The 55,293-nt window shown below is 65.2% G+C and carries 61 protein-coding genes and 2 tRNA genes; 36 read left to right on the plus strand and 27 right to left on the minus strand.

All coding sequences use genetic code 11. The features are described 5' to 3' along the window. Positions 1–411 precede the first annotated feature (411 nt). From ELX51_RS17230 to ELX51_RS17240, 3 genes are all read left to right on the plus strand, one after another. Positions 412–921, plus strand: coding sequence for an oxidoreductase (locus tag ELX51_RS17230; protein ID WP_127754646.1), 510 nt, complete (start codon positions 412–414; stop codon positions 919–921). Positions 922–929: 8 nt separating this feature from the next. After that, on the plus strand, positions 930–3,341 hold the full coding sequence (locus ELX51_RS17235) for an EAL domain-containing protein (protein WP_127754647.1): 2,412 nt from the start codon (positions 930–932) through the stop codon (positions 3,339–3,341). Positions 3,342–3,432: 91 nt separating this feature from the next. Then, a complete protein-coding gene (locus tag ELX51_RS17240; protein WP_127754648.1) occupies positions 3,433–3,972 on the plus strand; it encodes a hypothetical protein in 540 nt (179 codons plus the stop codon). 7 nt (positions 3,973–3,979) lie between these two features. Here ELX51_RS17240 and ELX51_RS17245 read toward each other — a convergent pair whose 3' ends face one another. After that, positions 3,980–5,128 (minus strand): YihY/virulence factor BrkB family protein, encoded by a 1,149-nt coding sequence (locus tag ELX51_RS17245; RefSeq protein ID WP_127754649.1) that lies wholly within the window; start codon positions 5,126–5,128, stop codon positions 3,980–3,982. Positions 5,129–5,268: 140 nt separating this feature from the next. Further along, positions 5,269–7,326, minus strand: a complete 2,058-nt coding sequence (locus ELX51_RS17250) for a hypothetical protein (protein WP_127754650.1) — start codon at positions 7,324–7,326, stop codon at positions 5,269–5,271. A gap of 307 nt (positions 7,327–7,633) precedes the next feature. Between ELX51_RS17250 and ELX51_RS17255 the strand changes: the two genes are divergently transcribed. Together ELX51_RS17255 and ELX51_RS17260 are read left to right on the plus strand one after the other, a co-directional pair. Continuing rightward, positions 7,634–8,125 carry a CAP domain-containing protein gene (locus ELX51_RS17255; protein ID WP_127754651.1) on the plus strand — a complete coding sequence of 164 codons (492 nt, stop codon included), beginning with the start codon at positions 7,634–7,636 and terminating at the stop codon, positions 8,123–8,125. Then, a complete protein-coding gene (locus ELX51_RS17260) occupies positions 8,115–8,342 on the plus strand; it encodes a sulfurtransferase TusA family protein (RefSeq protein WP_248305171.1) in 228 nt (75 codons plus the stop codon). Before ELX51_RS17255 ends, ELX51_RS17260 begins: the two co-directional genes overlap by 11 nt. Here the strand turns inward: ELX51_RS17260 and ELX51_RS17265 are convergent. Beyond that, positions 8,339–9,505: a D-alanyl-D-alanine carboxypeptidase family protein gene (locus ELX51_RS17265; protein ID WP_127754653.1), complete on the minus strand. Its 1,167-nt coding sequence runs from the start codon at positions 9,503–9,505 to the stop codon at positions 8,339–8,341. The genes ELX51_RS17260 and ELX51_RS17265 overlap by 4 nt on opposite strands. Before the next feature lie 164 nt (positions 9,506–9,669). Between ELX51_RS17265 and ELX51_RS17270 the strand changes: the two genes are divergently transcribed. The 7 genes from ELX51_RS17270 to ELX51_RS17300 all read left to right on the plus strand — a co-directional run bounded on the left by ELX51_RS17270 (position 9,670) and on the right by ELX51_RS17300 (position 14,185). Next, on the plus strand, positions 9,670–10,251 hold the full coding sequence (locus tag ELX51_RS17270) for a DJ-1/PfpI family protein (RefSeq protein WP_127754654.1): 582 nt from the start codon (positions 9,670–9,672) through the stop codon (positions 10,249–10,251). A gap of 54 nt (positions 10,252–10,305) precedes the next feature. After that, on the plus strand, positions 10,306–10,722 hold the full coding sequence (locus ELX51_RS17275; protein ID WP_127754655.1) for a helix-turn-helix domain-containing protein: 417 nt from the start codon (positions 10,306–10,308) through the stop codon (positions 10,720–10,722). 4 nt (positions 10,723–10,726) lie between these two features. After that, positions 10,727–11,518 (plus strand): aminoglycoside 3-N-acetyltransferase, encoded by a 792-nt coding sequence (gene aac(3) / locus ELX51_RS17280; protein WP_127754656.1) that lies wholly within the window; start codon positions 10,727–10,729, stop codon positions 11,516–11,518. Between the two features lie 72 nt (positions 11,519–11,590). Beyond that, positions 11,591–11,674 (plus strand) — tRNA-Leu (locus tag ELX51_RS17285). A 377-nt stretch (positions 11,675–12,051) separates the two neighbouring features. Beyond that, on the plus strand, positions 12,052–12,738 hold the full coding sequence (locus tag ELX51_RS17290; RefSeq protein ID WP_127754657.1) for an outer membrane protein: 687 nt from the start codon (positions 12,052–12,054) through the stop codon (positions 12,736–12,738). 21 nt (positions 12,739–12,759) lie between these two features. Then, positions 12,760–13,581 (plus strand): DUF72 domain-containing protein, encoded by an 822-nt coding sequence (locus ELX51_RS17295; RefSeq protein WP_127754658.1) that lies wholly within the window; start codon positions 12,760–12,762, stop codon positions 13,579–13,581. An 85-nt stretch (positions 13,582–13,666) separates the two neighbouring features. After that, the gene (locus tag ELX51_RS17300; protein WP_127754659.1) at positions 13,667–14,185 is read left to right on the plus strand and encodes a disulfide bond formation protein B; all 519 of its coding nucleotides are present in this window, start codon (positions 13,667–13,669) and stop codon (positions 14,183–14,185) included. Here ELX51_RS17300 and ELX51_RS17305 read toward each other — a convergent pair. The 3 genes from ELX51_RS17305 to ELX51_RS17315 all read right to left on the minus strand — a co-directional run bounded on the left by ELX51_RS17305 (position 14,182) and on the right by ELX51_RS17315 (position 16,146). Continuing rightward, on the minus strand, positions 14,182–14,739 hold the full coding sequence (locus ELX51_RS17305; RefSeq protein ID WP_127754660.1) for an HNH endonuclease: 558 nt from the start codon (positions 14,737–14,739) through the stop codon (positions 14,182–14,184). The genes ELX51_RS17300 and ELX51_RS17305 overlap by 4 nt on opposite strands. A 61-nt stretch (positions 14,740–14,800) precedes the next feature. After that, positions 14,801–15,490, minus strand: coding sequence for a prolyl oligopeptidase family serine peptidase (locus ELX51_RS17310; RefSeq protein ID WP_164854904.1), 690 nt, complete (start codon positions 15,488–15,490; stop codon positions 14,801–14,803). Then, positions 15,487–16,146: a DNA-3-methyladenine glycosylase gene (locus ELX51_RS17315; protein ID WP_127754662.1), complete on the minus strand. Its 660-nt coding sequence runs from the start codon at positions 16,144–16,146 to the stop codon at positions 15,487–15,489. Before ELX51_RS17315 ends, ELX51_RS17310 begins: the two co-directional genes overlap by 4 nt. A gap of 13 nt (positions 16,147–16,159) precedes the next feature. Here ELX51_RS17315 and gluQRS point away from each other — a divergent pair, with 13 nt between their 5' ends. From gluQRS to ELX51_RS17340, 5 genes are all read left to right on the plus strand, one after another. Next, complete coding sequence (gluQRS, locus tag ELX51_RS17320; protein WP_248305172.1) at positions 16,160–17,035, plus strand: tRNA glutamyl-Q(34) synthetase GluQRS; 876 nt, start codon at positions 16,160–16,162, stop codon at positions 17,033–17,035. 153 nt (positions 17,036–17,188) lie between these two features. Further along, entirely contained in the window at positions 17,189–17,389 is a 201-nt protein-coding gene (locus ELX51_RS17325; RefSeq protein ID WP_127754664.1) for a twin transmembrane helix small protein, read from the plus strand. Positions 17,390–17,392: 3 nt separating this feature from the next. Next, on the plus strand, positions 17,393–17,989 hold the full coding sequence (locus ELX51_RS17330; RefSeq protein ID WP_127754665.1) for a cob(I)yrinic acid a,c-diamide adenosyltransferase: 597 nt from the start codon (positions 17,393–17,395) through the stop codon (positions 17,987–17,989). 16 nt (positions 17,990–18,005) lie between these two features. After that, entirely contained in the window at positions 18,006–18,689 is a 684-nt protein-coding gene (locus ELX51_RS17335; RefSeq protein ID WP_127754666.1) for a rhomboid family intramembrane serine protease, read from the plus strand. A 53-nt stretch (positions 18,690–18,742) separates the two neighbouring features. Next, positions 18,743–18,925 (plus strand): hypothetical protein, encoded by a 183-nt coding sequence (locus ELX51_RS17340; RefSeq protein ID WP_127754667.1) that lies wholly within the window; start codon positions 18,743–18,745, stop codon positions 18,923–18,925. Between the two features lie 4 nt (positions 18,926–18,929). Here ELX51_RS17340 and ELX51_RS17345 read toward each other — a convergent pair whose 3' ends face one another. After that, positions 18,930–19,592: a TlpA disulfide reductase family protein gene (locus ELX51_RS17345; protein WP_127754668.1), complete on the minus strand. Its 663-nt coding sequence runs from the start codon at positions 19,590–19,592 to the stop codon at positions 18,930–18,932. 20 nt (positions 19,593–19,612) lie between these two features. On the opposite strand from ELX51_RS17345, the gene argH reads away from it, so the two are divergent. Continuing rightward, positions 19,613–21,064 (plus strand): argininosuccinate lyase, encoded by a 1,452-nt coding sequence (gene argH, locus ELX51_RS17350; RefSeq protein WP_127754669.1) that lies wholly within the window; start codon positions 19,613–19,615, stop codon positions 21,062–21,064. Between the two features lie 101 nt (positions 21,065–21,165). After that, positions 21,166–21,885, plus strand: a complete 720-nt coding sequence (locus ELX51_RS17355) for a gamma-glutamylcyclotransferase (protein ID WP_127754670.1) — start codon at positions 21,166–21,168, stop codon at positions 21,883–21,885. 6 nt (positions 21,886–21,891) lie between these two features. Here ELX51_RS17355 and lysA read toward each other — a convergent pair whose 3' ends face one another. The 3 genes from lysA to ELX51_RS17370 all read right to left on the minus strand — a co-directional run bounded on the left by lysA (position 21,892) and on the right by ELX51_RS17370 (position 24,497). Continuing rightward, entirely contained in the window at positions 21,892–23,142 is a 1,251-nt protein-coding gene (gene lysA / locus ELX51_RS17360) for a diaminopimelate decarboxylase (protein ID WP_127754671.1), read from the minus strand. 78 nt (positions 23,143–23,220) lie between these two features. Next, on the minus strand, positions 23,221–23,631 hold the full coding sequence (locus tag ELX51_RS17365) for a response regulator (RefSeq protein WP_127754672.1): 411 nt from the start codon (positions 23,629–23,631) through the stop codon (positions 23,221–23,223). Further along, positions 23,631–24,497 (minus strand): zinc-ribbon domain-containing protein, encoded by an 867-nt coding sequence (locus ELX51_RS17370; RefSeq protein ID WP_127754673.1) that lies wholly within the window; start codon positions 24,495–24,497, stop codon positions 23,631–23,633. Before ELX51_RS17370 ends, ELX51_RS17365 begins: the two co-directional genes overlap by 1 nt. 228 nt (positions 24,498–24,725) lie before the next feature. On the opposite strand from ELX51_RS17370, the gene ftsE reads away from it, so the two are divergent. From ftsE to ELX51_RS17390, 4 genes are all read left to right on the plus strand, one after another. Further along, complete coding sequence (gene ftsE / locus ELX51_RS17375; RefSeq protein ID WP_127754674.1) at positions 24,726–25,388, plus strand: cell division ATP-binding protein FtsE; 663 nt, start codon at positions 24,726–24,728, stop codon at positions 25,386–25,388. Continuing rightward, positions 25,381–26,316 (plus strand): ABC transporter permease, encoded by a 936-nt coding sequence (locus ELX51_RS17380; protein ID WP_127754675.1) that lies wholly within the window; start codon positions 25,381–25,383, stop codon positions 26,314–26,316. Before ftsE ends, ELX51_RS17380 begins: the two co-directional genes overlap by 8 nt. Before the next feature lie 64 nt (positions 26,317–26,380). Then, positions 26,381–27,187: a lysophospholipid acyltransferase family protein gene (locus tag ELX51_RS17385; RefSeq protein WP_127754676.1), complete on the plus strand. Its 807-nt coding sequence runs from the start codon at positions 26,381–26,383 to the stop codon at positions 27,185–27,187. Between the two features lie 126 nt (positions 27,188–27,313). After that, the gene (locus tag ELX51_RS17390; RefSeq protein ID WP_127754677.1) at positions 27,314–27,658 is read left to right on the plus strand and encodes a hypothetical protein; all 345 of its coding nucleotides are present in this window, start codon (positions 27,314–27,316) and stop codon (positions 27,656–27,658) included. Here ELX51_RS17390 and ELX51_RS17395 read toward each other — a convergent pair. Next, the gene (locus ELX51_RS17395; RefSeq protein ID WP_248305173.1) at positions 27,655–28,206 is read right to left on the minus strand and encodes a gamma-glutamylcyclotransferase; all 552 of its coding nucleotides are present in this window, start codon (positions 28,204–28,206) and stop codon (positions 27,655–27,657) included. The two genes, ELX51_RS17390 and ELX51_RS17395, sit on opposite strands and share 4 nt — an antisense overlap. Positions 28,207–28,307: 101 nt before the next feature. On the opposite strand from ELX51_RS17395, the gene ELX51_RS17400 reads away from it, so the two are divergent. Further along, positions 28,308–29,279 carry a DUF2125 domain-containing protein gene (locus tag ELX51_RS17400; protein WP_127754679.1) on the plus strand — a complete coding sequence of 324 codons (972 nt, stop codon included), beginning with the start codon at positions 28,308–28,310 and terminating at the stop codon, positions 29,277–29,279. Here the strand turns inward: ELX51_RS17400 and ELX51_RS17405 are convergent, their stop codons facing one another. The 3 genes from ELX51_RS17405 to ELX51_RS17415 form a co-directional block, all read right to left on the minus strand. After that, a complete protein-coding gene (locus ELX51_RS17405; RefSeq protein WP_127754680.1) occupies positions 29,280–30,227 on the minus strand; it encodes a prephenate/arogenate dehydrogenase family protein in 948 nt (315 codons plus the stop codon). It lies immediately after the preceding gene. Beyond that, positions 30,224–31,315, minus strand: a complete 1,092-nt coding sequence (gene hisC, locus ELX51_RS17410; RefSeq protein ID WP_127754681.1) for a histidinol-phosphate transaminase — start codon at positions 31,313–31,315, stop codon at positions 30,224–30,226. Before hisC ends, ELX51_RS17405 begins: the two co-directional genes overlap by 4 nt. Before the next feature lie 88 nt (positions 31,316–31,403). Then, positions 31,404–32,135, minus strand: coding sequence for a methyltransferase domain-containing protein (locus tag ELX51_RS17415; protein ID WP_127754682.1), 732 nt, complete (start codon positions 32,133–32,135; stop codon positions 31,404–31,406). A 99-nt stretch (positions 32,136–32,234) separates the two neighbouring features. Between ELX51_RS17415 and gloB the strand changes: the two genes are divergently transcribed. Further along, a complete protein-coding gene (gene gloB, locus ELX51_RS17420; RefSeq protein ID WP_127754683.1) occupies positions 32,235–33,002 on the plus strand; it encodes a hydroxyacylglutathione hydrolase in 768 nt (255 codons plus the stop codon). 144 nt (positions 33,003–33,146) lie between these two features. Next, positions 33,147–33,416: a hypothetical protein gene (locus ELX51_RS17425; RefSeq protein WP_127754684.1), complete on the plus strand. Its 270-nt coding sequence runs from the start codon at positions 33,147–33,149 to the stop codon at positions 33,414–33,416. Between the two features lie 84 nt (positions 33,417–33,500). Here ELX51_RS17425 and fumC read toward each other — a convergent pair whose 3' ends face one another. The 5 genes from fumC to ELX51_RS17450 all read right to left on the minus strand — a co-directional run bounded on the left by fumC (position 33,501) and on the right by ELX51_RS17450 (position 38,264). Next, positions 33,501–34,901: a class II fumarate hydratase gene (gene fumC / locus ELX51_RS17430; protein ID WP_127754685.1), complete on the minus strand. Its 1,401-nt coding sequence runs from the start codon at positions 34,899–34,901 to the stop codon at positions 33,501–33,503. A 122-nt stretch (positions 34,902–35,023) separates the two neighbouring features. Further along, positions 35,024–35,203, minus strand: a complete 180-nt coding sequence (gene rpmF / locus ELX51_RS17435) for a 50S ribosomal protein L32 (protein ID WP_127754686.1) — start codon at positions 35,201–35,203, stop codon at positions 35,024–35,026. Between the two features lie 143 nt (positions 35,204–35,346). After that, positions 35,347–36,027, minus strand: coding sequence for a transglycosylase domain-containing protein (locus ELX51_RS17440; RefSeq protein ID WP_248305174.1), 681 nt, complete (start codon positions 36,025–36,027; stop codon positions 35,347–35,349). A gap of 93 nt (positions 36,028–36,120) precedes the next feature. After that, positions 36,121–37,065, minus strand: coding sequence for a cupin-like domain-containing protein (locus ELX51_RS17445; protein ID WP_127754688.1), 945 nt, complete (start codon positions 37,063–37,065; stop codon positions 36,121–36,123). Further along, positions 37,062–38,264 carry a GNAT family N-acetyltransferase gene (locus ELX51_RS17450; RefSeq protein WP_127754689.1) on the minus strand — a complete coding sequence of 401 codons (1,203 nt, stop codon included), beginning with the start codon at positions 38,262–38,264 and terminating at the stop codon, positions 37,062–37,064. Before ELX51_RS17450 ends, ELX51_RS17445 begins: the two co-directional genes overlap by 4 nt. A gap of 311 nt (positions 38,265–38,575) precedes the next feature. Between ELX51_RS17450 and dapF the strand changes: the two genes are divergently transcribed. The 4 genes from dapF to ELX51_RS17470 all read left to right on the plus strand — a co-directional run bounded on the left by dapF (position 38,576) and on the right by ELX51_RS17470 (position 42,771). Next, positions 38,576–39,424 (plus strand): diaminopimelate epimerase, encoded by an 849-nt coding sequence (gene dapF, locus ELX51_RS17455; protein WP_127755363.1) that lies wholly within the window; start codon positions 38,576–38,578, stop codon positions 39,422–39,424. Further along, positions 39,424–40,689, plus strand: coding sequence for a tRNA (N(6)-L-threonylcarbamoyladenosine(37)-C(2))-methylthiotransferase MtaB (gene mtaB / locus ELX51_RS17460; protein WP_127754690.1), 1,266 nt, complete (start codon positions 39,424–39,426; stop codon positions 40,687–40,689). Before dapF ends, mtaB begins: the two co-directional genes overlap by 1 nt. Positions 40,690–40,773: 84 nt before the next feature. Further along, a complete protein-coding gene (gene ftsY, locus ELX51_RS17465; RefSeq protein ID WP_127754691.1) occupies positions 40,774–42,048 on the plus strand; it encodes a signal recognition particle-docking protein FtsY in 1,275 nt (424 codons plus the stop codon). A 105-nt stretch (positions 42,049–42,153) separates the two neighbouring features. Further along, complete coding sequence (locus tag ELX51_RS17470) at positions 42,154–42,771, plus strand: septation protein A (RefSeq protein WP_127754692.1); 618 nt, start codon at positions 42,154–42,156, stop codon at positions 42,769–42,771. A 355-nt stretch (positions 42,772–43,126) separates the two neighbouring features. Here ELX51_RS17470 and ELX51_RS17475 read toward each other — a convergent pair whose 3' ends face one another. The 4 genes from ELX51_RS17475 to tsaD are packed head-to-tail and all read right to left on the minus strand — an operon-like array spanning position 43,127 to position 45,894. Next, complete coding sequence (locus ELX51_RS17475; RefSeq protein WP_127754693.1) at positions 43,127–43,561, minus strand: EVE domain-containing protein; 435 nt, start codon at positions 43,559–43,561, stop codon at positions 43,127–43,129. A gap of 4 nt (positions 43,562–43,565) precedes the next feature. Continuing rightward, positions 43,566–43,859 (minus strand): YciI family protein, encoded by a 294-nt coding sequence (locus tag ELX51_RS17480; protein ID WP_127754694.1) that lies wholly within the window; start codon positions 43,857–43,859, stop codon positions 43,566–43,568. Between the two features lie 3 nt (positions 43,860–43,862). Then, on the minus strand, positions 43,863–44,849 hold the full coding sequence (locus ELX51_RS17485) for an NAD(P)H-dependent glycerol-3-phosphate dehydrogenase (protein WP_127754695.1): 987 nt from the start codon (positions 44,847–44,849) through the stop codon (positions 43,863–43,865). Beyond that, positions 44,839–45,894, minus strand: coding sequence for a tRNA (adenosine(37)-N6)-threonylcarbamoyltransferase complex transferase subunit TsaD (tsaD, locus tag ELX51_RS17490; RefSeq protein WP_127755364.1), 1,056 nt, complete (start codon positions 45,892–45,894; stop codon positions 44,839–44,841). Before tsaD ends, ELX51_RS17485 begins: the two co-directional genes overlap by 11 nt. 78 nt (positions 45,895–45,972) lie before the next feature. Here tsaD and hemC point away from each other — a divergent pair, with 78 nt between their 5' ends. The 6 genes from hemC to ELX51_RS17520 all read left to right on the plus strand — a co-directional run bounded on the left by hemC (position 45,973) and on the right by ELX51_RS17520 (position 52,149). Next, positions 45,973–46,914, plus strand: a complete 942-nt coding sequence (gene hemC, locus ELX51_RS17495) for a hydroxymethylbilane synthase (RefSeq protein ID WP_127754696.1) — start codon at positions 45,973–45,975, stop codon at positions 46,912–46,914. Beyond that, complete coding sequence (locus ELX51_RS17500) at positions 46,911–47,645, plus strand: uroporphyrinogen-III synthase (protein WP_164854905.1); 735 nt, start codon at positions 46,911–46,913, stop codon at positions 47,643–47,645. Before hemC ends, ELX51_RS17500 begins: the two co-directional genes overlap by 4 nt. A 25-nt stretch (positions 47,646–47,670) precedes the next feature. Next, positions 47,671–49,188 carry a hypothetical protein gene (locus ELX51_RS17505; protein ID WP_127754698.1) on the plus strand — a complete coding sequence of 506 codons (1,518 nt, stop codon included), beginning with the start codon at positions 47,671–47,673 and terminating at the stop codon, positions 49,186–49,188. After that, positions 49,185–50,555 (plus strand): heme biosynthesis HemY N-terminal domain-containing protein, encoded by a 1,371-nt coding sequence (locus tag ELX51_RS17510; RefSeq protein ID WP_127754699.1) that lies wholly within the window; start codon positions 49,185–49,187, stop codon positions 50,553–50,555. Before ELX51_RS17505 ends, ELX51_RS17510 begins: the two co-directional genes overlap by 4 nt. 113 nt (positions 50,556–50,668) lie before the next feature. Next, positions 50,669–51,598 (plus strand): tartrate-resistant acid phosphatase type 5 family protein, encoded by a 930-nt coding sequence (locus tag ELX51_RS17515; RefSeq protein ID WP_127754700.1) that lies wholly within the window; start codon positions 50,669–50,671, stop codon positions 51,596–51,598. 475 nt (positions 51,599–52,073) lie between these two features. Further along, positions 52,074–52,149 (plus strand) — tRNA-Thr (locus tag ELX51_RS17520). A 93-nt stretch (positions 52,150–52,242) separates the two neighbouring features. On the opposite strand, the gene ELX51_RS17525 is transcribed toward ELX51_RS17520, so the two are convergent. From ELX51_RS17525 to ELX51_RS17540, 4 genes are all read right to left on the minus strand, one after another. Continuing rightward, positions 52,243–53,226: a zinc-binding alcohol dehydrogenase family protein gene (locus ELX51_RS17525; RefSeq protein ID WP_248305175.1), complete on the minus strand. Its 984-nt coding sequence runs from the start codon at positions 53,224–53,226 to the stop codon at positions 52,243–52,245. 113 nt (positions 53,227–53,339) lie between these two features. Next, entirely contained in the window at positions 53,340–54,071 is a 732-nt protein-coding gene (locus ELX51_RS17530; RefSeq protein ID WP_127754701.1) for a sulfite exporter TauE/SafE family protein, read from the minus strand. A gap of 28 nt (positions 54,072–54,099) precedes the next feature. Then, entirely contained in the window at positions 54,100–54,870 is a 771-nt protein-coding gene (gene xth, locus ELX51_RS17535) for an exodeoxyribonuclease III (RefSeq protein WP_127754702.1), read from the minus strand. After that, on the minus strand, positions 54,867–55,067 hold the full coding sequence (locus tag ELX51_RS17540; RefSeq protein ID WP_127754703.1) for a hypothetical protein: 201 nt from the start codon (positions 55,065–55,067) through the stop codon (positions 54,867–54,869). The genes xth and ELX51_RS17540 overlap by 4 nt, the downstream gene beginning before the upstream one ends. Positions 55,068–55,293: the final 226 nt, after the last annotated feature.

Genomic DNA, 55,293 nt, shown 5'->3' on the forward strand with positions numbered 1-55,293 from the left:
TGCGGCCACACGCCCCGGACCCAGAGGAGGATGCGCCCGCAAAGTGCCGGCACCCACGCCCGTCCTTGTCCCCCCGCCGATATGGTCGTTGTGCTTGCGGCCTTGGCGCTGGCAGGCAAACGCGCCATGTCAGCTTTAATGCCGCTAAGTCGCTGATCCGCGCACTATCGTATGTTAGTCAAAGCCAGAATGCGGAGCCAACCCGATCTCGCCAAGTCACCGAAGCTGCCGGCAAGATGATCCGCCCAGCGAGCACTGACAGCTTGCTCTTGCCGACCGGAACGGCGCTGGAAGTGCAGCATCAGGCTTGGCGGTGCAAACATGTAGGCCATCTGGAGCTTTTACCGACTTGGTTTCACCTGACCTTCATCTTTCTAGCTGACCTTTGCCACATAAAGGACCAAGCCAGCGATGAACATGAAGTTGTACCTGTCCCTGCTCACCAGCGCCGTGATGATTGTCTGCTCCACCTTGGGTGCAGTGGCGCTTGATGTACCAACAGCTCAGCCCATCCTGACCGTATCCGGCAACATCACCCAGACCAATCAGGACGGGGTGGCTGTGTTTGACCGCACGATGCTCGAGGCGCTTGGCAACGCCGCCATTGTGACCCGGACGCCCTGGTTTGACGGGGTGAGTACCTATGAAGGCGTGCCTCTCGAGGCGCTGATGGATGCCGTGGGCGCCGAGGGGCACACCGTCACTGCCATTGCGCTCAACGACTATGTCACCACGATCCCACTCTCGGATTTTGCCGATTTCGGACCCATTCTGGCGCTGCGCCACAACGGGCAATACATGACGGTGCGGGAAAAGGGCCCGCTCTTTATCATCTATCCCTTCGACGAAAACCCGGACCTGCGCACCTCGACCTATTATGGGCGGGCCGCCTGGCAGGTCAAACAGTTGATCGTGGAGTAACCAGAGCTGTGCAGGCCGCGTCGGTCAAGTTCATGCAGCGCGCCTTGGCAGTCATCGTGTGCTGCCTTGTGGTCGCGACCTGCTACACCTCGCTGGTGATTGCCCAGCGCCAGACTGCATTGCAAAACCTGTCGCGCTACAATGTTGCCTGGACTGTCAGCCAGTCCCTTTCCGAGTTCACCCGGCTCGAGCAGAGCCTGGCCCTTTACGCGCTCGACGCCACGCCAGAGCGGCTGGCCGAAGCCATGCTGCGGCTCGACATCATGTTCAGCCGGGTCGAGATGTATGAGGCTGGCCCGGCTTCCAGTGAAAACTCGCGCACGCTGCGCATCTTTATCGAGGCCGATCCGGCCAATCAGGAAACCGTTCATGCTGTGCGGGGCGCGCTTGAAACGGTCGATGGCCTGCTCGCCTCCGAACCCCATACGCGGGCCAAACTGCTCGAGGGGCTTGCGGCCCTTGCCCCGTTGGACGCCCGCCTGACCGCTCTTGCCTCCGCGGCCGGGGCCTATGGCGCCGCACGCACGGCCGCCGATCGGGCCGAACTGCAGCGCCTGCACTGGATCTTCACTGGCCTCGCCTGGGGCCTGATCCTGTGCGGTGTCGCCTTGACGCTGCTGCTGTTCCGCAACAATCGGCTGTTGCAACGCGCCTACCAGGATGTCAGCACGCTCGCCGCTCAGTTGGGGGCAACCTCCAAGACCCTGCGGGCGCAGAATGACCGGTTCGATGCTGCCCTTAACAACATGTCCCATGCGATCTGCACCTTCGACGCCGATGGCAAGCTCGTCGTGTTCAACCAGCGATTTGCCGAACTTTGCGGCCTGCCGCAGAACCTGGAGCCTGGTCTCACCGCCACCCAGATGGAGGAAAGGGCGGCCGAGCAAGGCGCGGACACCGCCTATTACAGCATCCTGGCCCGCCAGCTCCCGATGATCTGGAACCGCACCGGCAAGGTGTTCACCTCCGAGCTACCCGATGGCCGCGCCTATGCGGTTTCCCATACCCCGCTACCGGATGGCGGATGGCTCGCCACCTATGAGGACATCAGCGAGCGCCGCCGCGCCGAGCTGCGCATCGCGCATATGGCCCACCATGATGCCCTGACCAATCTGCCCAACCGCGTGCAGTTCAGGCTGCAGCTGGACCAGATGTTGCTGCGCTCGCGCAAGCATGACCTCAGCTTTTGTGTGTTCCTGCTCGATCTCGATGGCTTCAAGGACGTCAATGACACCTTCGGCCATCACCTGGGCGATCAACTCCTCAAAGTCGTGGCCCAGCGCCTGCAGCAGGGCAGCACGACTTACCACGCCGTGGCGCGGCTGGGCGGCGACGAGTTCGCCACCGCCTGCTGGATTGAAGGCGATGCCGAACAGCAGCGCCGGATCGGCGAGCGGCTGATTGCCGATCTGTCCCGGCCCTATTTTCTGGAGGGGCGCGAACTGTCCGTCGGCGCCAGCATCGGGGTGGCGCAGTTCTGCCCCAAGACGCCAGTGGAAACCGAGGAATTGCTGCGCCATGCCGATCTGGCGCTTTATGTCGCCAAGGCCGATGGCAAGGGCCGGGTGCGGTTTTTCGAGCCGGAGCTCGACCAGCAGCTGCAAACCCGCAAGACGCTGGAAGCCGATCTGCGCAAGGCGCTGGATCGGGGCGAGATGGAAGTGCATTACCAGCCCGTCCTCGTGGCCGAAACGCGCCAGGTATGTCGCTACGAGGCGCTGTTGCGTTGGCGTCCGGGTGGGGATCGGCTCGTGCCACCCTCGACCTTCATCCCACTCGCCGAGGCGACGGGCCTGATCAACGAGATCGGCGCCTGGGTGCTGCAGCAGGCCTGCGCCGAAGCGGCCTGCTGGCCCGGAGATCTGGGCCTGGCGGTCAATTTGTCTGCCGTTCAGTTCAAGAGTGGCGAGCTGGTCAGGACCATCGGCGACGCCCTCGCCGCATCGGGGCTGGACGCGCACCGGCTGGAGCTGGAAATCACCGAATCCGTGCTGCTCCAGGGCGACGAGCAAACCCTGTCCGCGCTGATGCGCCTCAAGGACATTGGCGTGCGCATCGCCATGGACGACTTCGGCACCGGCTATTCCTCGCTCAGCAATCTGCGTCGCTTCCCCTTTGACACCATCAAGATCGACAAGTCGTTCGTGGCCGATCTAACCAATCGCGATGACGCGGTTTCCGTGGTGCGGCTGATCATTCAGCTCGGTGAAGTGCTGGGAATGCAGACCACCGCCGAAGGAGTGGAAACCGAGGAACAGTTCCACCTGCTCCAACAAGCCGGCTGCACCAATGTGCAGGGCTTCCTGTTCGATCGCGCCAAGCCGGCGAGCGAGATAGCCCATCACATCGCCGCAACTCACGCGCCCCCCGCGAAAGTCGATTCTGCAGCCGATCCACTTGCGGAACGTAAATCGGCCTGAAACTGCCCCCATCTCTCCCTCGCGACGCCGTGATCTTGTGGCGCCAGCGCGCCCGCAAGTATAGCAAGGGCGCAGCTAAGGGACTGAGTTGATGCGTTTTCTGCCTGCAATCGCGCTTGCATCCGCGCTGGTGACGAGCGTCGTTCCCGCGGGCGCTCAAAGCTGGGGCTTGCTGGACCGGGCCCTTGCCGACGCCGTGCAGACCTTCGCCAAAGCGCAAGGCGCACTTGGATCATCCAGCATGGGCGTGCCGACCACGGCTTACGGGCAAGCCTTGCGGCAGTTGCGCTTTGTCCCGTCCAGCGGATCGGGGGAGGTGCAGGTGGCCTTTCAGGCGCAGGGCGAAGGCGACAAAGCCTGCACCCGCTTTGCCGCCTATGTGATCCCGAACCCGGCCGCAGATACGATAACCATCAATCTCTGCCCGCAGTTCTTTGCCTCCGGCACCGATGCCCTGCGCCAAACCACTATCCTGCATGAAATGGTGCATGTGGTCGCCGGGCCCGGCGAGTGCATGGCCATGGCCTATACCGCTCAGCTCCAGTTCCTCGCCACTGGCGCGTTTCAGCCGGTCACCAATTACTGGCGCCAAAGCGGCTGCGGGTCCTCGGCCTATAGGCTGCCGGGATAACGCCACGCTAGGAGCGCTTGTCCCGCCGCCGCATTGCGCCCAGCGCCAGTGAAGCCGGCACTGCCAGGGCCAGGGCGCCCAGGGAATGCTGCCGCCGTGGGCGCAGCTGCGCCGCAGCGGCCCGGTAACCGGCCTGCCATTCCGGGCTTTTGCCTGAAATATCGTCGGTGGGTTCCCCGCCCTCGTCGCGGGACTTGCCTACCGTGTCGGCTGCCGTGGCATTGCGGTGACCGAGCGGATCGCTGCTGCCCACGGTGGAATCGCGCCGCGTCTGCCGCTCGGCCTCCGCATTAAGCTCGGCACCCACGATCAGCATGGTGACCGAGATCCACATCCAGGTCAGCAGGGCAATGAGCCCGCCCAGCGAGCCGTAGGTCTTGTCGAAATTGGCGAAGTTCGCCGCATACCAGGAGAACAGCAGCGACACGACGATGATCCCGACCACGGCAAGGAGAGCGCCCGGGGTAACCCAGCGCCATTTCGGCTGCTGCCGGCTCGAGCCGAAGCGATAAAGAACGGCAATACCCAACAGCAAGACCACAGCGAGCAGCAGGTAGGAGCCGATCTTGAGCACCCATTCCAGCCCACTCCCCAGCCCGAGGAAATTCAGCACCGCTGGCACCACCACGGCCACGCCAATCATCACCACCGCGCCAACGACACCGGCCAGGGTAAACACGAGGGCGGTGGCGTTCAGAACAAAGAAATTGCGCTTTTCGCGCTCGTCATAGGCGATGTTCATTGCCTCAAACAGCGTCTTGACCCCCGAACTGGCGCTCCAAAGCGCAATGGCGATCGAGATGATAAGGGCAAAGCTCAGCGTCGATTCCTGGCTCGAGGTCAGGCGCTTGAGTTGTTCATCGATGATGGCCATGCCTCCTTCGGGCACCACCGCGGACAGTGCCCTGACATGCTCGGTCACCGTGGCCGGGTCGGTGAACAGGCCATAAAGGGACACAAAGGCCGTGAGGGTGGGGAAGATCGCCAGCAGCAGGTAATAGGTTACCGCCGCCGCGATCAGGGTCACCCGATCATCATTGATCTCGGCATAGGTGCGCCACAGGATGTCCTTCCAGCCCTTTGCCGGTACCTCCGTTGGCGCATCCGCCTCACGACCATGATCCTGCTCGGCGCTGCGGTTTTGGACTGTTGCCATCTGCTTTGTTCCCTTGCCTTGGGAGGGGCAACGACAAAGCGCCAGCGTGGTTGCAGGCCACCAGCCTGCGAGACCCAGCAAACAGCAGGCCCCGCTCCAAAAAGGAGCGAGGCCCGCTTTGCCCGCTTGTGCCCGCGAGCTTAGTTGGGGTCGACCACGAAAAGGGTCAGGCCCGCATCTCCCTGGGTCACGGTCACCACATCGACCGGCCCGACCCCGGACTGCGCCAGGGCTGCCCCGAGGGCCTCGTTGGCGGCAACGGCATTGCGCAGCTCCTCGGCTGCAGGGATCGGCAGACCGGCGGAGCCGCAGCCTTCCAGCAGCACAAGGGAGGCATCGCCCGAACCGGCGGCAAGAACATCGGCAGGCTCGGCCGCATCGCCTGCGGCGACCGCTTCGGCAGCCCCGGAACACCCGACGGTGCGAAGCGGAAGGGCAAAGGCTTCGACTTCAGCCGGCAGCACCTGAGCGGAGGCTGTTGCGGCCAACGGAGCGCCGCCCGGCAGCGCACCGGCCCGGTCTTGGGCGCCCGTCGCACCATCACTGCTGCCGTCGGAGCCAGCCGTGTCCACATCGCCGGAGGCTCCGCCGCCCGACGCGCCATTATTAGCGCCACCGGCAGCATCATCGGGCGCCGCACTGCCGTTATCCGTGTCCGGACCACCTGCATCGCCGCTGGCATCATCGCCATTGCCATCGGTTCCATCACCGGCACCATCGCTGCCTGCCTCGTCCGCAGGAGCCGGCCCGCCAGCCCCCGTGACGCCTCCTGCGGCGCCATCACCGCTGTCGGCAAGCTGGGCCTGCGTATCAACCAGGAGCCGCACTTGCCCGGCGCGGCCAGCGCGAACCGCGATCACGGCTTCGGGCGCAATCCCGGCATCGGCCAGCGCCTGCGTGAGGGCAAGATTGGCCTCAACCTCGGCGAGGGTCTCATCGTCATCACTGCCGCCGAGCGTTGCCAGCACATCGGCCTGTGCCGCCTCACCCAGCAAGGCATCGAGATCGAGGGTGGTGATCTCGCCGCCGCCGGCTCCGCTCGCATCGCCCTCCGTGCCCAAAATACGCAGCACGGCATCCACACGCTGCTGCTCATCGGGAAGCAGCGACAAGTCCAGCGCCGCCAATTCCTCTTCAGTGAGGGCGGCGACGTCGAGATCGGCAAGGTCTCCGCTCGCGGCGCCCTCCCCGCCAGCCTGGCCGTCACGGGGCAGGATGGCGACGTCGGCGGCGAGCTCACCCGAGCCGGCGCCCAACTCGGCATCGACCACATCGATGCCAGCCGCGTCCACTTCCGCCACCAGGGCCCCGGGGGCCCCGCGCACCAACACCTCGGTCAAGCCATCGGCCCCGACCTCGATCGCGAGCACATCTTCCAGCGCCACGCCTTCGCGTTCCAGCACCGAGCTCAGCACCGCGCTGTCTTCAAGAACCGCGAGCAAATCCGCCCGACCCTCGGGATTGTCGCCTATGGCGATCTCGATCTCCGCCAGCGCCGCCTCGGACAGCACCTCGTCCACCCGGACCAGCGCGATGCGGCGATCATCGATGCTGGCATCAAGGTCGATCTCGGCCAATCCTGGATCGGCGATCAGCTCGATCAGCGCCTCGGTCCGCGCCGTTGGGCTGCCCAGCGCCAGCAGCCTGGTGCCACCGTTTACCGTTTGCGTGGGATCGATTGTCGCTGTTTGCTGGGCTCCGATCTGCACATCGGCATCTACTGCCGCGCCGGAGCGGGAACCCGAGCCGAGATTGACATCGGCGCTGACCGGAGCGCCCTGGATCACGTTGACATCGGTGTCGAGCACATTGGCGCGGGGGCTGCTGTCGCCGCCCAGCACAGTGCCGGACACCACTTCGCTGTCGCCGGCCTCGACGCCGACATCCACGGCCGCGTCCCCGCCTATCTCGGCATCGACGCCCAGACCATCATCACCACCAACATCGACGTCGGCATCGACCGCCGTATCGCCACCAAGGCCCACATCGGCATTGATGCCGTTATCGCCGCCAAGCCCCACGCCGGCATCCAGCCCGCCATCGCCGCCGCCCACCCCGACATTGAGGCCATCATCGCCCCCCACCGAGATGTCGACACCGCCACTGCCAATATCTGCATCAAGCAGCTGGGCAGAAGCGGGGGATGCTGCCAAGGCGGCCGTCAAGGCAAGAACAGAAATGCTGGATCGAAGGAACATAGACATCTCCTAAGCCGAAATGATTAGTTCCGATCAACGGAGGGCCGAGGCGGCGGTTTCTTGCCTTTGCCCCGACTTTACTTGGCGTCCTTGCCGACCCGAAAAGCAATTGATGTCAATTTTACTGACCGGCGCTCCCCCGCCTGGCCGCAGCCCCTGGGGAGAGGCATGCAAAGGGTAAGCAAACCGTCAACGCGCTGGCTGAAAGGTGACCTCAAGCGCGAGATAAAGGCCCCCCACCCGCCGGTTCAACGGTGTATAGGGGAGCATTCCGCCCTTCATCCGTGCCTTTGCCGAAGGAAAATCCATGAGCGCCATTCGCCGCCGCACCGCCATTTTGCTCCCCACCCTTGGTCTTCTTGGCGCGGTCCTGCTGTCCGCCTGCAGCCCCTTTGGCAACACTGCCGGCTCCGCCGGGACCCTGTCGCCCGGCCTGTCCGCCCGCATGGACCAGCCAGGCGCCAGCCTCGACCGGGCCCAAGCCATCGGCATCATCAATGCCTATCGCGCCACCAACGGCCTACCGGCCCTGGCGCTCGATACTGGCCTGAGCGGCACTGCCCAGGCCCTCGTCAACCAGTATGCATCCACCGGCACGCCGCCCAAGACGCCCAATGGTGTCAAGGCGCTCAAGCTCAGCGCGGGTTACGCCACCTTCGCCGAAACCTTCTCGGGCTGGCGCAACAATCCAGCCGATGCTGCTGGCCTTCGCGTCCCTGCGAGCAAGGCCGGCGTCGCCGTGGCCTTCAATCCGACCTCCAATTACGGCATCTACTGGGTGCTTATTCTTGCCGACTGAGCCGACACTGATCGACGCGCGGGGGCTCAAATGTCCCCTGCCGGTGCTGCAAACCGAAAAACGGCTGGCCCAACTGCCAGCCGGCGCCCGGCTCGTCGTGCTGGCCACCGACCCAATGGCGCGCATCGACATCCCGCTATACTGCCGCCAAAACGGCCATGACTGCGCGGTGACGGATGCCGGCGATCACCTGCGCTTCGAGCTAGTGCGCCGCTAAAGATTCGGGCGCGGCCGCGGCATGGGCACCGGCCCGGTGGCAGTTGCCGCCATACCGGGCCGCAGCTCCGCCTCGATCCCTACGACATCGCTGGCGATCGGGAAGGCCGGCGCGTGATCGGGACGCGGACGCGGCAATTCGATTCCCACGCGCACCCGGCCCAGATTGGTCGCCACATAGGACTGCGCCGGGATCGCATCATTGAGATAGCTCGGCTGCCCCTTGAGGCCCATGGGGAAGGCCGCTTCCTGCGCCTTCACATATTCCGGTGCTTGCTGGCCGCAGATGCGCGCGCGCATATCGACGGGCGCGGCGCTTGGATTGTTGGCCAGCGCCAGCAGCGACTGCCCGGCCGGCCGGGCCGCGCCCGACAGGCCGCGCAACACCAATTCGGCCGCCCGCTCATTGCGATCGCGCGCCGATGAGCCGCCCAGCACCACCGCCAGGAGCCGCCGCCCATCGCGCTCGACGGTCACCACCATGTTGAGCCCCGAAGCACAAACATAGCCAGTCTTCATGCCGGTAGTGCCGGCAAACTTGGTCAGCAGGGCATTATTGCTTTCGAGCTTGGCCTTGCCAAGCTGCACAAATTCGGTGCCGAACATCTCGGCATATTGCGGGAAGTTCTGCCGCAGATACAGCGACAGCACCGCCAGATCGCGCGCCGAAGTTTGCTGGGCCGGGTCATGCAGCCCATGCGGATTGACAAAGCGGGTTGCCGATAGCCCCATCCGCGCCGCCGTCTCGTTCATCTTGGCGACAAACTGGGCTTCGGTGCCCCCCACGGTTTCGGCGATCCCCATGGCGATGTCATTGGCCGACTTGACGATCATGATATAAAGCGCGTCCTGCAGGCTCAGCGCGCTATCCACCGGCAGCCCGGACTTGCTGGGCGCCTGGTTGATCGCATTGCGCGACAGCACCACCGGCGTTTGCAGCGTCACGGTGCCCTTCTGGATTTCCTCGAAAGCCACATAAGCGGTCATCAGCTTGGTAAGCGACGCTGGGTGCCAGGGCTGGCCGGCATCTTCCTCATACAGCACCGCAAGATTGTCCATATCCACGAGCAGCATGGGATTGGCCTGGACCACTGCAGCACCCGCCCACAGGCAGTTAAGGACAATGGCAATGATGGCTGAGCGCAAGGATCGAGCTGACGGCACGAGAGCGAGCTCCGGGACTGATAAGGGGCGCGCGTTCTTAACAGCCACCTTGCCCAAGCTCAATGCACGGGCCCTCCCACCCACGGGCTTTTGAACCCCCAACCTCCTGACATCCCTTGACGAGGGGTCGCGGCACAACCGCAATTTCCACCTGGAGAACGCCCATGACCACCATTGTTACCGTCCTTACCCCTGGCTTTGCCGATTGGGAAACGGCCCTGTTGAACGCGGCCAGTGCCGGCCACCTCGGCATCACCACCCGCTACGCCGCCCCCGGTGGGATCCCGCTGGCCTCCGCCGGCGGCCTGCAGGTCACGCCTGACCTGCCTGTCGACAATATCGATCCCGCCGGCATTGATGCCCTTGTCATCTGCGGTGGCGCGGCTTGGTCGCAACCCGGAGCACCCGACCTTACCCGCCTGCTGCAAGCGACGGCGGCAGCCGGCAAGGTGGTCGGCGGCATCTGCGATGGCACCCTGCCCCTTGCCCGCGCCGGCCTGCTCGACACCATCCCCCATACCAGCAACAGCACCGACAACCTCGCCCCCACCGGCTATGCCGGCGCCCGCTTCTACCGGGACCAGCCCCGGGCCGTCCGCGCCGGCGCCATCATCACCGCCCCCGGCACCGCCCCGGTCAGTTTCATGGCCGAGATGCTCGAGGCCCTGGGCTATGGCCGCGACGATCTGCGGTTTTACTATGGTCTGTTTGCCGCCGAGCACCCGCCGGCCCAAACTGCACCCTAGGCACAGAAAGGAACCATCTCTATATTGAGGGTCAACCAACCCCGCAGGTCGCCCATGTCGCTCCAGGACACCGCCAATCGCTCCAACTGCACCGCCATGTCCGATGTGCTCAACCGCATCGGCGACAAATGGAGCGTGATGGTGGTGGGCATTCTCGCCCGCCACGACACCATCCGCTTCAACGAGCTCAAGCGCTCGATCAATGGCGTGTCGCAGCGCATGCTGACCCTCACCCTGCGCAATCTCGAGCGCGATGGCCTGGTCACCCGCACCATCTATCCCGAAGTGCCGCCCCGGGTTGAATATGGCCTGACCGAACTGGGCAAGACGCTGACCAACCCCATCCAGGCGCTGTGGGACTGGTCGGCCGAGCATCATGGCGCCATCATCGATGCCCGCACTGTCTACGATCAGCGTGCCATCGCCGTCGAGGCCGAGCAGCCGCGCAAGATCGCTTACGCCAGGGGGTAGCTGAATGCCCTTGCCCTGGACCCGACCAGTCCTCGCTGGGCAGTTGCAGGACCTGGGCCTCGAGCGCGGCGATGCCGTGCTGGTGCACGCGGCGCTGCGCCAGGTCGGCCCTATTCTGGGCGGCCCCGACGCGCTGATCGACGCCTTCACTGATGTGCTCGGCCCCGAGGGCACGCTCCTGGGTTATTGCGACTGGCAAGCCGAGGAAGACGCCTTTGCCGATCCCGCGCTCCGCCCCCATGTGCCGCCATTCGATCCAGAGCGCTCGCGCTCGATCCGCGACAACGGCGCCTTTCCCGAATTGCTGCGCACCACCCCCGGGGCCCGGCGCAGCGGCAATCCCGGCGCCTCCTGCGCCGCCCTGGGTGGGCAGGCCGACTGGTTCACCGCCGATCATGCCCTCGATTATGGCTATGGCACGCAATCCCCGCTCGGCAAACTGGTCGAGGCGGGCGGCAAAACGCTGATGCTCGGCGCCCCGCTGGACACCATGACCCTGCTGCACCATGCCGAGCACCTCGCCCGCTTCCCCGACAAGCCGGTTAAGCGCTTCGAGGTCCCGCTGCTTATAAATGGCGCCACTCGCTGGCGCTGGTGCGAGGAGTTCGACACTGCCAACGCCCCGCCTGGGCTCCCCGAAGATTATTTCGCCACCGTGGTGCGCGATTATCTCGCCACTGGCGCCGGGCAAACGGGCCGGGTCGGCAATGCCGATTGCGTCCTCGTTGCCGCGCCCGAGATCCTTGCCTTCGCCGTTCACTGGCTCGAACAGCATTACCGCACGGTGGGAAACTGATCGTGTCCGCGCTAAAAAGCTGCGCACGCACCCAGTTGCGGCGCAAAGCGCCTTGCGCTAGACACAGCCCGTGCCCCTCTGGCGGAATGGTAGACGCAGAGGACTCAAAATCCTCCGCCGCGAGGCGTGCCGGTTCGAGTCCGGCGGGGGGCACCAGTTTCCTTCAGCTTTGGCGTTCCACAGTTGCTCCCGGCAATGCCGGTGACCTCTGGCTGGATTTGCAAGCCCGCTGACAAGCAAGAGCAGGCACCTGCGCCAGTCAGCCCAGTGGCGCAAGGCGGCCGCAAAGCCGGCCCACTGGCAGCAGCAGAACCCTATCGGCCCCAATTTGCTGACCGTGCTGGTCGTATCCTCATTGACCGCGCTTTGCTCTCCATCAGCCGCCAGCGGCAAGGGGGGAAAAGTTCCCCAACTGGGCTCTCAGATTTTTGTGACCAGCAAACCGCACAACATGGCGCCGTTAACCAAACGGCTTACCGCGCTATTAAGACTCTCTGCGCAATTTGCAGGGACATCTTTATACGAGGTTTATCATGAAGCATGCAGCGATCATCTTGGGCGGAGCGCTTCTGCTGACGGGTACGGCCAACGCCGCCGACCTGTCCTGGAACAGTGGCGCAGCCGCGACGCCGTTCTATTCGTCATCCTCCGCCTTCAACTGGTCCGGCTTTTATGCCGGCGTGAACGGCGGCTACGGCTTTGGCGAAACCACGCAGGAAGCATCCGGCGGCGGCCCCGAGATCGACACCAATACCGATGGCTGGTCGCTCGGCGCCCAGGTCGGCTACAACATGGATATGGGCAGCGGCTTCATCGTCGGTGTGGAAGCGGACGGCCAGTGGTCCTCGATCGGCTATGAAGAAGATATCGGCCCAGGCACTACTTTCGAATCCGGCATCGATGCCTATGGCACGCTGCGTGGCCGCGCCGGCATGGCACTGGATCGCGTGATGCCCTATGTCACCGCCGGTGTCGCCGTCGGCAAGGGCTCGATGAGCACCACGGACGCGGCCAATGTCGTGACCTCGCAGTCCACCACCCATCTGGGCTGGACCGTGGGCGCGGGCCTCGAAGCTGCCGCCACCGACAACCTGACCCTCAAGGCCGAATATCTCTATGTGGACCTGGGCACCCAGACCTATTCCGGCCTGCCCGGCGGCTCGGTCGACTCCACGCAGCGCTTCAGCGTGGTGCGCGCCGGCATGAACTACAAGTTCTAGTCCAGCGGCAATGTCCCAACCATGACCATCAGGACCGGAACGGCAGGCTGGGTGTTCGAGCCTTGGCGCGGCACGTTCTATCCTGATGGTCTGGTGCAGAAGCGGGAGCTTGCCTATAGCAGCTCCCGGCTCGGCACCATCGAGATCAATGCGACCTTCCGGGCCAACCAGAAGCCCGCGAGCTTTGCCAAATGGGCCGCCGAAACCCGCGATGGGTTCGTGTTTGCGGTCAAGGGCCCCCAACTCGTCACCCATATCCGCCGCCTCAAGAACTGCCGGCCTGAACTCGCCAACTTCTTGGCCTCGGGTCCCCTGGCACTCGGCCCCAAGCTCGGCCCCTTCGTCTGGCAGCTGCCCCCCAACCTGGCGCTGGACCTCGGCGTGCTGGAAGACTTCCTCGCCCTCCTGCCCCGCACCCCCGATGAGTACCTCGCGCTGGCAGCCACGGCCGATGAGCGCCTCAAAACCCCGCCTTTTCTTGATGCCACCGGTGTCGGCCCAATCCGCCACGCCATCGAAGCGCGTCACCCCAGCTGGGATGACCCTGCCGCCCGTGACCTCCTCGCGCAGCACAACACCGCCCTCGTGATTAGCGACACCGTCCAGCAACCCGCCCGCGTTCTCACCGCCGATTTCGCTTATTGCCGCCTGCAGGGCCCTGCCCGCCCCGATGCTGCCGGCTACACTCCTGACGACATCGCCGATTGGGCCAGCCAAATCCGCGATTGGGACGCCGCGGGGCACGATGTTTTTGCCCTTTTTGTGCATGAGGACAAGCTGCACGCCCCCGCCAATGCCATCGCCCTGCGCCAGGCCCTCGGGATCAGCCTGCCCGGCGATTAGCATCAAATCGCCGTTCCGCTCTGGTTTTTACCGGCTTGTGCGGCTATCCCACCCGCACCCACAAGCGTCACTCCGGAACCCGCCCATGGCCGCCTCGCTTCGCTCTCCGCTCGACAAGATCAGTGCGGCCCTTGCTTTTGCGCTCGGCCTGCTGGCGATCACGCTGGCTTGGGCGTCCGAGCTGATCGGCGGTCTCGTGCCCTGCGATCTCTGCCTTGAGCAGCGCCTGGCCTATTATTTGGGCCTGCCCATTCTCTTCCTGGTGCTGCTGTTCTGGAACCGCATGCCCCTGGCGCTCTGGTACCTCGCCATGGCCGTGGCCACCGCCATTTTCGCCTGGGGCGCCTATATGGGCATCTACCATGCCGGGGTGGAATGGGGTTTCTGGCCCGGCCCGACCGCCTGCACCGGGGTAGGCGCCGGCGTGAGCTTTGATGCGCTGAGCGATCTCAACGCCGCCCATGTCGTGGGCTGCGACGTCGTGCAGTTCCGCTTCCTAGGCCTGTCGCTGGCGGGCATGAATGCCCTCGTCTCCATCGCCATTGTCGGCCTGCTGCTGGTCGCGATCGCCGCGCAGCGCCGCTTCAACCAGCGCCTCGCCTAGGGCTCGAGCTCGATATCCCAGTAGAGATAGTCGAGCCAGCTCTGGTGCAGATGGTTGGGCGGGAACGCCCGGCCATTATTGTGCAGGTCATAGACCGTGGGCGGATAGGGCGCCTGGCGCGGGAACATCTTGATTTCGGACGGCATTCGATTGGCCTTGCGCAGATTGCAGGGCGCGCAGGCCGCCACCACATTTTCCCAGGTGGTCTGCCCGCCCTTGGAGCGCGGGATCACATGGTCGAAGGTCAGATCATCCTTGCAGCCGCAATATTGGCACTGGAAATGATCGCGCAAAAACACGTTGAAGCGGGTAAAGGCGGGATGGCGCGCCGGCTTCACATAATCTTTGAGCGACACCACGCTCGGCAGCCGCATCTCGAAGCTCGGTGAATGCACCACCATGTCGTAATGCGAGACGATATTGACGCGCTCCAGGCACACCGCCTTGATGGCGTCCTGCCAGGACCATAGCGACAGCGGATAGTAACTGAGCGGCCGGAAGTCGGCGTTCAGAACCAGGGCGGGACAGGCCTCAGGCGACACGTGGATCGTCACTTGAGTCTCCCGAAACGGGAATCGAAGGAGTCCATATCCTCCTTATACTAAGCCCTTTGTATCAGTCCTGTGAAGGCTGCTCGTGCAGAACTGCGTTCCCGTTGTTTTGATTGATCTTGCGGATGAATTGATCAACAAACGCCACCCCATCGGGCGCAATCCCATGCGCCACTCCCGGCGAGACATGGTAGTGCACCTCGATCCCGGCTTCCTTAAGCTTCCGCGCGGCTTCGGCGCTGAAGCGCGGCTCCACCACCCCGTCCCGATCCCCATGCACGAGGCACACCGGCGGCGTGCCCAGCTTGCCCTCGCCAAATCCCGGTGGGGGCGCCAAGGCGCCGGCAATGGCGACAATGCCCATCAGCCGCTCGGGAATGGACAGCCCGGCATGCAGCGCCACCATCGCCCCCTGGCTAAAGCCGGCCAGCAGCGTGTTCTCGGGCGCAATCCCCGTCTCCTCCCGTAGCTCGCGCAAATAGCGCACCAGCGTTTCGCGCGCCTCGGTCGCCCCGCTCCAGCTCACCTCTCGCCCCCCGAAGTAGATGGGGAACCACTGGTAACCCGGCGAGCCCGGGCAGGGCTGGGGCGCATTGGGGGCAATAAACATCGCCTCGGGCATGGCATCCTGCCAAAACGGCGCAAGCCCGATCAGATCAGCCCCATCCGAGCCATAGCCGTGCAGCAACACGGCCAGTTGGCGGGGTGCCGCCCCGCTCTTGGGGGGCACACTGGGGCCGGTGAGAATACTCAAAGCGCAATTCCTTCCTTGTCGCGGATCGCCGCGAAATACCGCCAGAACAACAGCGCCGCCGCCGAGCGATGCGGCGCCCAGCCTGCGGCAATGGCTTCCATCTGCTTGATGGTGGGCCGCACCTCAAGCTCGAGCCCCCAATGCACCGCCTTGAGCAGCGCCAGGTCCCCCGCAGGAAACACATCGGGATGGCCCGCGCAGAACATCAGGTAAACCTGCGCCGTCCAGGGGCCGATCCCCTTATGTGCCGTGAGATAATCCACCGCCGCCTCGGCGGGCAATGTTTCGAGATGGGAAAAATCAAGCGCCCCCGCCACCACCGCCTCGGCGATCACCCGCACGGTGCGATATTTGCCGCCCGAAAAGCCGGTGGCCCGTACCTCGGCTTCGCTGAGGGTAAGATAAGCGCGGGGATCATGGGCGCCCGGCAGCTGGGCGAAGCGGCTCCAGATCGCATTGGCGCTGGCGACGGACAATTGCTGGCCGCAGATCACCCGCGCAATGCCGGCAAATCCCGCCTCGGTGATCCGCGGCCGCACAATGCCCGCCCGCGCCCGCACGGGGGCCAGGCGCGGATCGAGCCGCACCAGGGCGTCCAGATGGGCGTCCACCGCCGCTTGCGTATCGAGGCGCGGTGACGTCAGCGCGTCGTTCATGTATTGTGCTGTCGTGTCGAAGTCACCCAACCGTCCCCTGCTGCGTTTTGCCCCTAGCCCTAACGGGCTCTTGCATCTGGGCCACGCCTTTTCCGCCCTTTACACCTGGGCTGCGGCTGCCGCCTTGCGCGGCACCGTCCTTTTACGGATCGAAGACATCGACTTCGAGCGGTGTAAACCCGAATTTACCGACGCCATCTTTCGCGACCTGCATTGGCTGGGGCTGGATTGGCCCACTCCGGTCATGCACCAGTCGCAGCGCCTCGATCATTATGCCGCCGCCGGCGAGCGCCTGCGCGACCTCGACCTGCTTTATCCCTGCTTTTGCTCGCGCGCCGAAATCGCCGCCAAATCTACTGGCACCGACCCCGATGGGGCGCCGCTCTACCCCGGCACCTGCCGGCATCTGAGCGCCGCCGAACAGATCGAGCGGCTCGAGCGCGGCGATCCCGTGCAGTTCCGTTTGCGCAATGATCGCGCCCGCGCCATGACCGGCCCGCTGACCTTTACCCTTGTCGGCCCGCTTATCACCGATCGCCCGCAGATCCGCTATGCCCGCCCCGAACGCTGGGGCGATGTGGTGCTCCAGCGCAAGGGCACCCCCACCAGCTATCACCTGAGCGTCGTTGTCGATGACGCCGCGCAAAACATCACCCATGTGACCCGTGGTCGCGACATGGAAGCCTCGACCGATATCCATGTTCTCCTGCAGTTCCTTCTCGGCCTGCCCTCGCCCATCTACCATTTCCACCGCCTCATCCTTGATGGAGAGGGCAACAAGCTCAGCAAATCGCGGAACTCGCAATCCCTTGCGGCGCTGCGGCAGGCCGGCTGGAGCCCCGACGATGTCAGGCGCGAACTCGGCTTTGCGCCGCGCCAGCTCAATTGAGGCTCAAGCGCGTGAGCCAGCTTGGATGCGGGGAAAGCACCCCGGCTGTTCACCTGCAGCAAGATTTATGGCATGCAGGCCCCGCTTGCCGCTGCCGTTTGCATCCCGTCAGCGGCTCGCCCATTTAGGGATCATCATCCCCGGCAGGAACTCATGGAAAACCTTCTCAATATCGTCACTGCCCTGGTCATGCTGTTTGTGGTCGGGGTGCTCCTGCTGGGCTTTTGGAACATGCTCAAGGGCGGCTCGGGCAATACCAGCCAGCGCCTGATGCGCCTGCGCGTGATTGGCCAGGCGGTCGCATTGCTGCTGCTGCTGGCCGCATTGTTCTTCTTTGGCGGATCGAGGGGCTGAACCATGGTCAAACTGAATTCCATCTATACCCGCACCGGCGATGACGGCAGCACCGGCCTCGTGCGTGGGCCGCGCCGTCCCAAATATGATCTGCGGGTTGAGGCTTATGGCACGGTCGATGAAGCCAACAGCTTTATCGGCCTCGCGCGGCTGCAAACCGGCTCCATGCCCAAGATCGACACCATGCTCGCCCGTATCCAGAACGATCTCTTCGATGTCGGCTCGGATCTCGCCACCCCCGGGCAAGACGCGCCCGATGCCGAGCACCCCTCCCTGCGCATCACTGCCGCCCAGACCACTTGGATCGAAAAGCAGATCGACAGCTACAATGCCGATCTCGCCCCGCTCAAAAGCTTTGTCCTCCCCGGCGGTACGCCCTTGTCCGCGGCCTTTCACGTGGCACGTACGGTGACGCGCCGTGCCGAGCGGCTGGTGGTGGAACTGGCCGCGGCCGAGCCCGACACCAATCCCGAAGCTGTTCGCTACCTCAATCGCCTGTCGGATCTGTTCTTTGTGCTGGCGCGCGTTGCCAACAACCAGGGCGCCAAGGACGTGCTCTGGGTGCCGGGCGGTTACGGGGACGCCCGCAGGGGCAGCTGAATGGGGGCGGATCGGCATGTTCCTGCCCCTGCATGACACCAACCCGATCCGCCACATTGCCTTTCCCTGGGTCACCTATGGCCTGATGGCGTTCACCGCCCTTGTTTTTGCTGCCCAGTCGCTTCTGCCCCCGATCGGCTTTCTTCAGGCCGCGATCCAATGGGGCATGATCCCGGTGGTGGTGCGCGACATCTATCCCCAGCCCCTCCCCTGGCTGCCCGATTGGGCGACGCTCTTTACCTATGCCTTCCTGCATGCCGACTGGCTGCATCTGGGCACCAATATGCTGTTTCTCTGGGTGTTCGGCGACAACATCGAAGATGCCCTGGGGCATTTCCGGTTCGTGTTGTTTTACCTCGGCTGCGCTGCCGGCGCGGCGCTCCTCCACCTGCTGCTCGATCCCAACAGCACCACGCCGCTGATCGGCGCTTCGGGCGCCGTCGCCGGGGTGATGGGCGCTTATTGCCTGCTTTATCCCCATGCCCGGGTTTATGTGCTGGCGCGCATCGTCATTCCCATTCCGCTGCCGGTGCCGGCCTTCTGGATGCTGGGTGTCTGGATTGCCGTCCAGATCTTCAATGTGGTGATGGGCTCGCTGGAGCCCGTGTCATGGTGGGCCCATCTTGGTGGCTTTGCCACAGGCATGGTATTGGCCGCGATCGGCAAGCGCTCGCAAGTGGCGCTGCTGGGCGGGCGCTAGCGCTTTGTTTACCCGCCCCTCTTTATGATCCCGCCTGGAACGGGAGCGCCCTTATGAACACCGACCTTGCCATGCAGATGGTCACCACCCGCGCCGCCGCCACTCAGCAAAGCGTGCAACTGGCCGTGCTCAAGAAATCCCATGAGATGGAAGCCAGCCTCATCAACATGGTCGCCCAAGCCGTCGGGGCCGCGCCACCACCCGGTCAGGGCCTCGTGATCGACAAGCGCGCCTGAAACGTCAGGCGCCAAGCCCGAGCAGCGCTTCCACCACCCCGTGCCCGTCCGGCGTATTCCATTCCGCCGGCCCCTGCAGCACCGCCAGCTCGCACCCGTTCTCGTCCAGCACCAGCGTCACCGGCAGCCCCACCGCCACCGCTTCGCGCTTGAGCCGCTCGAAAGCGGCAAAACTCGGATCCGCAAACAGCGGCAGATTGGTGAACTGCCCTTCGGCCAAAAACGCGCGCGCCTTGCCCAGCCCATCCTCGCCGATATCGAGATTGATCGGCAGCACCGCGAACTCGTCGGAATTATACGCCGTCGCCAACGCATCGAGCGCCGGCATTTCTTCGCGGCACGGCACGCACCAGCTCGCCCAGAAATTGACCAGCAATTTCTTACCATTGAAGCTCGCAATGCTCATCGGCGCACCCGCATCGTCCTGGAAGGCAAGCGTCGAATAGCCCCGCCCTTCCCCCGTGCCATTGAGCGCAGCGAGTTCCCCCACCGCGGCAAAGTCGATCGCCTCGGCCGCCTCGGCTTGCACCGGGCATTCGCGTGCCTGCCCGGCATTGCCCAGCCACGCCCACGCCGTTATAGAAAGCGCCACCACACCAACTCCAAGTCCCAGCAGCAACCGGAACCGATGGCGAGCTTCGGGGCGGGCGGGGCTGGATTGAGTCATGGGATCTCCGGAGAGCAGCAATGAGCAACAAGATGTGGGGCGGCCGGTTTGCATCGGGCCCCGACGCCATCATGGAAGAAATCAACGCCTCGATCGGCTTCGATCAGCGTCTTTTCCCCCAGGATATTGCCGGCTCGATAGCCCATGCCCGCATGCTTGCTGCAACCGGCATTCTGACGCAGGCCGATGCCGACAGCATCACCGCCGGTTTAACCGAGGTGCTGGGCGAGATCGAGAACGGCACCTTCACGTTCTCGCGTTCGCTGGAAGACATCCACATGAATGTGGAATCGCGCTTGCGCGAAAAAATCGGCGATGCCGCCGGGCGCCTCCATACCGCCCGCTCGCGCAATGACCAGGTCGCCACCGATTTCCGCCTTTATGTGCGCGACACCATCGATACGCTCCTCGTCCAGATCCGCGGCCTGCAGCTTGCCCTGGTCACCAAGGCCGAGGACGAAGCCGAAACCATCATGCCCGGCTTCACCCATCTGCAAAACGCCCAGCCGGTGACCTTTGGCCACCATCTCCTGGCCTATGTGGAAATGCTCGGGCGCGATGCCGGCCGGCTCCAAGACGCCCGCAAGCGCCTCAATGAAAACCCACTAGGCTCGGCGGCGCTGGCCGGCACGCCCTACCCAATCGACCGGGACATGACCGCGCAGGCGCTCGGCTTTGATCGCCCTACCGCCAATTCGCTCGATGCCGTGTCCGACCGCGATTTCATCCTCGAAACCCTCGCGGCCGCCGCCATCTGCGCCATGCACCTTTCCCGCTTTGCCGAGGAATTGGTGATCTGGAGCTCGGCCCAGTTCGGCTTCATCAAGCTGTCCGACAAATGGACCACCGGCTCGTCCATCATGCCGCAAAAGCGCAACCCGGACGCTGCCGAACTGGTGCGCGCCAAGGTCGGGCGCATCATTGGCGCCCTGTCGAGCCTTCTCGTTGTCATGAAGGGCCTGCCGCTCGCCTATTCCAAGGACATGCAGGAAGACAAGGAAGTCGCCTTCGACGCCCTCGATGCCCTCTCGCTGTCCCTCGCCGCCATGACCGGCATGGTGGGCGATCTCACCGCCAATCGCGAGCGCATGCACGCGTCGGCCAGCGCCGGCTTTTCCACCGCGACCGACGTCGCCGACTGGCTGGTGCGCCAGGCCAATATCCCCTTCCGCGACGCCCACCACATCACCGGCCAGATTGTTGCGCTGGCCGAAGCCAAGGGCTGCGGGCTCGAGGGCCTCACCATTGAGGATTTCAAATCTGTCGACGAGCGCCTCGATAGCCGCATCCACAAGGTCGTGACCGTTGAGGCCTCGGTTGCCGCCCGCAGCAGCTATGGCGGCACCGCCCCAGGCAATGTGGTAACGGAAGCGGCGCGCTGGAAAACCCTCCTCACCGGCCAGCCCACCGAGCCGCGGGCCATTGCCAAGAAGAAGGCGCATGGCGGCCATGGCGATGGCGGGGTTGAATAGCAGGGGAAACTGAACCAGTCTTTTACCATCTGAGCCGTTTTCCCGGTCTTGCCCCATCCTGATGGGCGAGCCGGGGGAACCGGCAGGTGAAAGGACCTGGAATGCCCCAAAAACTCCGGCAGATGCGCCTGACCGAGCGCCATGTCGGCTATCTGCAGCCCCCCGAAGTCACCGACATCCTGCCGCCCCCGCCCGAGGGCATGTGGGAAGCCACCCCCGAAGACCACCGCGCCACCCTCGAGCGTCTCCTTGCCGAGCGCGAGGACGCCGACGAAATCTGGTTCTTTGCCTATGGCTCGCTGATCTGGCGCCCGGCCTGCGACTTCGTGGAGATGCGCAAGGGCCTCGTGCGCGGCTGGCACCGGTCCTTTTGCCTGGGCTGGAACAATCGCCATCGCGGCAGCCCGGAAAATCCCGGCCTCATGCTGGCGCTCGATCGCGGCGGCTCATGCAATGGCGTGCTGTATCGCCTTCCCCCCGATGCGGTTGAGGCCAATCTCATCAAGCTGCTCGAGCGCGAAATGGCCTGGCTGCCCTCAGCGTTTCCGCCCCGCTGGGTGCGCGCCAAGAGCGGCGAGCGCACCATCACCGCGCTGACCTTCTGCATCGATCGCCATTCCGGCCGCTATGTGAGCGGGCTCTCGGACGAGGCCATTGCCGATGTGCTGGCGCGCGCCGTCGGCACCCGCGGCTCGATGGCCGAATATCTCTTTGCCACCGTCCGGCACCTGGAGGACATGGGCATCCACGACCCCCATCTCTGGCGCCTGCAACACCTCGTCGCCGACCGGATCGAAGCGGTGTACGAAAGCAACGGCTAGGCGCCTTTAGCCCTCGAGCGCCAGCAGCTCCTGCACGCTCTGGCGGCGCCGGATGACACGCAGCGCCCCATCATCGAGCAGCATTTCAGGGGCAAGCGGACGCGTATTGTAGTTCGACGACATGCTCGCGCCATAAGCGCCCGTATCCCGGATGATCGCAAAGTCCCCCACCGATGGCAGGGCCATGTCGCGGAACTCCACATAGCCCCCATCGGACTGGGTGAAGACGTCGCCCGATTCGCAGAGCGGCCCAGCCACCGCCGCGGCGCCCGCTTCCCCGGTGACGAGGCTGCCATCGCGCCTGACAAAAACGATGTCGTGGTGGCTGCCATACATTGCCGGCCGCGCCAGGTCGCTGAACCCCGCATCGATCAAAACGAAATGGTTGTTGGCGACCTTTTTCACGGCCCGCACTTCGGCAACCAGCACCCCGGCATTGGCGACCAGAAACCGCCCCGGCTCCAGTTCCAGCCGCAGCTTGCTGCCGGTGATGGCCTCGGCTTGCTCGCGCGCCTTGTCCCAGGACGCGTAATATTCGGCAATATCGATCTCGGGCTCACCGGCACGATAGGGCACGGACAGCCCACCCCCGGCGGAAATCGCCTGGAGTGGTCGGTTGGCGCGGCGCACCGCATCGACCATGCTGTCGCACACCCGGTGCAGATGCTGGTAGTCGACCCCCGAGCCGATATGCATGTGCAGGCCCACGAGCTTGAGCTCATATTGGTCGACCAGCCGCAGGCAGGCTTCGAGTTCGTCATGCCAGATGCCATGCTTGCTCGACGGCCCGCCGGTATTGGTCTTGCGGCTATGGCCGTGCCCGAAACCCGGATTGAGGCGCAACCAGATGGGGTGCCCCCGACTGGCCTCGCCCACCTGCGCGATCATGTCGGGCGAGCCGCAATTAACCGGAATGCGCAGCTCGATCACCCGCGCCAATGTGGCCGCATCGATGATATCGGCGGTAAAGACGATTTCTTCGGCTTGGGTGCCCGGCTCAAATCCTGCGTGCAGCGCCCGCTCGATCTCGCCTAGCGACACGGCATCCACCATCACACCCTCGCTGCGCAGCAGGCGCAGGATATGGGTATTGCTGTTGGCCTTCTGGGCAAACCGGATGGTGTCGAAGGCCCGCAACTGAGCGACGCGCTGCTGGATGGGCTCGGCCTCATAGAGCCAGACCGGGGTTCCCACCTCCTCTGCCGATCGGATGGCGGCCTCGATCAGCTGGGGCGGCAAAGTGTCAGGTCTGGTCACGGGAGGTCTTCCATCTGGCGGGATGGCGCCTGTCTAAACCACGAATGCAGCGCGCGAAAGGGCCCGCCTGCCTTGCCGCTAGCCCACGATCCCGCGGCGGGCGATGCTCACCACTTCCACCGGCTTGCCCGCCAGCGCGTCATCGACCTTGGCCAACAGATCGGCCAGCGAAAACGGCTTGGTAATCACGTCATAGATCAGCGCGTCGAGCCCATGGGCCCGTTCGCGTTGATCGGCAAAGCCGGTCATCAACACGATAATGACCTGCGGATATTGCGCCGCCACCTGCAGCGCCAGCGCGATCCCGTCCATGATCGGCATCTTGATGTCGGACAAAAGGAGGTCGAACCGCCCCCCTTCTTCTTCCATCGTCTCGATCGCCAACCCCCCATCTTCGGCCGCGACCACGTCATGCCCCTTGATCTCGAGGGCACTAACCACAAAAGCGCGCACCGAAGGATCGTCTTCAGCAACCAGGATTCGGGCCATCAATGCTGCTCCACTTCATGTGCCGGCTCGGCGGCTGCTGCCGGCTCGGGCGCCGCCGCCACCGGGCGCACATCGTCGCTATCGGCCCGGCCGCTGGCAAAGCTCAGCCGGACGCGCTCCGCTTCTGCCGGCGGCACGGTTAACAAGGTTTCCACCAGCGTTTGCTCGCCAGCCTTGAGCATGGGCGCATTTGCCGCCACGCTCCACTCATAAATGCCCGCGCCCGCCCCATTCAGCAGGGTAACCACCAAAGGCGGCACCGGGACCGCGCGATCGCTGGTGCCGGCAATCTGGGCTGAAACCAGCAACACTTCCTTGCCCCCTTGCAGGGTGCGCAGGGTTTTGACCTCACCAAAATCGAGACCAACCACATTCACCGGCAGCCCGGCGGCGCTATAAACCCCGGCGAGCGACGGATAGCGCTTGACGATTTCGACGCGCCCCCAAACGGCAAACACCGCCAGCCCTGCCAGCGTCAGCACGCCCAGCACCCGCACCGCGCGGCGCAGCCTGGCCAGTGGCAATTGCGCGTTGACCGCACTTTGCCGCTGGGTGAAATCGCGCTGCCTTTGCCGGATCACGGCGGGATCCACCGCGCCCACCGGCTCCGACCCCGGCCACTTCCGCCGCTTGGCGCCAGCGGGCATGGGGCTCGCCTCGCGCTCTTCGGCCTCTATGGCCTCATCGAGCCCGTCTTCGGTCAGGGGGTCGATCGCCACCGGTTCGGGCTCGGGGGACGGCGCCTGGAGCGGCACCTGCCGCCAAGCCTGCTGGCACTGGGCGCACTGCACCTTGCGGCCGGTCGAGCCAATGGCCTCGTAGGTCACCTGGTATTTGGTCTGGCAATGGGGACAGGTGATGATCATGCGGCCGTGATTCTACGGGCAGGACGCCCGCCCCCAACCTAGAAGACGGGGGTTAAGAACCCTCAAACCTTCCACAGGCCCGCCTCCCTTCACATTTGCGCCGCTTTCCTGCCGGCAAAACCCTCCTCGTCTGCGCCATCATGGGGTTAGCCCTGTTATGGTGCGCTAACAGCTGATTCGGCGCGCGCGCCAAGCCACAGCATTTTTGAACGGTGGGAGCCTGCCGACTTGATCGAGTTTTCCGATGTTGGACTGCGCTACGGCAATGGTCCGGAAATCCTCAAGGACCTCACCTTTTCCATCGAGCCGGGCTCGTTCCATTTCCTGACCGGCCCTTCGGGCGCGGGCAAGACCTCGTTGCTGCGCCTGCTGCTGTTGTCGCTCAAGCCCTCGCGTGGCCGCGTCACCATGTTCGATCAGGACGTGTCAGACTTGACCCAGGATCGCCTGCTGCAGATGCGCCGCCATATCGGCATCGTCTTTCAGGAGTTCCGCCTCCTCGACCACCTCACCACCTATGAAAATGTCGCGCTCCCCCTGCGCGTCCTGGGTCAGGCCGAAAGCGAATACCGGCCCAATGTCACCGAACTGCTCGAATGGGTGGGCCTGGGCGAGCGCATGGACGCGCCCCCCTCGCTCCTCTCGGGTGGTGAAAAGCAGCGGGCCGCCATTGCCCGCGCCGTGATCGCCCGCCCCAAGGTCCTCCTCGCCGACGAGCCCACCGGCAATGTCGATCCCGAGCTCTCGAGCCGGCTGGTGCACCTGTTTGCCGAGCTCAACCGCACCCTTGGTACCACCATTATCCTGGCGACCCACGAACTGCCCCTGCTCGACCAGTTCCCTTATCCCCGCATGCTGCTCTCCAAGGGTGAGTTGGTGATCCATGATTGAGCGCGTCCTGGCCTTCCTGCCCCGCCGCGTTCGTGTCGGTGCCGCCCCCATTGTGCCCGAACGCAGCGTCGCCGGCCGCACGCTGCTGCTCCTCATCACCATCATGAGCTTTTTGTCCGCCGTGACCTTGGGCGGCGTGGTGCTGGTGCAAAAATCGGCCATCGCCTGGTCATCCGATGTGGGCCGCGAAGTCACCATCCAGATCCGCCCGGTCGAGGGCGAGGTGATGGAAAGCAATCTGCGCACCGCCGTATCCCTCGCCCAGGCCACGCCAGGCGTATCCAGCGCCCGCGCCCTTACGCTTGAGGAAAGCCAGAAGCTGCTCGAGCCCTGGCTCGGCGCCGGCCTTGACCTGACCGCCATCGAAGTGCCGCGCCTCGTTGTCGTGCAGCTGGCCGACCCCGTCGATGCCGATGTCGAAAAGCTCGCCCGCGACTTGCAGGCGATCAAGGGCGCGAGCCTTGATACCCATGCCGCTTGGCGCCAGCAGCTCAACACCATGGCCGGCACGATCGTTTTTTCGGGCCTGATGATCCTGACGCTGATCGGCGTTGCCACCGTGCTCGCCATCATCTTTGCCACACGCGGCGCCATGGCGACCAATCGCGAAATCGTCGATGTGCTGCATTATATCGGCGCCTCCAACCGTTTCATCGCCGGCGAATTCCAGGGGCGTTTTTTGTCCATCGGCCTGCAGGGCGGCCTTTTGGGTGCCGTCGCCGCGGTGCTGTTTTTCCTGCTGATCGGCACGGCGGCGGGCAATATGATGTCCAACCAGGCCAGCGCGCAGTTCGGCGTCCTGTTCGGGCGCTTTGCCCTGGGCTGGGACGGCATCATCTTCATCATGCTCGTCGTGCCCGTTATTGCCGCGCTGACCGCGGTTACTTCGCGCCACACAGTGCGGCGCTATCTGAGCCAAACCTCCTGATCCCCGCCGCCGCTGCCTAGCGCAGCGGCCGGGATGGACTAGGGGCAATGGAGGCCCCTTTCGCATGGTTATCATCCAGGCACTTCGTTCGGCGCTGTTCTACCTGCTGTTTATCGGGCAAACCGTCCTCGTCGCCATCAGCATCGGCACCATCGCGCTGTTCAACGGGCTCAAGCGCACTCCCGCTGGCTGGGCGCTCGCCAAATATTGGTGCCGCTCCAATCTCGCCATGCTGCGCTGGATCGTCGGGGTCAGAACCGAGGTCACGGGCGCCGAACACATTCCGGCCGGCGGCTGCATCATCGCCGCCAAGCACCAGAGCGACTGGGATGTGTTTGCCATTTTCCCCTACACCGGCCGGCCCGCTTATATCGTCAAGAAGGAGCTGATGCGTATCCCCTTCTTCGGTTGGGCCGCCCGCTCGCTCGATTGCATCGAAGTGGATCGCAAGCGCGGTGCCGAAGCCATCCCCTTGATGATGGCACAGGCTCACGCCGCTGTCGGCCGCGGCTGCCGCATCGTCATCTTCCCCGAAGGCACGCGCCGCGCTCCCCTCGATCCCGCGCAATATCGCCAGGGCGTCGTACGGCTCTACAACGAGCTCAAGGTTCCGGTGGTACCCGTGGCGCTCAATTCAGGCCTGTTCTGGCCGCGCAACAGCTTCCTGATCTGGCCCGGCACTGCCCAGGCCCGTTTTCTGCCGCCCATTGAAGCGGGACTACCGCCCGCTGAATTCATGGAGCGACTCAAAATAGCCATCGAGACCGATTCAGATGAACTGATTCTCACGGCGGTCGATCAAGGACTGTCCCGTCCGATCGATCCAGAACTGCGCCGCCGCGTCAATGCGCGCAAACCGGAAAAATCCTGAGAGAACCCCAGATATGGGGCCTTTCAGCGTGACAGGACTATATCTAGAACCGATGTTGCGAGAGCATTGACTTGACTAAAGTTTTGTTCTAATTTTGTTCTTGTCGCAGCTAAGGACATCGTCCAAATGGCCCCGTCCGCCGAAATCACTGTTCTGGGTGCAGGCTTTGGCCGCGCCACCTACTGGCAAGGCCGCTCGGGCCGGGTTTACGACCTGCTGAGCGAAAATCTCGAGCATTTTTCGGTGGCCGACGACGACCTGTTTTTGGTCGCCAAGGGCGGTCACGCCCTTTGGGTTGGCTCCAGCGAAGACCTCGTCAATGACCCGATGAGCCGCACGCGGTTCCGCCTCGCGCTCGATTGTGCCGATCGCGCCTTCCGCGTGCGCAGCTCGGGCGCCGCAAATGAACGGCTCAGCACGGTTTGGGACCTCGAAGGCGCCGCTCCGCTCCAGACCCGGTCGGCCGCTTAACTCTGCTCCGGCGCGTCCTCGCGCGCCAACAATTCGGCCAGCGCCATCACCTGCCGGTCCTTGATCCCCAGTTCCGCCAGATGCCGGGCAGTATTGAGCACATAATCGATATTGCGCCCGGATATTCCTGAACTGCGCCGTACCATTTCGAGCTGCCGCTCCAGTGGCAGCCTGCCGGCATATTGCGCATGCCGCTCATCCACCACAAATGCCAGCGCCTGCACCACGCGCCCATCCTCGAGCCGCACCGGCCGGAACACGTCGCGATAAACGCTGGTGACCTGCTCGCGCTCATGCAGATAGGTGCGCACACCGGCCCAGTCCGCCTGCGCAACCTCAAACACCATGCCCCGGCACGAACCACCCCGCGCCAGCCCGAACACCAGTCCCGGCTGTTCGGGCGTGCCGCGATGGTGAAAAGAGTAAATCGACAGCGCCCGATGCGCGCCCCCCAACAGCCCGCCCTGGCTGGACACAAACGGGAAACCCGGGTTCCAGATCAGCGAGCCATAGCCAAAAACCCATTGGGTCGGGGAAGCATTGTCCATGCCCATCCGATTGCACCCGCCTTGCGGCGCAGTCAACGCCCCTCGCGCAAAACCGAGAACTTCGCTTGGGCCTTTACCGGACCGGAGCTAGAAAGGCTGCTATGAGCAAACGAATCAAAATTCTTGTGGTGGTCGTGGTCGCCGTTCTCCTGATCTGGAGCGTCGCCTGGTACATCATTTCCGGCCAGGTGCGCACCCAGGTCGCCGCCCTCGCCCAGGCCGATGGAGTCACCAGCCCCCGCGTCGTTTGCGAAAACCTCAACGTCACCGGCTACCCTTTCCGCTTCGATGTGGATTGCAGCCCCGCCCGCATCACGATCGAGGATGTGAGCGCCGATATCGCCGGCATTCGCGCCAGTGTCCTCGTTTATCGCCCCACCCATGTCCTCGCCTCCGCGCTTGGCCCCCTCAGCGTCAGCGATGCCTTTACCGGCTCGCGCAATGCGTTGGATTGGTCCGGCCTCGAAGCCAGCCTGCGGCTCGATGACTGGCGCATTTCGCGCCTTTCGGTCTCGGCCCATGACCTGGTCTGGACCAATCCCCTCATGGGGGAGGCGCCCATCGCCACCGCCACGCTGAGCGAACTGCACCTGCTCGACATTCCCGAGCAGCACGATCCCGATCGCCATCTGGCTTCGCTGGCCGGTTATGCCCGCACGCAGAACCTCGTCTACCCCGCCCTCACCCTCACCGACACCAACAGCGAAATCCAGCTGGAGCTGACGGGCCTGCCCGATGATGTCCGGATCTGGAACGATCCGCTGCTCTTGCGCACCATGCAGGCGGTGGACGCAACCTTGCGCATCGTGTCGGCCCGCGCCACGGACGGCGCCTCGACCCTGACCGCAGAGGGGGAAATCCAGCTCGATCCGCAGGGCCAGCTCGAAGGCCAGATCAGCATCAATTCCACTGGTGTCGCCGAACGGGTCGGCCCCTATCTGCAGGAGCCCATCCGCACCCTCGTCCTCGGCACCCCGGCGGCCGATGGCAGCCACACCAATATCCTCAGTTTCCGCGCTGGCGGCGTGTTCTCGGGCCTGATCCCGATCGGGGCCGTGCCGCCCCTCTTCTGATCAGGCCTTCTCGTCGCCCTCTGCCGCTGGCGGCGCCTCATGGGGCCGCCCGAAATCGGGCGCAGCCGTTTCCTGCCCCGCCGAAATGATCGAGCGCCGGATCGCGCGGGTGCGCGTGAACATGGCTTCGAGGGCCGGCCCGTCCCCGGTGCGCACCGCCCGCTGCAACACGGCCAAATCCTCGAGAAACCGCCCCAGCATTTCCAGCACGCCATCGCGATTGGTCAAGAACACGTCGCGCCACATCACCGGATCGGAAGCGGCAATGCGGGTGAAGTCGCGGAAACCGGACGCCGAGAACTTGATCACTTCCGATTTGGTATCGGCCTCGAGGTCAGCAACGGTGCCCACGATATTGTAGGCGATGAGATGCGGCACGTGGCTGGTGATCGCCAGCACCATGTCATGATGCGCCGCATCCATGCACTCGACCTGGCTGCCCATGGCGCGCCAGAATGCCGAGAGTTTTTCCACCGCGGCCGGGTCCACTTCGGGCCCCGGCGTCAATACGCACCAGCGCCCGGCAAAGAGCTCGGGGAACCCCGCCGAGGGGCCGGAATGCTCGGTGCCGGCAATCGGGTGCCCCGGGATCAGCTGCACTCCTTCGGGCAAGAGGGGCTGGAGCACCTTGACCACATGTTCCTTGACCGAGCCCACATCGGAAAGAATAGCGCCAGGCGCCAGCGAAGGCGCAATCGCCTCCATCACGCTCTTATAGGCACCTACAGGGGTGCAGAGGATCACGAGATCGGCGTCGCGCACCGCTTCGGCGGGGTCGAGCGTATAACTGTCGCCCAGCTGCAGCGCTTCGGCTTCCGCCAGGGTTTCGGGCTTGCGGGTGGAAATGGCGATGTGATCGACCAGGCCCTGCCGCCGCGCTGCCAGCGCAATGGACGAGCCGATGAGGCCAATGCCGATCAGGGCGAGTTTCTTGAACTTCACGCTCATTGCGCCGCTCCCGATTTTAGCACTGCTGCCACGTCGCGCATCGCCTGCTCCGACCCAATGGAAATGCGCAGGCCATTCTCGATGCCGTAGGAGGCGCCGACCTCGCGTACGATATAGCCGGCCGCCGCCAGCCGCTCGAAACCGCTGGCCGCTTCGGCCGGCGTTTCGAAGAGGACGAGGATGAAATTGGCCTGGCTCGGCACCACCCGCATGGCATTGCCGGCCAGCTGGGCGCTGAGCCACTCGCGCCACTGGGCATTGTGCTCGCGCAGCCGCTGGGTGAATTCCACATCGCGCGTTGCCGCCGCCGCCGCCACCTGCCCCGGCAGGTTCACATTGAACGGCCCGCGAATGCGGTTGATCGCGTCAATCACATGCTCGGGCCCCACCATCCAGCCGACCCGCACGGCCGCCAGCCCCATCTTGGAGAAGGTGCGCACCATCACGACATTTTCGTGCGCCGCCACGAGATCCAGCCCGACCGAATAATCCGCCGCCGTCACATATTCGGCATAGGCGCTGTCGATTACGAGCAGGATGTCGGGGCGCAAGCCGGCATGCAGCCGCGCCACCTCGGCTGAATTGAGATAGGTCCCGGTGGGATTGTTGGGATTGGCCAGCCAGACGATCTTGGTGCGAGGCGTAACGGCCGCGAGGATCGCGTTCACATCGGCACGATATGCGGGCTCGTCGACAAGGACGATCCGCGCCCCCGCCGCCCGGGTGATGATGGGATAAACCGAAAAGCCATAGCGGTTCATCACCGCCTCTTCGCCCTCACCCAGATAGATTTGCGCCAGCAGATGCAGCAGATCGTCCGAGCCATTGCCGCACACAATGCGCGCGGGATCGATGCCATGCACGTCCCCCAGCGCTTCGCGCAACAGGCGCGACGAGCCCTCGGGATAGATCTCGGGATGGATCACCGCCTCGCGCAGCGCTGCAAGCGCCTTGGGGCTCGCGCCAAGCGGGGATTCATTGGCTGAAAGCTTGATGGCCTTGCTGCCCGGCGCGCCGGATTTTCCCGGCAGATAAGGCGCAATCTCGAGAATGCCGGCTTGCGGCGTGGGACGGATGGGATCGGGCATGATTTCGTCTTGGCTGAATTGCGCCGGACCATATGCGCTCGGGCCCCAAAGGCAAAGGGGGCATTGCACCCCAGGCCGAACCTGCCCGCTATTGCGCGCGGGCCGTGGCGGGATTGAGCACCGGCACCTTGACGAAGCGCTCCTCGCGCTTGCGCCGCGGCACGGCGGGAAAGGCTTCCTTTCTCGCGCGCACGCAGATCACCCCGGACATTGCGGGTCCCAACAGCCGTCCCGCCCCCTCGAAGAACCGGGTGGATTTGAGCACCAGCGAGGATTGAATGGGCGGCAAGAACAGCCCGTCGCGCCACGCTTCAGGCACGAAGCTGTGGTCCCGCAGCAGTTTTTCCAGCTGACTGCCTGAATAAGGATTGCCCGTGCCGAACGGGGTGGTGTCGCGCTGCGCCCAGATCCCCCGCCGCCGCGGCACAACGAGGATCAATTCCCCATTGGGCGCGGTGATGCGCCAGAGCTCACGCATCAGCTCTTCGGCATCGGCAATATGCTCGAGCGCATGCACGGCAATGGTCAGATCGATCGCCGCATCGGTCAGCGGCATTTCCAGCGGATCGCACAGCACGGTGCAGCTCGGCCCTTCGCGCGGCCAGGCCGAAGCCCCCTGCCGCGCCGGCATGAAGGCCAGCACGCGCTCGGCCCGCTCCAGCGCAAAGCGCAGATAAGGGGTAGCGAACCCCAGCCCCAGCACCCGCTTGCGCTCCACCTGCCCCGCCAGCGCAACGACATGTTCGCGCACCAGCGTCCGCGAAATGCGGCCAAGCGGGGATTTGTAATATTCGATCAGGCGCACAACATCGCTGGTCATGGCCCAACTGTGCCAAACCCCGGTGGACTTGTCTAATCGGAGGTTGCCTTCCCCGGCCGGGCTTCCTAGCTAAGGGCACCAGCAACAAGGAGCGGCACCATGGGTTTGATCGTCGAGGTTTTTCCGGCACGCGACGACAATTACGGCTATTTGGCCCATGACACGGCGACCGGCCGCACTGCCGCCATCGATGCGCCCGAGGCCGGCCCGATCAAGATGGCGCTGGCCCGCCGCGGCTGGACCTTGTCCGATATCTTCATCACCCACCACCATATCGACCATGTGGAAGCCATTCCCGAGCTCAAATCCGAGTTCAACGCCCGCGTCGTCGGTCCCCGCGCCGAAGCGGGCAAGATCGAAGGGCTCGACGAGCTCGTCGAAGCCGGCGACACGGTGACGCTCGGGGAAACCCGTTTCAACGTTTACGCCGCGCCCGGCCATACGCTCGGGCATATCGTCTTCCACGATGCCAAGAACGGTCACCTGTTCAGCGGCGATGCACTCTTCTCGCTGGGCGTCGGGCGCATGTTCGAAGGCACGCCAGGGCCGATGTGGGAAGGGGTCAAGGCGCTGCGCGACCTGCCCGCCGATACGCTGGTCTATTGCGGCCATGAATATACCGCCAGCAATGCGCGCTTTGCCCTTTCGATTGACCCCGACAACGAAGCCCTCAAGGCCCGCGCTGCCGAGGTCACCCGCCTGCGCGACGCGGGCATGCCCACCATCCCGTCGCGCCTGGGCGAAGAGCGCCTCGCCAACCCGTTCCTGCGCGCCGACGAGCCGGTGCTCGCGCGCTTTTATGGGCTCGAAGGCGCCAGCCCCGGCGAAGTCTTTGCGGCCATCCGCAAGGGCAAGGACAACTTCTAAACGGCCCTGGACTTAACCAAGCCGAGGAAAACCTCAGCTCGCGTGTTAAGAATTTGTTTACCTATGCGCCGGGCTCTGCGACTTTATTGCCGCAGGGTCGTTGTCCTTCTTGAGAAGAGGACGATCCCAAGCGGGAGGCGCGCAATGGCACTGGGCGAGGACAGCGACAGCACTTTCGAGATTGCCCCGGGCATGCCGGTTCTGATCGGCCCGCCCGCGCCCCGGCCCTCGCTCGAGCGCACCGCCACCACTGCCGCCTTTGTCAGCCAGCTCCTTGCCGAACGGCACCATCTGCCGCCCCAGCGCTCGCGTCGGCGCGGCTCGGTGGAAGGGGCGCTCCACGCCTATGCCGACAGCGCCCGCATGGCCGTGCGCCGCTTGCCCCAGGGCTACCGCAAGACCCTTGTGGTGTAAAACCGCCGAACCCGCAGGGTTCTGGCGCCTACCGAGCCCGCCGAGACTGCGCAGCAGTCTCTGGCGATGCTGGTCTTCCGGTTCTTACTTCTTGAGCTGGATCGGCCCGACCATGCTTTCGGGCTTCACTTCCGCGTCGAACTCTTCGGGCGTAAGCAGCCCCAGCGACACCGCCGACTCCTTGAGGGTCGTGCCGGTCTTGTGCGCGTTCTTGGCGATCTTGGCGGCATTGTCATAGCCGATCTTGCGGTTGAGCGCGGTCACCAGCATCAGCGAATTGTTGAGATGCTCGTTGATGCGCTTGCGATCAGGCTCGATGCCGATGGCGCAATTGTCGTTGAACGAGCGCGCCGCATCGGCCAGCAGCCGCACCGATTGCAGGAAATTGTAGGCGATCACGGGCTTGAACACATTGAGCTCGAAATTGCCCTGCGAGGCGGCAAAGCCGATTGCCGCGTCATTGCCCATCACCTGCACCGCCACCATGGTCATGGCTTCCGACTGCGTCGGATTGACCTTGCCCGGCATGATCGAGGAGCCCGGCTCGTTTTCGGGGATGGTCAGCTCCCCCAGGCCCGACCGCGGGCCTGAAGCCAGCCAGCGCACGTCATTGGCGACCTTCATCAGTGCCGCCGCCAGCTGCTTGAGCGCCCCCGAGGTGCCCACAAAGGCGTCGTGCCCGGCCATCACGGCATATTTGTTGGGGGCGGTGACAAAGGGCTGCCCCGTCAGGGACGCGATCTCGCCCGCGACTGTTTCGGCATATTCGGGATGGGCATTGAGCCCGGTGCCCACGGCCGTGCCGCCTAGTGCCAGCTCATAGAGCTGGGGGAGCGTCGCGCGGATGGCCTTGAGCGCGAGGTCGATCTGGGCGACCCAGCCGCTCATTTCCTGCCCCAGCGTCAGGGGTGTGGCATCCTGCAGATGGGTGCGGCCGATCTTGACCACATCCATGAATTCTTCCGACTTCGACGCCAGCGTGTTGCGCAGCACTTCCACCCGCGGGAACAGATAGTTCTCCAGCGCCTCGACCGCCGCGATATGCATCGCCGTCGGATAGGTGTCGTTGCTCGACTGGCTCATATTGACATGGTCATTGGGGTGCACCGGCTTTTTGGAGCCCATGGTCCCACCCGCCAGCTCGATGCCGCGATTGGAGATCACCTCGTTGACATTCATGTTGCTCTGCGTGCCCGAGCCGGTCTGCCACACCACCAGCGGGAAGTGCTCGTCGAGCTTGCCCGCGATCACCTCGTCTGCGGCCGCCACGATCAGGTCGCGCGTTGCCTCGTCCAAAAGGCCGAGCTTGTGATTGGCCAGCGCCGCCGCCTTTTTGAGGATACCGAAGGCAACCACGATCTCCTTGGGCATCTTTTCCCCGCCAATATCGAAATTGGCCAGACTGCGTGCCGTCTGCGCGCCGTAATACTTGTCGCCGGGCACATTGATGGTGCCCATGGAATCCGATTCAACGCGCATGCTCATTGGGAAAACTCCGGTGGTCCTTGGTGCCGCCTTCGCGGCCACTGCAAACGAAAAACGGCCGATCCCCGGAGGAATCGGCCGCAAAAACTCTCAGACAAGCCAGCGCAAGGCGCCGCTCGCCGTTACTTCTTGACGTCGAGGATCTGCCGGCCGCGATACATGCCGGTCTTGAGATCAACGTGGTGCGGACGGCGCAGCTCACCCGAGTCCTTGTCTTCGACATAGGCGGGTGCGGCCAGCGCATCGGCCGAACGGCGGAAGCCACGCTTCATCGGCGAGGTCTTTCGTTTTGGCACTGCCATGGCAAAAACTCCAATATTCGATATCGTTGCGCCGCCAGAAGCGGCCCAGAGACGTGTTGCTCTCTGCGGGATTGACGGGCTCTATAAAGCAAGTCCGCGGGCTTGCCTAGCCTTTTTCGCAAGCCCGCTGGCGCATTCCGCGCTCACAGCGCCAGCTGCCCGCCCTCCCCCACACAGGCCGCCCGCTCGCCAAATTGCTGTGCCCGCTGCTGCACGATCCCGGCGATGCGCACCATGCCCCGAGAGGGCTTGCCGGGCTGGCGCAGCATGGGGTTGGGCAGGGCGGCCGCCAGCAGCGTCGCCGTGCGCCAGTCAAGGTTCTGCGGCTCGCGGCCAAAGGCGCGCTCCGCCCCCGCCGCCACCCCGAACTGCCCTTCGGGCCCCCATTCGGCAATATTGAGATAAATTTCCATGATCCGCTTTTTGGGCAGCACCAGATCGAGATACAGCGCGAGCGGAATTTCCAGCACTTTGCGCACTGGGTCGGGGTCGTTCCATAAAAACAGGTTCCGCGCCACCTGCATGGAAAGGGTGGACGCGCCCCGCGCCGGCTTGCCGGCCAGGAAATTGTCGACCTCGGCCCGCAGCGCGCTCACATCCACGCCCAAGTGCCGGCAGAACAGCCCGTCTTCCGACAGGATCACCGCCGCCTTGAGCCGGTCGGAGATATCATCGATCGGCCGCCATTGCCGCACCACCGGCCGCCCAGTGAGATAGCGCTCGAGCATGGGCACCGAGACCGGGTCAATGAACCGGTAGGCGGGCGCGAGGATCAGCGGAACAGCGACGAGCACGGCGAGCGCCGCGCCTCCCAAGCGCAGCACTCGCCGCCAGCCTTTTGCTTTGCGCGCACTTGCCATAAACCCTGCCTTACCCAAGACAGGGCCGCGGGCAAAGCCTTTGCGGCCTGGGCGCGGCTATTTGGCCTTCTGCGCCTTGCCGGCGCGGTAGTAGTAATTGGCGTCCTTGCCCAGCACGACCGAGCGCACCAGCTTGCGAATGGCCTCGCTCTTGCGGAAGGGCGACACCACCGCATTGACCGTGCCGAACACCGCCAGCTTGGCGGCATCGAGCGCGGGCTGCTTGCCGGGCGCCTGTTGCGGCAGGCCGCGGCCGCGCAGCATGGAATTGAATATGTAAAGATCGTTGCGGCGCTTCACCTCGGCGGTCTTCCAGGTGATCGCCACCGAAATGGAATAGCTGTCCTTGGTGCGCACCCAGTGCGGCCAGAGATAGGGCACGAACACGCCTTCGCCGGGCTTGAGCGCATTGAGCATTTCCTTGCTTACGAACCGCTCCTCGAATTTGAGATTGCGATGCTTGGTGATGCAATGCTCGATCTGGTCTTCGCTCGCAATCGAGCGATCCTCGTTGTCGTAGACGGCAAACTCCTTGTCGCCATGGATCTGCACAAAGAAATTGTCTTCGCTGTCGAGATGGAAGGGCGTCGTCGAATTGGGCGAGGACACGAACAAGAAGCCCTGAATGTCCGAAAAGCCGGCATCGGCAAGGCTCTTGTGCCCCTGCGCTGATGCCACCGACATCAGCGCGTCTTCGAGCAGCGCCTTATAGGTGGGGTGATGCTCGATGCGCTTGAGCACCATCCAGGCGCCTGCGGTTTCGATCTGGCTGATCACCTCTTCGGGGTCGAGCTCCACCAGCGGAGTGGTGGACGGATCCTGGCTCACCGCCGCCTTGCCCGAATTATATTCGATCCGGTCGCGCGGCAGCGCTTTGACGAGTTCGAGGATCGCCGGCAGCGTCAGCCGCGGATCGCCCACAAGGCCGTGGGTGATGCGAAAGGGTTTCAGCGGAAACAGCGATTGGAAGGCAGAGTTAGGCGCAGTCAAAAGGCTGGTCATAAGCGTTTTTCCTTGCGGTTTCGAAGAGACAACAGAAGCGATTTGGCCTGCTCGCGCGCGCGACGCCGCGCTTTGATGAGCCGGACAATGGCAGCGGCCACGGGATCGCCCGCGCGGGTCGGGATCAGCAGATCCCCCACGGCGAGGCGTTCGCGCCAGATATGGTCGATCATCGGATGGCCAGCGGCGGCGGTGGAGTCGACAAAACTGATCTCGGGGTCCTCGGCAAAGCGCCGCGTCATCTCGAGCGTCAGCTGCACGCCCGGCGACACCCGCCCCATGCTTTCGTCATAAGCAATCTTGAAAAACAGCGCCTGGCCCGCGCCCTTGAGCACCAGCCCTGCCGCGATCGTGCGTCCATTGAGCTGCAGTTCCGCCACTTCAAAGCCACCGCGCGCACCCATATCCAGCGCCGCCAGTTCGACAAAGCGCGCATCGCCCTGCGCTTGCGCGAGGCCGGTGCCCTGCTTGCCCTTCCAGCCGCTGGCTTCAAGCGCAAGAAAGCGCTGCACCGCCGGGGCAATGGTGTCGGGCCGGTCGGCAACGGTGAACGCTACCGCGCCTTCATCCTCCAGCCGGTGGCGCAACCGGCGCATTTCCTTGAGCCGCTTGGCCCCCATGCCGCCGCGCAGATAGCTCTCGACGTCGCCCGTCGATGCATAGGCGGCGCGCTCATGGGCATTGTCGACCTCAGCCGGCGCAATGCCCCGCCGCGCCAAGGCCTCGGCGATCGCGTCCGCCGTCGGTCCTTGCAGCCGGGCAAAAGGCAACACCAGCAGATGGGCGCCCGCCCCTGCCGCACCATCGATCAGCGCCCCGGCGGCTTCCACCGCCCGCTCAGGATCAAGCAGCGGGCTCGACAAAACTGTATAGGGTTGCCGGGCCACCAGCGCCGGCACCGGTAGGCGCAGCGCCGCCCAGGCGCTCACCACCGGCAGGAAAGCCAGCATACGCCCCTGGCCGGCACCATCAAACGCCACCAGCGCATCATTGCCCCGCCCGTTCCAGGCATGGCGCGATGCCGCCTGGGCAAAACCAGGATCGAAAAATCCATTGGGCTCAAGGCTGCGGCCGCCAAGCGCCTCCCAGGGCGCGCGCGGCACCTGCGCCACCGGCAGGCGAAGCACATGCTGGGCATGGCTGTGCCGCCGGGCACCGGCGCGCGTGAGCAGTTGGGGCGCCATTGCTCGCCCGCTCACTCCAGCTCTCCCTGGCAGTTAACCATCGCGCCTGCTCACCATCCGCCAAACGGCTTAGTTCCGACGCCCGCCTTTTATCGCAAAAGGGTGAGCGTGACGCGCTTTGGCTGCTTGCTTGGTTAAGCCGATCTTGCGGTAAACCCTTTTAAATCCAATCTTAATTGTAATAATGGGCCCTGAGGCCACCTCCATTGCCCGCCCTGGTCCAGACATGGCGCCGCACTGGCAATTTGCCGCCCGATCCGCCATATAGGGCCCTGCAACAACACTGGGCAGCGAGGCCGAACGTGGACGGCGTGCCGTTTTGGAAAATGAATGGGCTGGGCAACCAGATCATCGTGGCCGATTTGCGCGGCCGCGCCGGCCGCATCACGCCCGAAGCGGCCATTGCCATCAACGCCACGCCCGGCACTCGCTTTGATCAGATCATGGCCCTCCATGATCCCCGCATCCCCGGCACCGCGGCGCTGGTCGACATCATCAATTCCGATGGCTCGCGCGCCCAGGCCTGCGGCAACGGCATGCGCTGCGTCGTCCAGGCGCTCTCCGCCCAGACCGGCACCACGAGTTTCGTGTTCGAAACCGTCGCGGGCCTCCTCACCGGCGACGAACATCCCGATGGCTCGATCACCGTCGATATGGGCACACCCAAGCTCGCCTGGTACGAAATCCCCTTGGCCGAGGAATTTGCCGATACCCGCAAGATCGAGCTGCAGATCGGGCCCATCGATGCGCCCGTACTCCATTCTCCTTCGGTCGCGTCCATGGGCAATCCGCATGCGACCTTCTGGGTGCACACCGATGTCTGGGGCTTTGCGCTTGATCGCTTCGGGCCCATGCTCGAAAATCATCCGATCTTTCCCGAGCGCTGCAATATCTCCATTGCCCAGGTCCTCGCGCCCGATCGCATTGTGCTGCGCACCTGGGAGCGCGGCGCTGGGTTGACCGAAGCCTGCGGCACCGCCGCCTGCGCTGTCGTGGTCAATGGCGCCCGCACCCGCCGCACCGCCCGCAAGGCGACGGTCACCCTGCCCGGCGGCGATCTCGTCATCGAATGGCGAGGGGACGATCATGTGGTGCTGACCGGCCCTGCCCAAACCGAATGGGCCGGCACCCTCGATCCCGCCACCGGCGCCTGGACGCGCAGCGAGGCCGCCTGATGGCAGTTCAAACCCTGACATTTGGCTGCCGCCTCAACGCCTTTGAAGCCGAGGTGATGAAGACCGAAGCCCAAAAGGCCGGGCTCGACAACGCCGTTATTGTCAACACTTGCGCCGTCACCGCCGAAGCCGTCCGCCAGGCCAAGCAGGCCGTGCGCAAGGCGCGGCGCGACAATCCCGAGGCGCGCATCATCGTCACTGGCTGCGCCGCCCAGACCGAAGCGCGCTCGTTCGGCGACATGCCCGAGGTCGATCTCGTAATCGGCAATGCCGACAAGCTCGAGGCCAAAAGCTACGCGCCCATGGTCTTTGGCACCCCGCTCAACGACAAGGTCCAGGTCAACGACATCATGAGCGTGCGGGAAACCGCAGGCCATCTGATCGAGGGCATGGATGGGCGCGCTCGCGCCTTCGTGCAGGTCCAGAACGGGTGCGACCACCGCTGCACCTTCTGCATCATCCCCTTTGGCCGCGGCCCCTCGCGCTCGGTGCCGATGGGCCTCGTCGTCGACCAGTGCAAGAAGCTCGTCGCCAATGGCTACAAGGAAGTGGTGCTGACCGGGGTGGACATCACCTCCTATGGCGGCGACCTGCCCGGCACCCCGACCCTAGGCAAACTCGCCCAGGCCATTTTGCGCCATGTGCCCGACCTGCCGCGCCTGCGCATCTCCTCCATCGATTCCATCGAGGCCGATGAGGCACTTTATGACGTGGTCGCGGGCGATCGCCGCCTGATGCCCCATCTGCATCTGTCGCTGCAGTCGGGCGACGACATGATCTTGAAGCGCATGAAGCGCCGCCACAGCCGCGCCGATGCGCTCGCCATCGTCGACAAGCTGCGCAGCCTACGGCCCGACATGGTGTTTGGCGCCGATATCATCGCGGGCTTCCCCACCGAAGACGACGCCATGTTCGCCAACACGCTCGCCATCGTGGCCGAGGCGGGGCTGACTTATCTCCACGTCTTTCCCTATTCCCCGCGCCCCGGCACCCCCGCCGCGCGCATGCCCCAGGTGAGCAAAGCCGTGGCGCGCGAACGCGCGGCCCTGCTGCGCGCCGCCGGCGACCGGCAATGGGCCGCGCTCGCCGCAGCGCGGGTCGGCCAGATCGAGCATGTGCTGGTCGAGCGCGAGGGCCTCGGACGCACCGAGCAGTTCATGCCCGTCGCCGTCCCCGGCACGCAACCGGGCGACCTGCTCGCCGTTCGCATCACGGGCACCACGCCCGAAGGTCTGGTTGGCGAGGCGCTGCAGGCCGCTGCCTGAGCGCCTGACGCACTCGCCTACCCCCGCATCCTGCGCCTGTCGCAGCATGCTGCCGCACAAGAAAAAGCTTGAGGAGCAACAACAATGGCACAAGAAAAACCCGGCTTCTTCAAGCGCCTGTGGGGCGAAATCATCGGCGAGGAACCCAAGCCCACCCCCGCCGAGCCGATCCCCGCGCCGCCCGAAACCCTGCCCGAGGACGCTCAGCCCACGCTCAAGCCCGAACTCGAGGCCCCAGCACCCGAGCCGGTGCCGCCCACGCCCGAGCCGGAAATTGACGAGACCGCGCCCGACGAGCTGCTCCCCGGCCCGCCCGAAACTACCCCCGCCTATGTGGAGGAGCTCGAAGAGGAAGCCGAAGCCGCCACCGCCGCCCATCTGGCCGAGGGCGTGCCCGAAGCCGTTCCCGTCATACCCGCGCCCGCCACCGCCGAGCCCGTGCGCTTGGGCTGGTTCCAGCGCCTCTCCACCGGCCTCAAGCGCTCCTCGGACCAGCTCACCACCTCGATCACCGGCGTCTTCACCAAGCGCAAGCTCGATGCCGCCACGCTCGATGAATTGGAAGACGTGCTGATCCAGGCCGATCTGGGCATCGACACCGCCACCGCCATCACCGATACGCTGCGCCGCGACCGCTTCAACCGCGAAGTGACCGGCGACGATGTGCGCGCCGTGCTCGCCGCCGAAGTGGAAAAGGTCCTCGCTCCCGTCGCCGTGCCCCTCCACATCGACGCCACCCACAAGCCGTTCGTGGTGCTGATGGTGGGCGTCAACGGCTCGGGCAAGACCACGACCATCGGCAAACTCGCGCAAAAATGGACGGGCGAAGGCCGCTCCGTGCTCCTGGCCGCCGGCGACACTTTCCGCGCTGCCGCCATCGAGCAGCTTCAGATCTGGGGCGACCGCACCGGCTCGCCCGTCGTGTCGCGCCCCGCAGGCTCGGACGCCTCGGGTCTCGCCTTTGATGCGGTCACGCAAGCCAAGGCCGAAGGGCGCGACATCCTCATCATCGATACCGCCGGGCGCCTGCAGAACCGCGACGAGCTGATGAACGAGCTCGAAAAGATCATCCGCGTCATCAAGAAGGTCGACCCCTCCGCCCCGCACGCCACGCTCCTGACGCTCGATGCCACCACCGGCCAGAACGCCCTCAAACAGGCCGAGATCTTTGGCACCCGCGCCGGCATCACCGGAATCGTCATGACCAAGCTCGATGGCACCGCCCGCGGCGGCATTCTCGTCGCCATTGCCAGGCGCTTCGGCCTGCCCGTCCACTTCATCGGCGTGGGCGAAGGGGTCGATGATCTCGAGCCCTTTGCCGCCGCCGACTTCGCGCGCGCCATCGCGGGCCGGGAATAATCCGGCCCTCAGCCTAATTATCACCATGCTTAGGTCCTAGTGATCCCTTGCCGTTTCGGGCAACTCACCCCAGACTGCTGCGCAAGTAACAAGAGTTATGCAACAATGCCCAACCAAGCCGAACCCGAGATCGCCTGGGACGAACTTCGGCCTCAGATGATCAAGCTCGGTCTCGAACTGGGGCCGCTGGTCGTTTTCTTTATCGTCAACAGCCGCGCCGATATCTTTGCCGCGACGGCCTGGTTCATGGGAGCCATGGTCGTTTCGCTCCTTGCCTCCTGGCTGATCCTGCGCAAGATCGCGGTCATGCCACTGGTCACGGGCGTGGTCGTCTTGGTGTTTGGCGGCCTGACGCTCTGGCTGCAGGACGAAACCTTCATCAAGATGAAGCCCACCATCACCAATGGCCTGTTCGCCGCGGTGCTGCTGGGCGGCCTCCTCTTTGGCCAATCGCTGCTGAAATACGTCTTTGGCGACGTCTACAAGCTGCGCCCCGAAGGCTGGAGCAAGCTGACCCTCAACTGGGGCCTGTTCTTCCTCGTCCTTGCCGTCATCAACGAAGTGCTCTGGCGCAATTTCTCCACCGACTTCTGGGTCACCTTCAAGGTCTGGGGCGTGATGCCGCTGACTGTGCTGTTCTCCCTCAGCCAACTCAGCCTCCTCACCAAATACGCTCCCCCGAGCGAGCCCACGCACGTCCCCCCGGTGGTCGTCGAAACCTAGTTTTGGTCACTTGGCCTCTGTGACACGGCCTGGGGCCAAGCGCACCGGGCGCAAGGTCCCTGCCCTCCCTCCCCCTTGAGGGGCTTCGAGCCGTCCGCGAAGGCGGCGGAGCGCTCCAGTGGAGCGCTCCGAGGTGAGAAGGCCATGAGAGCTATGCTCGAATGGCCAAGGGGTGGGGGTCCATCAGCCCACCCACAAGCCTATCCAAACACCCGATTGTCACCCCGGCCCCAAGCCGGGGCCCATCCCAAGATTTTTCCGCGCGCCGCCAGCAGTGCGAACCTGCCGCCTCAGCGCTCCCAAAAGCTTAGCAATAATCCCGCGGCTCCCCATCCGCGCGCCGGATGGCTGAAAACTACAGCCCACCCATCCGGCAGATCAGCGCCCATTCCTCGGGCCGCACCTTTGACACCGACAGCCGCGACAGCTTCAGCAGCTCGATCTCTTCCAGCTCGGGCGTCTGCTTGATCGTCGCCAGCGTCACCGGCCGCGGCAGCGGCTTGACCGCTTCCACGTCCACGCACTCCCACACCACTTCGCCCTTGGCATTGAGCTCGGCCGTATCGTCGGGATGGGCGAGCGCGATCACCCGGATGATCCCCACGATCTCCTTGCCGATATTGGAGTGGTAGAAAAACGCCTCGTCCCCGATCTGCATCGCCCGCATATTGTTGCGCGCCGCATAATTGCGCACGCCATGCCAGGCTTCGGGCTCGCCGCGCGCGGTCTTGGCCATCATGTCCTCAAACGAGAACACGTTGGGCTCCGATTTCATCAGCCAATAGGCCACCGGGTCAGGCCTTGGGCGACATGTGGTCGAACGCCACGCGCCAGGGCTTGATCTCGTAGCTGCCGAAGATCCCCGCCTTGATGAAAGGGTCGGCCATGAACATCGCCGTGGCGGCCTCGAGGCTCTCGGCTTCCACCACCATCAGCGAGCCCTCGGGCTGCCCGGCCTCGTCGAGCAGGGCGCCGGCGAGCCGCAGGGTCTGGCCAAGGCTTTCCAGATGCTCCAAATGCACCGGGCGCGTCGCGAGCCGCTGCTCCATCGTGCCGGGCTTATCCTTGGCGATCATGGCGTAAAGCATAGTTCAGTCCTCTCGTTTGAGCGGCCGGGACATCAGGCCCGCCACCACGTCTTCAATTCCAGCGTGTTGATTGAGCACTTGGTCCACGGCATCGACCAACGGCGCATCCACGCCTAGCCGGCGCGCCAGCGCTGCCGCGACGGGCGTCGTGGCCACCCCTTCGGCCAGCTTGGCGCCCGCCCCCATGATTTCGGCGACCGTGCGCCCCTGCCCCAGGGCAATGCCGAAGAGGTAATTGCGCGATTGCGGCGAGGTGCAGGTCAGGCACAGATCGCCCAATCCTGCCAGGCCGGTCAGCGTGCGGGTTGAGCCGCCCATACCCACCACCAGCCGCGACATTTCGGCGTAAGCGCGCGCGATCAGCGCCGAACGCGCCGACAACCCCAGCCCCGCACCCTCGACGGCGCCACAAGCCAGCGCATAAATATTCTTGAGCGCGCCCGCCACCTCGACCCCGATCCGGTCATCGGCCGCATAGGGGCGAAAATGCGGGCCGGCCAGCGCTGCGGCCAGCGCCGAGCTGTCCCCCGCATCATCCCCCGCCAGCGTCACCGCGGTCGGGCGCCCCGCCGCCACATCGGCAGCAAAGCTCGGGCCGGAGAGCACGAAGGGCACCGCCTCGGGCGCCACATCGGCCAAAATCTCGCTTTGCCGCTGCAGGCTCCCCGCTTCCAGCCCTTTTGCACTCAGCACCACCGGCTTGCCCGCGAGCAGCGCGGGATCGAGCCCGCGCAAGGCCGCGCGGGTCGCCTGCGCCGGCACAGCCATGATCACAAAGTCTGCCAGCTCGGCGGTCATCACTGCCCGCAATCCGGGCAGCAGCGCCTGCTCGCCCAGGTAACGCCCATTGGTGTGGGCGCTGTTGATTTCCTCGGCCTGCGCCGCGTCCCGCACGAGGAGCGTCACGCCACGCCCGGCCATGCCAGCGGCCTGCGCCAGGGCCGTGCCCCAGGCACCACCGCCAACCACCAGAGCGGTTTCAAGCCGCATCGGGGGTCACCTTCATGTCGGGCAGATCCAGCGGCCAGCGCGGCCGCGCCACCGCATCGAGCCCATCGCGCACACCCAGCGCAAACCGCTCCGCCCCCGCCCAGGCCACCATCGCGCCATTATCGGTGCACAGCGCAATGGGCGGCACCACCAGCTGCGCCCCCGCCTTGCGGCAGACCGCGTCCAGTGCCGCGGCAATGCTGCGATTGGCCGCCACGCCCCCCGCCACCACCAGCACCGGCGGGGCGTCAGGCAACTCGGCCGCGAACCGCTCCAGCGCCTGGCCGGCGCGCACCGCCACCACCTCGGCCACCGCGGCCTGAAAGCTCGCGGCAATATCGGCCACATCCTGGTCGCTCAGCGGCGCCAGCGCTTCGGCCTGCAGCCGCACTGCGGTCTTGAGCCCGGAAAAGGAAAAATCGAGCCGCGCTTCGCGCAGCAGCGGCCGGGGAAAGCGGAACCGCTTGGGATCGCCCGCGAGCGCCGTTTGCTCCACCGCCGGCCCGCCGGGATGACCAAGGCTGAGCAGCTTGGCCACCTTGTCGAAGGCCTCGCCCAGTGCATCGTCGATGGTGGTGCCCCAGCGTTCGTAATCCCCGACGCCGCGCACCAGCACGAACTGGCTGTGCCCGCCGGACACGAGCAGCATCAGATAAGGAAACTGCACCCCATTGGTCAGCCGCGCTGTCAGTGCATGGGCTTCGAGGTGATTGATCGCCAAGAACGGCTTGCCCAGCGCGGCGGCCAGCGCCTTGCCGGTGGTCAGCCCCACCAGCACCCCGCCGATCAGGCCCGGCCCGGCCGTTGCCGCAATGGCATCCACCTCATCGAGCGCTATTCCCGCCTCGCGGCAGGCCTGCGCAATGATGTGGTCGAGATAGGTCACATGCGCCCGCGCCGCCAGTTCGGGCACCACCCCGCCAAAGGCTGCATGTTCATCCAGTTGCGAGCGCACGACATTGGAACGAATGACGCCCTTGCCGGATTGCTCGCGCACAACCACGGCTGCGGCGGTTTCGTCGCAGCTGGTCTCTATGCCCAATATGGTCGCTTGCGCTTGCCCGGTCACGTTGAACTGGTCTACTCCCTCGGGAGCTTCTGCCTACTATAGGACGCCAAGAAATTGCAATCGTCCCAGTTCTTCATCCGGATCGGTACCCGCGGCTCCCCGCTGGCCCTCACTCAGGCGCGCCTGGTGCGCAGCCGGCTGTGCGCGCTGCACCATGTTCCCGAGGAGGAGATCGCCATCGAGGTCATCTCCACCGCCGGTGACCGCACCCAGGCCACCAATCGCAGCCTGCTCGATATCGGTGGCAAGGGGCTCTTCACCAAGGAGATCGACGACGCCATGCTCGATGGCCGCGTCGATATCGGCGTGCATTCCTCCAAGGATGTGGCGACGCGCCTGCCAGGCGGCATCCGCATCGCCGCCTTCCTTGAGCGCGAAGATGTGCGCGACGCCTTCATCTCGGTCCATTTCGAGGGCATCCACGCCCTGCCCGAAGGCGCCAAGTTTGGCACCTCCTCCATTCGCCGCGCCGCCCAGGTGCTGCGCCAGCGTCCCGATCTCGACATCGTCCCCTTCCGCGGCAATGTCGGCACCCGGCTCGAAAAGCTCACCAATGGCATCGCCGATGCCACCATGCTGGCCCTTGCCGGTCTCAATCGCCTGGGCGAAACCCATCGCGCCACCGCGCTGCTTGATCCCGATATCTACATGCCCGCCCCCGCCCAGGGCGCCATTGGCGTTGCCGTGCGCAGCGACGATGCGCGCGCGGCCGAGCTCGTTGCCCCACTCGATCACCTCACCACCCACCGCGCCGTCGAGGCCGAACGCGCCATGCTCGCCGTGCTCGATGGCTCCTGCCGCACACCTGTTGGCGCGCGCACCGTCTGGGATGGGACCACCTTGACCCTCAAGGGCCAAATTCTCAGCCTTGATGGCGCCATGGCCTTTGACAGCGCCGCCACCGGCACCGATACGGCCGAGCTTGGCCGCGCCGTGGGCGAAGACCTCGTCGCCCAGGCCGGCACCGAATGGCTCGCGCAGTGGGCCCGCTCATGACCACCATGCTCGTCACCCGCCCCGAGCCCGATGCGCAATCCACCCTGTTGCGCCTCGAAGCCCTCGGCATAACCGGGCTCGTTGCCCCGTTGATGACCCGGCTGACCCTTGATTCCAGCCTGCCGCCCCAGGATGGCTTTGCCGCCATGGCCGTCACCTCGGCCAATGCCCTGCGCGCCCTCGACGATCGGGGTGCCCTCGAGCATTATATTCACCTGCCCGTTTTTGCCGTGGGCGACCGCACCGCCTGGGAAGCCCGCCAGATGGGCTGCACCGACGTGGTCAGTGCCGATGGCACCGCAACCGAGCTGGTCAATGCCCTGGTGCGCGCGCGCCTCGATGGTCCGGTGTTTTATCCCGCCGGCAAGCATATGAGCCACGACCTCGGCAAGTCCCTCGCCCCGTTCGGGCTCATGGTGGTGACCACCCGCGTTTATGACATGGTCGCGGTGGATGCCCTGCCCGAGCCGGTGATCAGGCAGCTTGCCGATGGCAGCATCGATGCGACGCTGCTTTATTCCCGGCGCACCGCCGAAATCTTCGTTGAGCTGCTCGAAGGCAAGCTCGACCACAAGGAGCGCAGCGCCTCCACCATGCTGTGTCTTTCGGAAGCCGTGGCCGAGCCCTTGATCTCGGCCCATTTCAACCGCATCGGGCTGGCTGATCATCCGAGTGAAGAAGCCATGATGGCCTTGGCCCTGGCTTTCACCCGCGAGCAAACTGCGCCATGATCGGACAACCACAGGGAGCCTGCTGATGGCCGACGATACCGACCCCAAGAACGGCACTGCCAAACCGGCCGATCCCGCAGCCAAGGATGCCGGCTCCCCCAACGCTGCGCCCCAGGACAGCAAGCCGGCCGAAACCCGCACCGGGCCTGTGAAGCCGCCCGTGCTCGACCTCAAGGCGCGCCCCGGCGACAGCGATAGCGGCAAGGCCGATCGGCCCCACCCCGGCCCGGCGCCCAAATCCGCGCCCAAATCTTCGCCCTTGGGCTCCTCCCGCGATGCGGCTCCTGCCCCCACAACGGCCAGGTCGGGTTCCCGCACCGGCGCCACGGCCGGCGCTGTTGTTGGCGGGGGGCTGCTCGGCCTTGCCGCCGCTTATGGCCTCGCCTTTGCCGGCCTCTGGCCCACCCCCGATCTGCCCACGCCCCCGCCGGCGCCCGAGGATCCGCGTCTCGCCCAGTTCGCCAGCGCCATTCCCGAGCTCGAAACCGTCACCCAAACCACCCAGGCCGAGCTGGCAGCGCTCCACAGCCGCATTGCCGAACTGGAAACGGCCGAGCCGGCCGCCCCCGAACCCGCTGCGGCACCGGTGGACCTGAGCGGCATAGAAACCCAGATCGCCGCCCTCCAGACCCGGATCGACGAACTCGACGCCCGCCCCGCCGCTCCCGCCACTAGCCCCGGAACGCCTGCTGCACCCCCTGGCGCTGCAGTCCCGGCCGATCCGGCCGCCCTCGAGGCGCTCCGCACCGACCTTGCTGGTCTCGCCGGTCGGGTGGACCAGCTCAGCACCCTGCCCCAGCAGGTCGAGCAACTCAGTGCCCTTCCCGCTCAGGTCGAACAGCTCAGCGCTCTTCCGGCGCAGGTTGCCCAGCTCGAAACGCTCCCCGCCCAGGTCGACCAACTCAACGCCCTGCCGCCGCGCGTTGACGAACTGGCCGCGCGCCTCGGCACCACCGAAGCCAATCTGCGCAATCTCGATACCGCCGTCGCGCAAACTACCGCGACCTTGGCGGGCCAGCCCGAGGATATCGGCGCCGTGCTGCAGCTGCCCCTGATCCTTTCGGGCCTTGAAGCCGCTTTCAGCACGGGTCGCCCCTATGAGGCCGAGCTGGGTGCCCTGCGCGCCGCGCTGCCGGCCGTCTCCATCCCGCTGCCTATCGCCAATGGCGCCGCCACCGGCATTGCCCGACCCGATCAGGTGGCGCAGCGCTTCAACGAGGTTTTGCCCGCCATTCTCGCGGGCCGCCCCGCCGACCCACAGGCCGGCTGGGCCGAGGGCGCGCTGGATTGGCTGCGCTCCGCCGTCGCCATCCGTCCGGTGGGCGAGCGTGAAGGCGATGACCCCGAAGCCATCGTCACGCGCCTTGAAGCGGCGATCGCCCGTCGCGATTGGGCGGCCGCCGAGGCGCTCTTTGCCCAACTGCCCGAGCCGATGCGCGCCGCCGCGGGCGACGTGCCAACCCTGGTTGCAACCGAAGCGGAAGCGGCCCGCTTCCTTGATACCCTGCGGGCCCAGGCGCTGAGTGGCGAGGCCGCATCATGATCCGACTTGCCTCCTGGATTGTCGCGAGCCTCCTCATCACCGCCGGCATCGCCTGGCTGATCGCCTTGCCCGGCACGCTGACCCTTGAAGTCGCGGGCTATCGCATGCAGCCCCAGTTGGGCGCCGCCATCTTCATGCTGCTCTTGGTGGCCGCGCTCATCATCCTCGTCTGGTCGATCGTCAGCCGCGTCCTGGCCACCCCCGGCTCCCTCGCCCGCCGGGGTCGCGAACGCCGCAAGGAGCAGGGTGTCGACGCACTGTCGGACGCCTTTATCGCCCTGCAGTCCGGTGATCCCGCTCGCGCCCGCTCCCTGGCGCGCGAAGCCCAGGCGCGCCTGCCCGGCAATGCCGCCGCCCAGTTGCTCGAGGCGCGCGCCGATCTCGCGCTCGGGGACATGTCCGCCGCCCGCGAGCATTACCGTGCCCTCATCGCCAGCGAAAAAACCGCCGTTGCGGCCCTGACCGGCCTTTACGACCAGGCCCGCGCCCAGAACCGCTCGGACGCCGCCCTCACCTTTGCCCGCAAAACTCTGGCCCTCGCGCCGGCCAGCGGCTGGGCGGCCTCGGCCGTGTTCGATGATCTCACCCGTAATGGCCAATGGGCGGAAGCCGTGGCCATGGTCAATGCCGAGCCCGTCGCCAATCGCGAGGAGCGCGCCGTCAAGCGCCGCCGCCAGGCCGTGATCGAAACCGCCCGCGCCCGCGAAGCGGAAAACACCGATCCGCTCGTCGCGCTCGACCACGCGCTGACCGCCCTCAAGCTCCTGCCCGATTTCGTGCCCGCCGCCCTCATTGCCGCGCGCATCCACATCAATCGCGGCGAAACCCGCAAGGCCATGAGCCTGCTCCGCCGCATCTGGCGCGCCACCGGCCACCCCGATGCTGCCGCTCTTTACGCCAATGCCCAGCCCGGCGCTTCGGCGCTGGAGCGCCTCAAGCGTGTGCGCGAACTGATCGAAACCCCGCCGGCGACGCGCGCCGCCGCCATGGTTCTGGCCCGCGCCGCCATTGATGCCTATGATTGGCCCCTCGCGCGCAATGCCCTTGCCCCCTTCAACGGCCCCGAAGCCACCCAGGGCGTTTGCACCCTCATGGCCGAAATCGAGGAAGGCCAGAATGGCGATCAGGGCAAGGCGCGCGAATGGCTCGCCCGCGCCGTGCGCGCCCCGCGCGATCCGGTCTGGACCGCCGATGGCATCACCTCCGACGAGTGGGAGCCCATTTCCCCCGTTTCGGGCCGCCTCGACGCCTTTGAATGGAAAGTGCCCGTCACCGCCGTGCACCGCCCCACGCTCGAAACCACGCCGAGCCAATTGCCCGCCGTCGCCGCCGAACCCCTGCCCCTGGCCCAACCCGCCAGCCAGTAAGCAGCCGCCACCATCCCGCCCAGATCGGGGCTGAGGATGGCCTCCCGGCGCCGCACCGCGCCCCGACGTCAGACGGGGCTTGAGGGGCGCCGCCCCATGGGAGCATCGGGCTTATGAGTGCATCGCGGCGTCAGTTCCTTGGGGGCGCCGGCGCCCTTGCCACGCTTCCCTGGCTATTCGGCCCCGTCCGCGCAGCCGCGCCGCCCGCTCCCGCAACCCTGTCTTTCCTCGCTCTGGGGGATTGGGGCCAGCCCCGCGCCCTCGCCGATGCCACCACCGTCGCCGCCCAACTGGCGCAGGAAGCCAGAACCCGCGCCGCCGCCTTCATCATTTCCACCGGCGACAATTTCTATGATCGCGGCGTCGCCGACACCGCCGATCCGCTCTGGCAGGCGGCCTTTGAAACCATCTATGCCGATCCGGCCCTCCAGGTGCCCTGGTATGTGGTGCTGGGCAATCACGATTACGGCGGCCAGCCCGATGCCGAGCTCGCCTATGCCCTGCGCAGCGACCGCTGGACCCTGCCCGCCCGCTATTATGTCGAGCAATACCGCCTCATCGACGGCACTGGCGCCGATTTCTTTTTCCTCGACACCACGGGCCTTGTGAACCTCAACTTCGGCAATCGCTGGTTTTTCACCGGCGCCGCCGCCCGCGCCCAGCTCGATTGGCTCGATACGATGCTGGGCGCCAGCACCGCCCGCTGGAAGATCGTGGTCGGGCACCATCCCGTATTTTCCCACGGCGCCCATGGCGATAGCCCTGCCCTCGTCGAAGGCGTCCTCCCCATCCTGCAACGCCACCGCGTCCAAATCTATCTCAACGGCCACGACCACAATCTGGAACACGCCGAACGCGACGGCATCCATTTCCTCACCAGCGGCGGCGGCGCCGAACAGCGCCCCGTCACCCCCGTCGAGCCCCCAGGCTTTGCCGCCGCATCCCTCGGCTTTCTATCCGCAACCCTCGCCCCCGACCGCCTCGAGATCACCTTCATCGACCAAACCGGCACCCCCCTCCACCAAGCCACCATCCCCGCCTGATTTTTTTGGTCACTGCAACGCAACCCTCGACCCTCGCTCTTGCCTGGGGGGCCTTGCTCGAGCGGCTGTCCGGGATGGTATCCGCCCTGCCTCCGCACCATCCAAAAACTCCCTTTTCCACCAGAGCCGCAGGCGAAACCCTCCCCCTTGTGGGGAGGGATCAAGGGAGGGGGTTCCCTCAACACCCCACGAGGGCCGCCGCCTCCGCCACAGGGCCTTACTGAAGCAAAACGCGACGAAAGCCCCGATCCCCACCCTCCCCCTCGCGGGGAGGGCCGGGGAGGGGGGCCGTTTGGCCCCGAGCCATCCCCCAGTCCCACCGTCCCCTCGTGAGAGAAGCAGGAAGCAAGAAGTCCCCCCCGTCCACCCCGCCCCGCTGCTGCAACGCCGCAACACGGCCGCGCACAGATCCTGCCCGCCCCCCACGCAGCAACCCTTGCAAACCCCCGCGCCCCCTGCTATCTCCGCCTGCGTTGCCGCTTTAGCTCAGTTGGTAGAGCACATCATTCGTAATGATGGGGTCAGGTGTTCGAGTCACCTAAGCGGCACCACTTTTCCCCCCTGATGTTCTGGCTGCCGTCCATATCGGCATGCTTTGCGTGAGCGCCACGAGGCCGCCTCTCTTGCCCCGGCCACGCGCCCCCTCAGGTCACCACCACGATTTTCCCGCCCGCCCGGTTTTCCTCCATGCAGCGATGCGCTTCAGCGATCTGCTCAAGCGTAAACCGGGGTCCGAGCGGCAGCAGCAGTCGCCCGGCCGCCACGTCCTCCGCCATCTCATTGAGCGGCATTTCCAGAAATTCCTCCACCCGGCCGGCATAGGTCGACAAACCAACCAGATGGGGAACGTCGATCATCGGCTCGAAATTGGGCAGCGTCCAGGCGTCGCCCACCATGCCGGTTGAGCACACAATGCCCCCTTCGGCAGCGCAGGCCAGCGAATCGCGTAGCGTTGTCGTGCCCACCAACTCGAGCACCTTGTGCACCCCCTCAGGCCACTGGGCGCGCACGGCCGGGGCAATCTCCCCGCCGTCAATGATCACATGGTGCGCCCCGAAGCGCTCGAGCAGGTCCCGCCGCTCCTCGCGCCTTGTGGTGGCGATCACCTCCGCGCCCAACCGCGCGGCAAGGCTCGCGGCGGTGAGCCCCACCGATGTGGTGCCCCCACGGATCAACAGCCGTTCGCCTTGCTGCAGGCGCAGCCCCTTGAACAACGCGCCCCAGGCCGTTTGCCCCATTTCGGGCAGCGCCCCCAGCACTTCCCAGGGCAATTGGGCCTCGACCCGCCGCACCTGGCGGGCCGGAACAACGCAATATTGCGCATAGCCGCCATCGAACTGCCGCCCCATGCCACCCATGACGGTAGCGACGCGGTCCCCGACGCTGAAATCGCCGCCGGGAGCCTCGGCCACTTCCCCCACCGCTTCGATCCCCAAAATGCGGGGGAAGGAAACGCCCGGCGAATGGCCCTGCCTTGTGTAAAGCTCGGACCGGTTGACGCCAAAGGCGCGGACGCGGATCAAAACCTCGCCGTCCTTCGCTTGGGGGATCGGTCGCTCCTCGATCCTCAACACCTCGGCCCCGCCCGGCGCCCGCACCACCGCCGCCCGCATCACCCCTGCCGCCACTTTGCTGCTCCCCCAACGGTCCTCGCCGTCGCCGCAAGGGGAAGCCGCGCACCGCATCGGGTCAAGCACCCAGCCGCGAAAGCACCGTTCGCCGGCTGTTTACGGCCAGACGCCTACAAAAACCGATACACCGACGTCCCGATGATCACCGCTCCCACGCCCACCATCAACGGGCGCAGTGGCAGGCGTTTGACGAGGAGGGCGCCGATCGGCGCCGCCAGCACGCCGCCAATGATGAGGCCGATAGCGGCGTTGAACTGGGTCCAGCCCAGCGTCAAAACAAAGGTCAGCGAGATCGTCACCGTCACCAGAAATTCCGACAGGCTGGTGGAGCCGATGACTTTTTTGGGGTCATGCCCCCGCCCCACCAGCGACGAGGTGACGATCGGCCCCCAGCCGCCCCCGCCCATGGCGTCGAGCAGCCCGCCTCCCAGCCCGATCCCGGGCACCAGCTTGTCGCTCACCAGACGCGGCTGGAATTGACGGAACGCCTTGTAGAGAATGAAGAACCCAAAACCGATCAGATAGATCGACACCAGCGGCTCCATGAAACTGGCATCGATGCTGGACAGCAGATAGGCGCCAATCGCACCGCCGATCATGCCCGCCGGCGCCAGCCGGGCCACCAGTTTCCAGTCCACATTGCGATGATAGGCATGCGAGGCGCCCGAAGCGGCGGTGGTGAAGATTTCGGTCACATGCGTCAGCGCACTAGCCGCTGCCGGCGGCAGGCCGATGGACAGCAGAGCCGTGGTGCAGATCACGCCAAAGGCCATGCCCAGCGCCCCGTCAACAATCTGGGCGCAAAAACCTATCACGATGAAGATCAGCAGTTCCTGGCTCATGGCTGTGCCCCCTTAGCCCCCGAAACGCCTAGCGCAGGACGATCCAGGTCGGCGCATGGTCGCTCGCCTTGTCCCAGCCGCGCACGTTCCGATCGACGCCGGCGTCTTCCAGCCGGTCGGCCAGGGCTGGCGCCAGCAACAGATGGTCGAGCCGCAAGCCGGCATCGCGCTCATAGGCGTTGCGGAAATAGTCCCAGAACGTATAGATTCGCTCGCCCGGATGCATGGTGCGCAGGGCATCGGTCCAGCCCTGCTCGAGCAGGCTCTGATAGGCGGCGCGCACTTCGGGGCGAAACAGCGCGTCCTTGGTCCAGCGCTCGGGCTTGTACACATCGAGCTCGGTCGGCATCACATTATAGTCCCCCGCCAGCACGGCGGGGATATCGGCTGCGATCAGCTCGCCTGCATGTCGGGAAAAGCGCTCGAACCAGCGCAATTTATAGTCCCATTTCGGCCCCGGCGCCGGATTGCCATTGGGCAGGTACAGGCAGCCCACCAGCACGCCACTGACCGCCCCCTCGATGTAACGGCTGTGCTCATCTTCGGCATCGGCCACGAGCCCGCGCCGGGTTTCCACCGGCTCGGTGCCCCGCGCCAGCAGCGCCACCCCGTTCCAGCTTTTTTGGCCCAGCCAGATGGCGCCATAGCCTGCCTGTTCGATTTCCTTGCGGGGGAACCGCTCATCTGGCGCCTTGAGTTCTTGCAGGCACACCACATCGGGCGCCGCTTCCTCGAGCCAGCGCAGCAGCACGGCAAGCCGTCCATTGATGCCGTTGACGTTGAAGGTCGCGATCTTCACCCGCCGGCACTGTCCGGAAATGGCGAGCGCTCCGGCGGCATGGTGGGCCCAGGCTCCGCATTGTCATTGGGATTGGTTGGATCGGGCACCGGCAGGTCACCTTCTTTGGGCGCATCATCGATCGGGCGCGGAAAGATCGGCGGCACCGGCCCCGGATCAGGCGCGGTCGGGCTGGGATCGATGGGTGGAAAACTCATGACCTTGGCTCCCTGCTTGGGCGTGCTCACCCAATGGAGCCAAGCTCCACTTTGTTCCCGCGATTGACCTGTTCATAGTCCGTTCATCTTTGTGGCGGAACCGCGGCAGGAAGGTTTGCAACGCTATCGTGCTGCCGCATTTTCCTTGTTCTAAACTCGGCCATCCCAAGCGCTTGCGATATACCCCGCCCCTCTGGCATGACATTGTTAAGTATAGTGCCCACGC

The sequence above is a fragment of the Devosia sp. 1566 genome, from assembly GCF_004005995.1.
Lineage (GTDB): Bacteria > Pseudomonadota > Alphaproteobacteria > Rhizobiales > Devosiaceae > Devosia.

Bases quoted from the DNA above. Each gene is read 5' to 3' on its own strand.
- ELX51_RS17230 (WP_127754646.1), top strand. From the start codon at position 412: ATGAACATGAAGTTGTACCTGTCCCTGCTCACCAGCGCCGTGATGATT.
- ELX51_RS17240 (WP_127754648.1), top strand. From the start codon at position 3,433: ATGCGTTTTCTGCCTGCAATCGCGCTTGCATCCGCGCTGGTGACGAGC.
- ELX51_RS17245 (WP_127754649.1), bottom strand. From the start codon at position 5,128: ATGGCAACAGTCCAAAACCGCAGCGCCGAGCAGGATCATGGTCGTGAG.
- ELX51_RS17250 (WP_127754650.1), bottom strand. From the start codon at position 7,326: ATGTTCCTTCGATCCAGCATTTCTGTTCTTGCCTTGACGGCCGCCTTG.
- ELX51_RS17255 (WP_127754651.1), top strand. From the start codon at position 7,634: ATGAGCGCCATTCGCCGCCGCACCGCCATTTTGCTCCCCACCCTTGGT.
- ELX51_RS17270 (WP_127754654.1), top strand. From the start codon at position 9,670: ATGACCACCATTGTTACCGTCCTTACCCCTGGCTTTGCCGATTGGGAA.
- ELX51_RS17275 (WP_127754655.1), top strand. From the start codon at position 10,306: ATGTCGCTCCAGGACACCGCCAATCGCTCCAACTGCACCGCCATGTCC.
- ELX51_RS17290 (WP_127754657.1), top strand. From the start codon at position 12,052: ATGAAGCATGCAGCGATCATCTTGGGCGGAGCGCTTCTGCTGACGGGT.
- ELX51_RS17295 (WP_127754658.1), top strand. From the start codon at position 12,760: ATGACCATCAGGACCGGAACGGCAGGCTGGGTGTTCGAGCCTTGGCGC.
- ELX51_RS17300 (WP_127754659.1), top strand. From the start codon at position 13,667: ATGGCCGCCTCGCTTCGCTCTCCGCTCGACAAGATCAGTGCGGCCCTT.
- ELX51_RS17315 (WP_127754662.1), bottom strand. From the start codon at position 16,146: ATGAACGACGCGCTGACGTCACCGCGCCTCGATACGCAAGCGGCGGTG.
- ELX51_RS17325 (WP_127754664.1), top strand. From the start codon at position 17,189: ATGGAAAACCTTCTCAATATCGTCACTGCCCTGGTCATGCTGTTTGTG.
- ELX51_RS17330 (WP_127754665.1), top strand. From the start codon at position 17,393: ATGGTCAAACTGAATTCCATCTATACCCGCACCGGCGATGACGGCAGC.
- ELX51_RS17335 (WP_127754666.1), top strand. From the start codon at position 18,006: ATGTTCCTGCCCCTGCATGACACCAACCCGATCCGCCACATTGCCTTT.
- ELX51_RS17340 (WP_127754667.1), top strand. From the start codon at position 18,743: ATGAACACCGACCTTGCCATGCAGATGGTCACCACCCGCGCCGCCGCC.
- ELX51_RS17345 (WP_127754668.1), bottom strand. From the start codon at position 19,592: ATGACTCAATCCAGCCCCGCCCGCCCCGAAGCTCGCCATCGGTTCCGG.
- argH (WP_127754669.1), top strand. From the start codon at position 19,613: ATGAGCAACAAGATGTGGGGCGGCCGGTTTGCATCGGGCCCCGACGCC.
- ELX51_RS17355 (WP_127754670.1), top strand. From the start codon at position 21,166: ATGCCCCAAAAACTCCGGCAGATGCGCCTGACCGAGCGCCATGTCGGC.
- ELX51_RS17365 (WP_127754672.1), bottom strand. From the start codon at position 23,631: ATGGCCCGAATCCTGGTTGCTGAAGACGATCCTTCGGTGCGCGCTTTT.
- ELX51_RS17370 (WP_127754673.1), bottom strand. From the start codon at position 24,497: ATGATCATCACCTGTCCCCATTGCCAGACCAAATACCAGGTGACCTAC.
- ELX51_RS17380 (WP_127754675.1), top strand. From the start codon at position 25,381: ATGATTGAGCGCGTCCTGGCCTTCCTGCCCCGCCGCGTTCGTGTCGGT.
- ELX51_RS17385 (WP_127754676.1), top strand. From the start codon at position 26,381: ATGGTTATCATCCAGGCACTTCGTTCGGCGCTGTTCTACCTGCTGTTT.
- ELX51_RS17390 (WP_127754677.1), top strand. From the start codon at position 27,314: ATGGCCCCGTCCGCCGAAATCACTGTTCTGGGTGCAGGCTTTGGCCGC.
- ELX51_RS17395 (WP_248305173.1), bottom strand. From the start codon at position 28,206: ATGGACAATGCTTCCCCGACCCAATGGGTTTTTGGCTATGGCTCGCTG.
- ELX51_RS17400 (WP_127754679.1), top strand. From the start codon at position 28,308: ATGAGCAAACGAATCAAAATTCTTGTGGTGGTCGTGGTCGCCGTTCTC.
- ELX51_RS17405 (WP_127754680.1), bottom strand. From the start codon at position 30,227: ATGAGCGTGAAGTTCAAGAAACTCGCCCTGATCGGCATTGGCCTCATC.
- hisC (WP_127754681.1), bottom strand. From the start codon at position 31,315: ATGCCCGATCCCATCCGTCCCACGCCGCAAGCCGGCATTCTCGAGATT.
- ELX51_RS17415 (WP_127754682.1), bottom strand. From the start codon at position 32,135: ATGACCAGCGATGTTGTGCGCCTGATCGAATATTACAAATCCCCGCTT.
- gloB (WP_127754683.1), top strand. From the start codon at position 32,235: ATGGGTTTGATCGTCGAGGTTTTTCCGGCACGCGACGACAATTACGGC.
- ELX51_RS17425 (WP_127754684.1), top strand. From the start codon at position 33,147: ATGGCACTGGGCGAGGACAGCGACAGCACTTTCGAGATTGCCCCGGGC.
- fumC (WP_127754685.1), bottom strand. From the start codon at position 34,901: ATGAGCATGCGCGTTGAATCGGATTCCATGGGCACCATCAATGTGCCC.
- rpmF (WP_127754686.1), bottom strand. From the start codon at position 35,203: ATGGCAGTGCCAAAACGAAAGACCTCGCCGATGAAGCGTGGCTTCCGC.
- ELX51_RS17445 (WP_127754688.1), bottom strand. From the start codon at position 37,065: ATGACCAGCCTTTTGACTGCGCCTAACTCTGCCTTCCAATCGCTGTTT.
- dapF (WP_127755363.1), top strand. From the start codon at position 38,576: ATGAATGGGCTGGGCAACCAGATCATCGTGGCCGATTTGCGCGGCCGC.
- mtaB (WP_127754690.1), top strand. From the start codon at position 39,424: ATGGCAGTTCAAACCCTGACATTTGGCTGCCGCCTCAACGCCTTTGAA.
- ftsY (WP_127754691.1), top strand. From the start codon at position 40,774: ATGGCACAAGAAAAACCCGGCTTCTTCAAGCGCCTGTGGGGCGAAATC.
- ELX51_RS17470 (WP_127754692.1), top strand. From the start codon at position 42,154: ATGCCCAACCAAGCCGAACCCGAGATCGCCTGGGACGAACTTCGGCCT.
- ELX51_RS17480 (WP_127754694.1), bottom strand. From the start codon at position 43,859: ATGCTTTACGCCATGATCGCCAAGGATAAGCCCGGCACGATGGAGCAG.
- ELX51_RS17485 (WP_127754695.1), bottom strand. From the start codon at position 44,849: ATGCGGCTTGAAACCGCTCTGGTGGTTGGCGGTGGTGCCTGGGGCACG.
- ELX51_RS17500 (WP_164854905.1), top strand. From the start codon at position 46,911: ATGACCACCATGCTCGTCACCCGCCCCGAGCCCGATGCGCAATCCACC.
- ELX51_RS17505 (WP_127754698.1), top strand. From the start codon at position 47,671: ATGGCCGACGATACCGACCCCAAGAACGGCACTGCCAAACCGGCCGAT.
- ELX51_RS17510 (WP_127754699.1), top strand. From the start codon at position 49,185: ATGATCCGACTTGCCTCCTGGATTGTCGCGAGCCTCCTCATCACCGCC.
- ELX51_RS17515 (WP_127754700.1), top strand. From the start codon at position 50,669: ATGAGTGCATCGCGGCGTCAGTTCCTTGGGGGCGCCGGCGCCCTTGCC.
- ELX51_RS17530 (WP_127754701.1), bottom strand. From the start codon at position 54,071: ATGAGCCAGGAACTGCTGATCTTCATCGTGATAGGTTTTTGCGCCCAG.
- ELX51_RS17540 (WP_127754703.1), bottom strand. From the start codon at position 55,067: ATGAGTTTTCCACCCATCGATCCCAGCCCGACCGCGCCTGATCCGGGG.